The organism is Asaia sp. Ae19-3, assembly GCF_059801175.1.
Genome location: NZ_JBCHWF010000001.1, coordinates 1433282 through 1489861 on the forward strand (window position 1 = coordinate 1433282; position 56580 = coordinate 1489861).

General features: G+C 60.1%; 53 protein-coding genes and 3 tRNA genes (1 of these 56 running past the window's edge). 13 read left to right on the top strand and 43 right to left on the bottom strand.

Annotated features, from left to right (window positions below):
- The 12 genes from proS to AAID99_RS06140 form a co-directional block, all read right to left on the bottom strand.
- Positions 1-221, bottom strand: the 5' portion of a protein-coding gene (gene proS / locus AAID99_RS06085) for a proline--tRNA ligase (protein ID WP_188426913.1). It extends 1120 nt beyond the left edge of the window; only the first 221 of its 1341 coding nucleotides appear in the window; the start codon lies at positions 219-221; its stop codon lies off the left edge, out of view.
- Positions 222-289: 68 nt separating this feature from the next.
- Positions 290-1936: a ribonuclease J gene (locus AAID99_RS06090; RefSeq protein WP_188426915.1), complete on the bottom strand. Its 1647-nt coding sequence runs from the start codon at positions 1934-1936 to the stop codon at positions 290-292.
- A 36-nt stretch (positions 1937-1972) separates the two neighbouring features.
- On the bottom strand, positions 1973-2764 hold the full coding sequence (locus AAID99_RS06095) for a type III pantothenate kinase (protein WP_188426917.1): 792 nt from the start codon (positions 2762-2764) through the stop codon (positions 1973-1975).
- Between the two features lie 10 nt (positions 2765-2774).
- Complete coding sequence (locus AAID99_RS06100; protein WP_188426919.1) at positions 2775-3503, bottom strand: biotin--[acetyl-CoA-carboxylase] ligase; 729 nt, start codon at positions 3501-3503, stop codon at positions 2775-2777.
- Positions 3504-3525: 22 nt separating this feature from the next.
- Positions 3526-3600: transfer RNA gene (locus AAID99_RS06105), tRNA-Val, on the bottom strand.
- Positions 3601-3649: 49 nt separating this feature from the next.
- Positions 3650-3934 carry an HU family DNA-binding protein gene (locus tag AAID99_RS06110; RefSeq protein ID WP_023977491.1) on the bottom strand — a complete coding sequence of 95 codons (285 nt, stop codon included), beginning with the start codon at positions 3932-3934 and terminating at the stop codon, positions 3650-3652.
- A gap of 326 nt (positions 3935-4260) precedes the next feature.
- The gene (lon, locus tag AAID99_RS06115) at positions 4261-6720 is read right to left on the bottom strand and encodes an endopeptidase La (protein WP_188426921.1); all 2460 of its coding nucleotides are present in this window, start codon (positions 6718-6720) and stop codon (positions 4261-4263) included.
- A 152-nt stretch (positions 6721-6872) separates the two neighbouring features.
- Positions 6873-8141, bottom strand: a complete 1269-nt coding sequence (clpX, locus tag AAID99_RS06120) for an ATP-dependent Clp protease ATP-binding subunit ClpX (RefSeq protein WP_188426923.1) — start codon at positions 8139-8141, stop codon at positions 6873-6875.
- Positions 8142-8345: 204 nt separating this feature from the next.
- On the bottom strand, positions 8346-8984 hold the full coding sequence (locus AAID99_RS06125; RefSeq protein WP_188426925.1) for an ATP-dependent Clp protease proteolytic subunit: 639 nt from the start codon (positions 8982-8984) through the stop codon (positions 8346-8348).
- 142 nt (positions 8985-9126) lie between these two features.
- Positions 9127-10458 (bottom strand): trigger factor, encoded by a 1332-nt coding sequence (gene tig, locus AAID99_RS06130; protein WP_188426927.1) that lies wholly within the window; start codon positions 10456-10458, stop codon positions 9127-9129.
- Between the two features lie 103 nt (positions 10459-10561).
- Positions 10562-10646: transfer RNA gene (locus AAID99_RS06135), tRNA-Leu, on the bottom strand.
- A gap of 55 nt (positions 10647-10701) precedes the next feature.
- Positions 10702-12138, bottom strand: a complete 1437-nt coding sequence (locus AAID99_RS06140) for an NAD(P)H-hydrate dehydratase (protein WP_498493428.1) — start codon at positions 12136-12138, stop codon at positions 10702-10704.
- Between the two features lie 123 nt (positions 12139-12261).
- Here AAID99_RS06140 and AAID99_RS06145 point away from each other — a divergent pair, with 123 nt between their 5' ends.
- From AAID99_RS06145 to AAID99_RS06155, 3 genes are all read left to right on the top strand, one after another.
- A complete protein-coding gene (locus AAID99_RS06145) occupies positions 12262-12714 on the top strand; it encodes a hypothetical protein (protein WP_188426930.1) in 453 nt (150 codons plus the stop codon).
- A gap of 1027 nt (positions 12715-13741) precedes the next feature.
- Complete coding sequence (locus AAID99_RS06150; protein WP_498494270.1) at positions 13742-15283, top strand: DEAD/DEAH box helicase; 1542 nt, start codon at positions 13742-13744, stop codon at positions 15281-15283.
- Between the two features lie 6 nt (positions 15284-15289).
- Positions 15290-16576, top strand: coding sequence for a class I SAM-dependent RNA methyltransferase (locus AAID99_RS06155; protein ID WP_498493429.1), 1287 nt, complete (start codon positions 15290-15292; stop codon positions 16574-16576).
- Here the strand turns inward: AAID99_RS06155 and AAID99_RS06160 are convergent.
- The 8 genes from AAID99_RS06160 to AAID99_RS06195 all read right to left on the bottom strand — a co-directional run bounded on the left by AAID99_RS06160 (position 16567) and on the right by AAID99_RS06195 (position 24008).
- Positions 16567-16938 (bottom strand): HesB/IscA family protein, encoded by a 372-nt coding sequence (locus tag AAID99_RS06160; RefSeq protein ID WP_267310097.1) that lies wholly within the window; start codon positions 16936-16938, stop codon positions 16567-16569. The two genes, AAID99_RS06155 and AAID99_RS06160, sit on opposite strands and share 10 nt — an antisense overlap.
- A gap of 15 nt (positions 16939-16953) precedes the next feature.
- A complete protein-coding gene (locus tag AAID99_RS06165; RefSeq protein WP_498493430.1) occupies positions 16954-17337 on the bottom strand; it encodes an SUF system Fe-S cluster assembly protein in 384 nt (127 codons plus the stop codon).
- 17 nt (positions 17338-17354) lie between these two features.
- Positions 17355-18593: a cysteine desulfurase gene (locus AAID99_RS06170; RefSeq protein WP_498493432.1), complete on the bottom strand. Its 1239-nt coding sequence runs from the start codon at positions 18591-18593 to the stop codon at positions 17355-17357.
- Positions 18590-19807, bottom strand: a complete 1218-nt coding sequence (gene sufD, locus AAID99_RS06175; protein ID WP_498493434.1) for a Fe-S cluster assembly protein SufD — start codon at positions 19805-19807, stop codon at positions 18590-18592. Before sufD ends, AAID99_RS06170 begins: the two co-directional genes overlap by 4 nt.
- The gene (sufC, locus tag AAID99_RS06180) at positions 19804-20574 is read right to left on the bottom strand and encodes a Fe-S cluster assembly ATPase SufC (protein WP_188426942.1); all 771 of its coding nucleotides are present in this window, start codon (positions 20572-20574) and stop codon (positions 19804-19806) included. The genes sufD and sufC overlap by 4 nt, the downstream gene beginning before the upstream one ends.
- Before the next feature lie 11 nt (positions 20575-20585).
- The gene (sufB, locus tag AAID99_RS06185) at positions 20586-22076 is read right to left on the bottom strand and encodes a Fe-S cluster assembly protein SufB (RefSeq protein WP_188426944.1); all 1491 of its coding nucleotides are present in this window, start codon (positions 22074-22076) and stop codon (positions 20586-20588) included.
- 1 nt (position 22077) lies between these two features.
- A complete protein-coding gene (locus AAID99_RS06190) occupies positions 22078-22545 on the bottom strand; it encodes an SUF system Fe-S cluster assembly regulator (protein ID WP_188426946.1) in 468 nt (155 codons plus the stop codon).
- A gap of 131 nt (positions 22546-22676) precedes the next feature.
- Positions 22677-24008: a DUF445 domain-containing protein gene (locus AAID99_RS06195; protein ID WP_498493435.1), complete on the bottom strand. Its 1332-nt coding sequence runs from the start codon at positions 24006-24008 to the stop codon at positions 22677-22679.
- 239 nt (positions 24009-24247) lie between these two features.
- Here AAID99_RS06195 and AAID99_RS06200 point away from each other — a divergent pair, with 239 nt between their 5' ends.
- The 3 genes from AAID99_RS06200 (at position 24248) to AAID99_RS06210 (ending at position 28019) form a co-directional block, all read left to right on the top strand.
- Positions 24248-27001 carry a phosphoenolpyruvate carboxylase gene (locus AAID99_RS06200; protein WP_498494271.1) on the top strand — a complete coding sequence of 918 codons (2754 nt, stop codon included), beginning with the start codon at positions 24248-24250 and terminating at the stop codon, positions 26999-27001.
- A 19-nt stretch (positions 27002-27020) separates the two neighbouring features.
- A complete protein-coding gene (locus tag AAID99_RS06205) occupies positions 27021-27647 on the top strand; it encodes a hypothetical protein (protein ID WP_498493436.1) in 627 nt (208 codons plus the stop codon).
- Between the two features lie 111 nt (positions 27648-27758).
- Positions 27759-28019 (top strand): GlsB/YeaQ/YmgE family stress response membrane protein, encoded by a 261-nt coding sequence (locus AAID99_RS06210; protein WP_188426951.1) that lies wholly within the window; start codon positions 27759-27761, stop codon positions 28017-28019.
- A gap of 39 nt (positions 28020-28058) precedes the next feature.
- Here AAID99_RS06210 and AAID99_RS06215 read toward each other — a convergent pair whose 3' ends face one another.
- The 4 genes from AAID99_RS06215 to AAID99_RS06230 form a co-directional block, all read right to left on the bottom strand.
- Positions 28059-29000 (bottom strand): ABC transporter substrate-binding protein, encoded by a 942-nt coding sequence (locus AAID99_RS06215; protein WP_188426953.1) that lies wholly within the window; start codon positions 28998-29000, stop codon positions 28059-28061.
- A 60-nt stretch (positions 29001-29060) separates the two neighbouring features.
- Positions 29061-30080, bottom strand: a complete 1020-nt coding sequence (locus tag AAID99_RS06220; RefSeq protein WP_188426955.1) for an ABC transporter permease subunit — start codon at positions 30078-30080, stop codon at positions 29061-29063.
- Between the two features lie 11 nt (positions 30081-30091).
- The gene (locus AAID99_RS06225; RefSeq protein ID WP_498493437.1) at positions 30092-31651 is read right to left on the bottom strand and encodes a sugar ABC transporter ATP-binding protein; all 1560 of its coding nucleotides are present in this window, start codon (positions 31649-31651) and stop codon (positions 30092-30094) included.
- A gap of 188 nt (positions 31652-31839) precedes the next feature.
- Positions 31840-32472, bottom strand: coding sequence for a TetR/AcrR family transcriptional regulator (locus AAID99_RS06230; protein ID WP_498493438.1), 633 nt, complete (start codon positions 32470-32472; stop codon positions 31840-31842).
- Positions 32473-32566: 94 nt separating this feature from the next.
- Between AAID99_RS06230 and AAID99_RS06235 the strand changes: the two genes are divergently transcribed.
- Positions 32567-33175: a hypothetical protein gene (locus AAID99_RS06235; protein ID WP_498493439.1), complete on the top strand. Its 609-nt coding sequence runs from the start codon at positions 32567-32569 to the stop codon at positions 33173-33175.
- Between the two features lie 76 nt (positions 33176-33251).
- On the opposite strand, the gene fusA is transcribed toward AAID99_RS06235, so the two are convergent.
- The 4 genes from fusA to AAID99_RS06255 form a co-directional block, all read right to left on the bottom strand.
- A complete protein-coding gene (fusA, locus tag AAID99_RS06240; RefSeq protein WP_188426960.1) occupies positions 33252-35357 on the bottom strand; it encodes an elongation factor G in 2106 nt (701 codons plus the stop codon).
- A gap of 237 nt (positions 35358-35594) precedes the next feature.
- Positions 35595-35897 (bottom strand): 50S ribosomal protein L28, encoded by a 303-nt coding sequence (gene rpmB / locus AAID99_RS06245; RefSeq protein ID WP_188426962.1) that lies wholly within the window; start codon positions 35895-35897, stop codon positions 35595-35597.
- Positions 35898-36016: 119 nt separating this feature from the next.
- On the bottom strand, positions 36017-36361 hold the full coding sequence (locus tag AAID99_RS06250) for a hypothetical protein (RefSeq protein WP_229719847.1): 345 nt from the start codon (positions 36359-36361) through the stop codon (positions 36017-36019).
- Positions 36362-36387: 26 nt separating this feature from the next.
- A complete protein-coding gene (locus tag AAID99_RS06255; RefSeq protein ID WP_498493440.1) occupies positions 36388-38211 on the bottom strand; it encodes an ABCB family ABC transporter ATP-binding protein/permease in 1824 nt (607 codons plus the stop codon).
- Positions 38212-38300: 89 nt separating this feature from the next.
- Between AAID99_RS06255 and AAID99_RS06260 the strand changes: the two genes are divergently transcribed.
- From AAID99_RS06260 to AAID99_RS06270, 3 genes are all read left to right on the top strand, one after another.
- A complete protein-coding gene (locus tag AAID99_RS06260; RefSeq protein WP_188426966.1) occupies positions 38301-39125 on the top strand; it encodes an NUDIX hydrolase in 825 nt (274 codons plus the stop codon).
- Complete coding sequence (locus AAID99_RS06265; RefSeq protein WP_188426968.1) at positions 39122-39604, top strand: DUF3574 domain-containing protein; 483 nt, start codon at positions 39122-39124, stop codon at positions 39602-39604. Before AAID99_RS06260 ends, AAID99_RS06265 begins: the two co-directional genes overlap by 4 nt.
- 229 nt (positions 39605-39833) lie before the next feature.
- Entirely contained in the window at positions 39834-40934 is a 1101-nt protein-coding gene (locus AAID99_RS06270) for an AI-2E family transporter (protein WP_229719848.1), read from the top strand.
- Positions 40935-41148: 214 nt separating this feature from the next.
- Here the strand turns inward: AAID99_RS06270 and AAID99_RS06275 are convergent.
- The 7 genes from AAID99_RS06275 to AAID99_RS06305 all read right to left on the bottom strand — a co-directional run bounded on the left by AAID99_RS06275 (position 41149) and on the right by AAID99_RS06305 (position 45640).
- Positions 41149-41222, bottom strand: a tRNA-Pro gene (locus AAID99_RS06275).
- A gap of 78 nt (positions 41223-41300) precedes the next feature.
- Positions 41301-42116: a MerR family transcriptional regulator gene (locus AAID99_RS06280; protein WP_229719849.1), complete on the bottom strand. Its 816-nt coding sequence runs from the start codon at positions 42114-42116 to the stop codon at positions 41301-41303.
- Complete coding sequence (locus tag AAID99_RS06285; RefSeq protein ID WP_498493442.1) at positions 42113-42436, bottom strand: integration host factor subunit alpha; 324 nt, start codon at positions 42434-42436, stop codon at positions 42113-42115. Before AAID99_RS06285 ends, AAID99_RS06280 begins: the two co-directional genes overlap by 4 nt.
- Before the next feature lie 85 nt (positions 42437-42521).
- The gene (locus tag AAID99_RS06290; RefSeq protein WP_188426972.1) at positions 42522-43475 is read right to left on the bottom strand and encodes a beta-ketoacyl-ACP synthase III; all 954 of its coding nucleotides are present in this window, start codon (positions 43473-43475) and stop codon (positions 42522-42524) included.
- Between the two features lie 67 nt (positions 43476-43542).
- Positions 43543-44637: a phosphate acyltransferase PlsX gene (plsX, locus tag AAID99_RS06295; RefSeq protein ID WP_188426974.1), complete on the bottom strand. Its 1095-nt coding sequence runs from the start codon at positions 44635-44637 to the stop codon at positions 43543-43545.
- 65 nt (positions 44638-44702) lie between these two features.
- On the bottom strand, positions 44703-44906 hold the full coding sequence (gene rpmF, locus AAID99_RS06300) for a 50S ribosomal protein L32 (RefSeq protein WP_023977526.1): 204 nt from the start codon (positions 44904-44906) through the stop codon (positions 44703-44705).
- A gap of 137 nt (positions 44907-45043) precedes the next feature.
- Entirely contained in the window at positions 45044-45640 is a 597-nt protein-coding gene (locus AAID99_RS06305) for a DUF177 domain-containing protein (RefSeq protein ID WP_188426975.1), read from the bottom strand.
- Between the two features lie 186 nt (positions 45641-45826).
- Between AAID99_RS06305 and AAID99_RS06310 the strand changes: the two genes are divergently transcribed.
- Positions 45827-46399: an outer membrane protein assembly factor BamE gene (locus AAID99_RS06310; RefSeq protein WP_188426977.1), complete on the top strand. Its 573-nt coding sequence runs from the start codon at positions 45827-45829 to the stop codon at positions 46397-46399.
- Between the two features lie 112 nt (positions 46400-46511).
- Here AAID99_RS06310 and AAID99_RS06315 read toward each other — a convergent pair whose 3' ends face one another.
- Genes AAID99_RS06315 through def form a run of 4 tightly spaced genes read right to left on the bottom strand, consistent with a single transcriptional unit; the run spans position 46512 to position 49571 of the window.
- On the bottom strand, positions 46512-47858 hold the full coding sequence (locus AAID99_RS06315) for an ATP-binding protein (RefSeq protein ID WP_188426979.1): 1347 nt from the start codon (positions 47856-47858) through the stop codon (positions 46512-46514).
- Positions 47859-47868: 10 nt separating this feature from the next.
- Positions 47869-48558, bottom strand: coding sequence for a response regulator (locus AAID99_RS06320; RefSeq protein ID WP_188426981.1), 690 nt, complete (start codon positions 48556-48558; stop codon positions 47869-47871).
- Positions 48555-49037: a MarR family winged helix-turn-helix transcriptional regulator gene (locus tag AAID99_RS06325; protein ID WP_188426983.1), complete on the bottom strand. Its 483-nt coding sequence runs from the start codon at positions 49035-49037 to the stop codon at positions 48555-48557. Before AAID99_RS06325 ends, AAID99_RS06320 begins: the two co-directional genes overlap by 4 nt.
- A gap of 3 nt (positions 49038-49040) precedes the next feature.
- Positions 49041-49571, bottom strand: coding sequence for a peptide deformylase (gene def, locus AAID99_RS06330; protein WP_498493443.1), 531 nt, complete (start codon positions 49569-49571; stop codon positions 49041-49043).
- A 221-nt stretch (positions 49572-49792) separates the two neighbouring features.
- On the opposite strand from def, the gene rpsU reads away from it, so the two are divergent.
- Complete coding sequence (rpsU, locus tag AAID99_RS06335; RefSeq protein WP_007283570.1) at positions 49793-49996, top strand: 30S ribosomal protein S21; 204 nt, start codon at positions 49793-49795, stop codon at positions 49994-49996.
- A gap of 172 nt (positions 49997-50168) precedes the next feature.
- Here the strand turns inward: rpsU and AAID99_RS06340 are convergent, their stop codons facing one another.
- From AAID99_RS06340 to AAID99_RS06355, 4 genes are all read right to left on the bottom strand, one after another.
- Entirely contained in the window at positions 50169-52295 is a 2127-nt protein-coding gene (locus AAID99_RS06340) for a prolyl oligopeptidase family serine peptidase (RefSeq protein ID WP_498493444.1), read from the bottom strand.
- 85 nt (positions 52296-52380) lie between these two features.
- Positions 52381-53841, bottom strand: a complete 1461-nt coding sequence (locus AAID99_RS06345) for an ArnT family glycosyltransferase (RefSeq protein WP_498493445.1) — start codon at positions 53839-53841, stop codon at positions 52381-52383.
- Complete coding sequence (locus AAID99_RS06350; protein ID WP_188426989.1) at positions 53810-54901, bottom strand: glycosyltransferase family 2 protein; 1092 nt, start codon at positions 54899-54901, stop codon at positions 53810-53812. Before AAID99_RS06350 ends, AAID99_RS06345 begins: the two co-directional genes overlap by 32 nt.
- The gene (locus AAID99_RS06355) at positions 54898-55455 is read right to left on the bottom strand and encodes an Lrp/AsnC family transcriptional regulator (protein ID WP_498493446.1); all 558 of its coding nucleotides are present in this window, start codon (positions 55453-55455) and stop codon (positions 54898-54900) included. The genes AAID99_RS06350 and AAID99_RS06355 overlap by 4 nt, the downstream gene beginning before the upstream one ends.
- A 153-nt stretch (positions 55456-55608) precedes the next feature.
- On the opposite strand from AAID99_RS06355, the gene trxB reads away from it, so the two are divergent.
- Entirely contained in the window at positions 55609-56565 is a 957-nt protein-coding gene (gene trxB, locus AAID99_RS06360; protein WP_498493448.1) for a thioredoxin-disulfide reductase, read from the top strand.
- The last annotated feature ends 15 nt before the right edge of the window (positions 56566-56580 follow it).

Genomic DNA, 56580 nt, shown 5'->3' on the forward strand with positions numbered 1-56580 from the left:
ACGGTCGGCATCAGCAGTTCCTGCGCACCGATCGCGTTCTGCTCTTCGCGCACGATCTGCTCGATATTACGCAGAACCCGCAGCCCGGCTGGCAGCCAGGCATAGATGCCGGCCGATGTCTGGCGCACAAGGCCAGCGCGCAGCATCAGGCGATGCGAGGCAATCTGGGCCTCGGAAGGCACTTCTTTGAGGGTAGGCAGAAAACCGCTGGAGAGACGCATCAGGCTGGACCATTCCGGAGAAAAACCGCGCGCCTTTTACGGCGCGTTCAGGAGTATTGGCTGCGGGATCAGACCCGCAGCAGATGAACATCGACCAGCGGCCGCTTCTGCAGCTTGCGTCCGAGCGCACGACGCAACGCCGTCTTGGCGGCGTCGCGGAAAGCAGCATCGTCACGACGCAGATCATCGGGAATCTCGTCGATCGCATCTGCGAATTCTTCCGAGATGCGCGTGCTCTCGGGGTCTTCTGCCTCAAGCAGGCCCGGCGCGCTGATCTTGGGCATGCCGATTACATAGCCCTCATCGTCCACCGCGAAACTGGCCAGTACCATGCCGTTGAACAGCATCTTGCGACGCGCTGCTAGAACACCGCCCGTCATGGGCAGCAGACGCCCGCCATCAAGCGCGAGACGGCCTGTAGGAGCCGTATCGACCACTTCAGCGTGGTCGGGGCCGAGACGCAGCAGATCGCCGTCTTCGAGAAGGATCGCTTCCGCGCCTGTCTCGCGAGCCAGAGCAGCATGGGCCGTCAGATGACGCCATTCACCATGTGTCGGCACGCTCAGCTTCGGGCGGACAAGGCTGTAGAGATGACGCAGATCATCCGAGGTCGCATGACCCGACACATGCACCAGATGATCCTTGTCGGTCAGCACAGTGGCACCACGACGGGTCAGATTGTCCTGAACCGCCATGACAGCCTGTTCGTTACCCGGGATCATGCGCGACGAATAGATCACCGTATCGCCCTCACCGAGGGAGATATTGGGATGAACGTCGGAGGCAATGCGCGAGAGCGCCGAACGCGGCTCGCCCTGGCTGCCGGTGATGATCATCAGCAAGCGGTTATCAGGAACCGAATTGGCTTCGCGCTCGTCGAGGAACGGCGGGATATCCTGCAGATAGCCGCATTCACGCGCAGCCACTTCGAGGTTGCGCAATGAGCGCCCGACAACCATCACCTGACGGCCTGCCGCCTTGGCTGCACGGGCAATGCTTTCGACACGCGCAACGTTCGAGGCAAAGCAGGTGATCGCCACGCGACCATGAAGGGTCTTGATCAGACCCGCCATGGAATCGCGCACCTGGCCTTCCGTCCCCGAAATACCCTCGCGGAACACGTTGGTACTGTCGCACACCATGGCCAGAACGCCTTCGTCACCGACGGCCTTGAAGGCATCGAGATCGGTCAGCGGGCCGACAACAGGCTCACGATCGAGCTTGAGGTCCCCTGTATGCACGATTGTGCCGTAAGGCGTGCGCAGCACCAGAGACTGCGCCTCGGGCACGGAATGGGTCACGTTGATGAACTGCAGGTCGAACGGGCCGACCTCGAAGCGCGAGCCCATCGGTATGGTGTGGATGGTCACCTGCGGCAGAAGATGCGCCTCGCCCAGCTTGCGTCGCAACACGGCGGCGGCAAAAGGCGTCGCATAGATCGGGCAGCGCAGCTGGGGCCAGAGATGGGCAACAGCGCCCAGATGGTCTTCATGCGCATGGGTGATCACAAGGCCGCACAGGCTCTTGTGGCGCTCTGCGATGAAGAGCGGGTCGGGCATAAGGATTTCGGCTTCGGGGGTATCATTGCCCGAAAAACCAATACCGCAATCAATGGCCAGCCACTTGCCGTCAAGGCAGTAGAGATTGAAATTCATACCGATCTCGCCGGTCCCGCCCAATGGCAGGAATGCGAGACCCTTTTCAGTCACTGACATTCAAAATTCCTAGAAACAAATAGAAGAAACACACCTTCATCCTGGTGCCGGAATAAATTCACCCGTCGAATTGCGCGCAGCCAGAAGGCGCAATCCGTCGAGTGTGAGTGTTGGAGCAACATGCTGGAACAGGTTCGTTCCCTCAGAAAAAAGCGGGGCCAGACCGCCCGTGGCGATCACCTTGATCGGGGTGGCCATCTCAAGCGCGATGCGCGAGACGATCCCTTCGACCAGACCGACATAACCCCAGAAAAGTCCGGACCTCATGGCCACACTCGTGCTGCGACCGATGGCAGATGATGGCCGACCGACACTGATGCGAGGCAGACGTGCCGCAGCCTGGTGCAGCGCCTCGAGCGACAGGTTGACACCCGGCGCGATCGCCCCACCACAGAATGCCCCTTCCTCATCCACAACGTCGAATGTCGTGGCCGTGCCAAAATCGACGACGACCAGCGGGCCACCATAGAAATGCTGCGCTGCAAGCCCGTTGAGGCGACGATCAACCCCGACCTCCGAAGGTGTATCGACCTTCAGCGGATAGCCCCAGTCGAGGGCTGTATTGGCAATAAGGGGTTCGAGATCCAGCCATTCGCGACACAGGCGGCGCAGATGATAGAGCGCGGCTGGCACAACCGTGCCGATGATGGCCCGTGAGATAGCCTGGGGATTCAGGCCGGAACGTTCGATCAGACTCAGAAGCCAGACGGCATATTCATCAGAAGTGCGCTGGTCATTGGTTGAGATGCGCCAGGTGCCGCGCCATTCCCTGCCATCATGCACGGCAAAAACGATATTGGTATTACCGGCGTCGACAACGAGGAGCACAGACCGTCCTTCACCCAAGCAGTAGAATATCCCCCGCCGCGAACGTCTGAATCTCGCCCTGAACGGTTTGAAGTAGCAGTCGACCGCCCACGTCGAGACCTGCGAAGAAACCCTCTATATAATCAGCCCCCCTCTGAACCGCAAGCCGCGAGCCTGGCTCGTGTGCCCGATCGAGCCAGGCGATGCGGATCGGCTCGAAGCCCCCACGCTCCCAGCGGTCGAGCCAGAGACCGAACTGCTCGAGAATACGCCTTGCAAGATCCTCCACCCCAATCTGCGCGCCCAGCGCCGCAGCCGAGACGGTCTTTCGTCCCTCGATCAGGGGGGCGGTACGCAGGTTGACCCCTATACCGGTGACGATCCAGGGAGCGTGAGGCGTGCCGCCGCGCTCGATCAGTACGCCGCAGAGCTTGGCGCCCCCGCAAACAACGTCATTGGGCCATTTGAGCCGCAGCCCCGAATCAGGGAGCCAAAAGGAGAGCGCCTCATGCACCGCTACAGCCACAAGAAACGGCATGGCCAGAATCAGGGCCTCTACGCGCTCATGCCGTAGCAGGAAGGAGAAAGACAGATTGCCCTGGGGCGCTGTCCAGACACGACCACGCGTACCCCGCCCGGCTGTCTGGAGATGCGCGAGAACGGCCATACCGTTCGGGGCGCCTTGGTCGGCTTGCTGCTTACAGAAATCGGAGGTCGACCCGAGCGTTTCGTAACACGTCAGGGACCAGGGGAAGCTCATGACTCTTCCAGATGCTGAGGAATGGTGGGCGATGACGGGATTGAACCGCCGACCCTCTCGGTGTAAACGAGACGCTCTACCGCTGAGCTAATCGCCCTCAGGACAGGAAGCGTCGAATCGCTGCCTGTCGTGAAACTGGGGATACGTTAACTTACGGCATCCTTCAAGCCCTTGCCGGGACGGAAACGGACAGAAACCGATGCCGGTATGTCGATTTCCTCTCCCGTGCGCGGATTGCGCCCCTTGGCGGCCTTGCGCGTGGCGGTAGCGAAAGAGCCAAACCCGACCAGACGCACCTCCTGCTTGCGCGCCAGAGCTTCTTCGATACTGGCGAAAAGCGCCTCTACCACATCACCTGCCTTGGCTTTAGGCAGATCGGTCTTCTCGGCGACCGCTGCGATGAGCTCCTGTTTGTTCAGCGGCTTTTCCATCTCGTTCCCTTATAGAATTCCTGAAAATCCGACCCTTTATGGGTCGCTCGGCATGTCTTGCAGGGCACTATGAAGGCGTTTTCTGTTACGTCAACCGCGCAGAGCGCCACGGGACGACGCTGTTTAACGCTTTAGTCAAAGCTGCGTCTTTCCTGCCATGCAAAGCAAAATGGCCGCCCCTTTCGAGGCGACCATCATGCATTGCAGAAAACAGGTAGTCATATCCCTCAGCGAGCAAGGTCCACATTTGGACCCTGAAGGCAGAGGGTAACAGGCTTAACCCGCCTGATGCCCCTCGCCTCCCCGTGGACAGCACCCTGGCAGCGTCAGTGCGGCAACTGGCTCGACAGCACCTCGGCAGCGCGCCCTGCCGGTACGTCTTCTTCCTCGTCCCATTCAATCGCCTCGGGCGGACGCACAAGCGCTGCCTCAAGAACCTGATCGACATGGGAAACGGGAATGATCGTCAGCGCCTCTTTGACGTTGTTCGGAATCTCGGCGAGATCCTTCTCATTGTCTTTCGGGATGAAGACCGTTGCGATACCGGCACGGGTTGCCGCAAGCAGCTTCTCTTTAAGACCACCAATCTCGAGCACACGACCACGAAGCGTGATTTCACCGGTCATGGCCACATCGCGGCGAATGGGAATACCGGTCATCACGCTCACGATCGAGGTCGCCATGGCAACACCGGCAGACGGCCCGTCCTTTGGCGTTGCACCCTCGGGCACATGCACGTGGATGTCACGCTTTTCGAAAATCGAGGGCTTGATGCCGAAAGACTGCGCACGCGAGCGAACATAGGAAACCGCGGCAGAGACGCTTTCCTGCATCACCTCACCCAGCTTGCCGGTCGCCTTCACATGGCCCTTGCCTGGCAGCATCACGCTTTCGATGGTCAGAATCTCGCCACCGACTTCCGTCCATGCCAGACCGGAGACCATGCCAACGAGATCTTCGGTTTCCGTCTCGCCATGCTTGAAGCGACGCACACCGGAGAACTCATCGAGATTTTCCGGCGTGATGGCAATCGTCTCGACCGAAGAGGTCACGAGACGCTTGACGACACGACGGGCAATCTTGGCGATCTCACGCTCGAGGCTACGTACACCGGCTTCACGCGTGTAATGCTGGATCAGGCTGCGCAGGGCTGCATCGCTGATCGACCATTCATGCGGTTTGAGGTTATGTGCCTCGGCCTGCTTGCCCACCAGATGGCGACGGGCAATCTCGACCTTCTCATCCTCGGTGTAACCCGACAGACGGATGATCTCCATACGGTCCAGCAAAGGCTGGGGCATGTTCAGGCTGTTCGCCGTGGTCACGAACATCACGTCCGAAAGATCATAATCGACTTCGAGATAATGATCGTTGAACGTGCTGTTCTGCTCCGGATCCAGCACCTCAAGAAGCGCCGAAGACGGATCACCGCGCCAGTCAGAACCGAGCTTGTCGATCTCATCGAGCAGGAAGAGCGGGTTGGACGTCTTGGCCTTCTTCATGCCCTGAACGATCTTGCCCGGCATCGAGCCGATATAGGTGCGACGATGCCCGCGAATTTCGGACTCATCATGCACACCACCCAGCGACATGCGCACGTACTGGCGCCCTGTCGCCTTGGCGATCGAACGCGCCAGTGAGGTCTTGCCGACACCCGGCGGGCCAACGAGGCACAGGATCGGCCCCTTCAGCTTCTGGGAACGCGTCTGCACGGCCAGATATTCAAGGATGCGTTCCTTGACCTTCTCAAGACCGTAATGCTCGGATTCAAGCACTTCTTCCGCTGCCGTGAAATCACGCGACACTTTCGAGCGCTTCTTCCAGGGAATGCTCAGGATCCAGTCGAGATAATTCCGTACAACGGTAGATTCAGCCGACATCGGGCTCATGCCGCGCAGCTTGCGCAGCTCGCCCATGGCCTTCTCGCGCGCTTCCTTGCTCAGCTTGGTCTTGACGATCCGCTCTTCGATTTCAGCTGTCTCGTCACGGCCGTCCTCACCTTCACCGAGCTCCTTCTGGATCGCCTTGAGCTGCTCGTTAAGGTAATATTCGCGCTGGGTCTTTTCCATCTGCCGCTTGACGCGGTTACGGATCTTCTTCTCGACCTGAAGAACGCCGATCTCCTGCTCCATATGGGCAAAGACCTGCTCCAGACGATGGCTGACAGAACCGCCTTCAAGGATATCCTGCTTTTCAGCGATCTTGAGGTTCAGATGGCTCGCAATGGTGTCTGCCAGTTTCGAGAGATCCTCGATCTGGTTGAGAGACACCATGACTTCAGGCGCAATCTTCTTGTTGAGCTTGATATACTGCTCGAACTGAGAAATCGCCGTGCGGCCGAGGGCCTCGACCTCGCTCCCGGTTTCCGGTGCGTCAGCCACTTCCTCGATCTCGGCCTCGAAATGGCCGTCGATATCGTGGAATTCCTTGATGCGCGCGCGACGAATGCCCTCGACCAGCACCTTGACGGTGCCGTCAGGCAGCTTGAGCAGCTGCAGGATCGTGGAGATCGTGCCGAAACGGTAGATATCCTCTGCCGGCGGATCATCCTGCGAAGCGTTCTTCTGGGCAACAAGCAGGATCTGCTTGTTGTCACGCGTGACAGCTTCCAAGGCACGAACGGATTTTTCGCGACCGACAAAGAGCGGCACGATCATATGCGGGAAGACGACGATATCGCGCAGCGGCAGGACAGCAATTGTCTCGACCGGCTTTGCCTTGGCTGCTTCTGCCTTGGCTGCGGTGTTGAGCTTGCTCGCCGCAGTCTTCCTCTTTTTTTCACTCATGAAACTCTGATCTCCTTGAGGACGATCTCGGCAATGTCACCCGAAATTTGGCGTGAACGACGCCGCGTCTTGACTGCCGAAAAGGCAAGTTCTTTTCATATGATAACGAAGGACCGGGGCAGCAAGCCGGTCCTCCGAATTTAGGGTGTCCCTCAGGCAGATTGCTCGGCGGGTTCTTCGGCCTTGCCTTTGCCGTAGACATAGACAGGCGCCGCGCGGTTCTCGGCGACATCCTTGTTGATCACGACCTCTTCGACCCCGTCGAGACCGGGCAGATCGAACATCGTGCCAAGCAGAATGGCCTCCATGATCGAGCGCAGACCACGAGCGCCTGTCTTGCGGGCGATGGCACGCTGGGCGATCTGGGTGAGCGCGTCATCGGTAAACGTCAGTGCAACGCCTTCCATCTGGAACAGACGCTGATACTGCTTCACGAGGGCGTTCTTGGGCTTGGAGAGAATGGCGACCAGCGTCTCCTCATCCAGATCCTCAAGCGTGGCAACGACCGGCAGACGACCGATGAACTCGGGGATGAGCCCGAATTTCAGCAGATCTTCCGGCTCGACATCGTGCAGGACGGCGCCGAGACGACGGTCATCAGGGTTCTGCACATCGGCGCCAAAGCCAATGCCCGAGCCCTTGCCGCGTGCCGAGATGATCTTGTCGAGACCGGCAAAGGCGCCACCGCAAATGAACAGCATGTTCGTCGTGTCGACCTGCAGGAACTCCTGCTGCGGATGTTTGCGCCCGCCCTGGGGCGGAACAGATGCAACCGTGCCTTCCATCAGCTTCAGCAATGCCTGCTGTACGCCCTCACCGCTGACATCGCGCGTGATCGACGGATTGTCGGATTTGCGCGAAATCTTGTCGATCTCATCGATATAGACAATGCCGCGCTGGGCGCGCTCGACATTGTAATCAGCAGCCTGAAGCAGCTTGAGAATGATGTTCTCGACGTCTTCACCCACATAACCGGCTTCGGTCAGGGTTGTGGCATCGGCCATCGTGAAGGGCACATCGAGGATACGCGCCAGCGTCTGGGCAAGCAGCGTCTTACCTGTGCCCGTCGGCCCGATGAGCATGATATTGGACTTTGCAATCTCGATATCGTTGCTCTTCTGGGAATGTGCCAGACGCTTGTAGTGGTTGTGCACGGCCACCGAGAGGGCGCGCTTGGCGATGAACTGGCCAATCACGTAATCATCGAGAACCTTGCAGATTTCCTTGGGAGTCGGCACCCCGTCACGCGACTTCACAAGATGCGTCTTGTGCTCTTCGCGGATGATATCCATGCACAGCTCGACGCATTCATCGCAGATGAAGACGGTTGGACCGGCAATGAGCTTGCGCACCTCGTGCTGCGATTTGCCGCAGAACGAGCAATACAGGGTGTTTTTCGAATCGCCGGTCTTATTATTCATCGCTGCTCCTCCTCCCCGATCGGCCCGGCCATGAGACTGGAACGCGACAGGGGGAACTCCAAACTTAGGCCAGGCGATGAGAGCCCGGCAAGCCCCTCCGGTCTGAGGCTGTAACGGGGCGACCAAGCCCCGGGCACGAGGCCGCCTGTCGCAGCCCCGCTGAAGGTCCGGCGAGAGGGCCGGACCTCACAACCGGGAGCAGGCTCAGCCCTGCTCGGAAATGCTCTTGGGACGTGCCTGGACGACTTCGTCGATCAGGCCGAACTCCTTGGCTTCGTCAGCCGAGAGATAGCTGTCGCGCTCGAGCTTCTGCTCGATTTCCTCAAGCGTACGCCCCGTGTGATTGCGGTAGATCTCGTTCAGGCGCTTGCGGATTTCGAGAATCTCGCGTGCCTGGATTTCGATATCCGAAGCCTGCCCCTGAGCGCCGCCCGAAGGCTGATGCACCATCACGCGTGCATTCGGCAGACAGAAGCGACGCCCCTTTTCGCCAGCAGCGAGAAGCAGCGACCCCATGGAGGCTGCCTGACCGATGCAGACGGTGCTGACCGGGCAGCGGATATACTGCATGGTATCGTACATCGCGAGACCAGCCGAAACGACGCCGCCGGGGCTATTGATGTAGAAAGAGATTTCCTTGCTCGGGTTGACGCTCTCCAGATAGAGAAGCTGCGCCGAGATGACCGCGGCCACCTGGTCATAGACCGGGCCTGTCAGGAAAATGATCCGCTCCTGAAGGAGACGGGAATAGATATCGAAAGCGCGTTCACCGCGTGACGTCTGCTCGACGACCATCGGTACGAGCGCGTTGTTGAAGATCTCGACAGGATCGCGATCCCTCATGGCCATTTCCGTTCCTAACTGCCACCGGCCCTCAACGGGCCGGTGTGTGACTTCTTCCATCTTGGTATGGCCACCATGAACGCCTAGAGCCCGTCCGTCAAAAAACGAACGGACTCCATGAGTCGCGGTGCGAATCAGACGATCAGAGGTCGGCCGGCGGGATCTCTGCGAGCTCTTCCGGCGTCACTTCCTTGTCGGTGACCTTGGCCAGCTCGATCAGATAATCGACGACCTTGTTCTCCAGAATCGGGCCACGAAGACCATCGGCTGCCTGCGGGTTCTTGCTGAAGAACTCGAACACGGCCTGTTCCTGACCCGGATAGCGCATGGCTTCCTGACGGACGGCCTGCATCAGCTCCTCACGGGAAACCGTAATTTCCTTCGTACGGCCGATTTCGGCCAGCAGAAGGCCAAGCTTCACGCGACGTTCGGCGATCTTGCGATAATCGGCGCGCAGGGTGTCTTCGTCCTTGCCCGCGTCTTCCTCGTCCATCTCACCCGAAGCGCGGTCCTGTTCGACGCGCTGCCAGATCTGGCCGAATTCGCTCTCGACCATGCTCTCGGGAGCTTCGAAATCCGTCTTGTCAGACAGGGCGTCGAGCAGCTCGCGCTTGATGCGCAGGCGCGACAGCTGGCTGTATTCGCCTTCTGCCTGCTTGACGATGATGTCACGAACCTGAGCGATGTTCTCGAAGCCGATCTTCTTGGCCAGCTCATCGTCAAGCGTCGGGTCGACCGGGGTCTTGAGCGCATTCGCCTTGATGTCGAACGTCGCTTCCTTGCCGGCCAGTTCCTTGGCCTGATACTCGGCGGGGAACGTGACGGTAATCACCTTCTCTTCGCCAGCCTTCATGCCTTCGAGCTGCTCTGCGAAACCGGGGATGAAACCGTCGCCACCGATCTCGACATTGACGTCCTGCGCCGTGCCACCATCGAAAGGCGTGCCATCGAGCTTGCCGACGAAATCGCAGTTGACGACGTCACCCGAACGGGCAGCGCGGTCTTCTTCGATCGTCTCGAAGCTGCGCTGGCGCTTGGCCAGCTCGGCCAGAGCCTTGTCGATGGTCTCATCGGCGGGCTTTGCCGTCAGACGGGTCAGCTCAAGACCGGAAAGGTCAGGAACAGCGATCTCGGGAAGAACTTCGAGTTCGATCTTGAACTCGAGATCGCCTTCACCTTCACCGCCGGAAACCAGCTCGACCTTCGGCTGAACGGCCGGGCGCAGCTTGTTGTCTTCCAGCACCTTGGTGGTGGTCTCGTTGACGACCTGCTCGAGGATCTCGCCATTCAGGGCGGCGCCATAGCGCTGCTTGACGAGCGATGCGGGCACCTTGCCGGGACGGAAGCCAGGCAGATTGATCGTGCGGCCGAGCTCGGCGAGACGAGCGGCGCGTCGCGCCTCCAGATCGCCAGCCGGCACAGTGACGGTAAAGCCGCGCTTCAGACCTTCGGATTGCGTTTGGGTAACCTGCATCTGTCAGGCGATCCTCTATTGACCGGGTTGCCATCGGGGCCCTGCACCCGGCTTCATCGCAGCACAGGCAAGGCAGGAAGCCCCGACTAAGGAGAAAATATTTTGGTACGGGCGGAGGGACTTGAACCCCCACGACTTGCGCCACCAGAACCTAAATCTGGCGTGTCTACCAATTCCACCACGCCCGCACACGCAGCCCAGCCGAAGACCGGGCCGTCAAGCGCGCCGCTTTACAGCACAATTTCAGATTTCACAAGCCAGTGCGATCGCCTTGGCGCGCGCATCGCCCAGATGGGCATCAAGTGCCTCGACAATCGGCCAGTTTCCAGCGCGCATCCCAGCCTCACCATGCAGCCACACACCGGCGCAGGCGGCTTCCCAAGGGATCATACCGGCAGCAAGCATCGTCGAAATCACGCCCGCCAGCGTATCGCCCGAACCGGCTGTTGCCAGAGCCGGGCTCGCATGGTCATTGAGGGCAACCCGCCCGTCGGGTGATGCAATCACGCTGACGGCACCCTTGAGCACGACTACCGCCCCGATACGCCGCGCCGCCTTTTGCGCCGCACCAACGAGATCGTCCCCCGGCGCACCAAAAAGTCTGGTAAATTCTCCGATATGGGGCGTAATGACAGAAACGCCATGGAGCTTTTCCGGCTCACTTCCCGCCCAGCCCAGAGCGCCAGCATCGGCCAGAACAATGCGTTCCGATGCAAGAAGAAGCGGCAGACTCGCAGCGACTTCTGGCTCGGTCAGGCCTGGCCCGCAGAGCCAGACCCTGCGACGCTCGTCTTCAAGCAGTGTTTTCAGCGGCCCGTCATCAATTACCAGACCGGGCGCACCAAGCCGGTAGGCCGCTGCGCCCTCTCCGGCACTGATACGCACCAATCCGGCTCCGCTTGCCCGCGCACCGGCCGCGGCCAGCCTGGTTGCCCCCGGCATGAACTGGCCTGCGTAGATACTGACGACACCCCGACGGTATTTGTGGTCTTCCAGGCTCATCGCCGGCACGTGCCAGAGCCCCGGTTCATTGAGCCAGATCGTGGGACCCGCAGCCTCAAGGCAGATTTCAGGCATACCGATATTCGCGCAGACGAGCTCGCCACAGATTTCGCGCCCCGGGTACAGTATGTGCCCGGGCTTGGGACGGACGAATGTAACGCTCATGCGATAATCCGGCCCCTCAACCAAAGAGGCACCGGTCGTGCCATTGACCGTGCTGGGCAGATCGATCGCCACAAGCATCCTGGCTGCAGAAAGCACCGCCACCACCTCAGGCGCCGGGGGGCGGTCGAGGCCCGCACCGAAAACAGCATCGATCACCAGATCGGCGCGGCGGGCATTCTCTGGTGTGAAATCCGCTATTCGCCCGCGATACTGCGCCGCAGCCCTAGAGGCCGCACTTCCCTCACGGGGCGGTGTCAGAGGGGCGACCTGAACCGGCCAACCCGCACGCTCGAGATAGCGGGCAGCGACATAACCATCGCCACCATTATTGCCCGGCCCGCACAGCACCAGCACACGGCAAGGCGCAAAACGCGCCCTGATTGCCTGAGCCACAGACCAGCCAGCCCGATCCATCAGCGCGCTGATCCCGATCGTTTCGCTCGCCTTTCGATCCATCTCGCCACATTGCGCCGGCGTGGGCAGGGAAAAACGCAGGTCAGACTTCATGGGCATGTCACTCCGCAGTTGATGATTTCGCGCATACTGCTAGGGAACGTCGCATAACCTTCCGGTATTCCTGATCCCGCGCTTTTGAGGGCGCGAAGTGTCCCGGACCTGATTTCTGGTGGAGAAGACATGTCGAACCCGTTTCTCTGGAGCGTCATCCTCGCGCTTCACCTGCTCTGCATGGCTTACTGGATTGGCGGCGGTCTCTATGCCGCCATTGTCAGCCGCAGCACTGTGGCCCTGCTTGAGCCAGCCCAGCGCCAGAATGTGCAGATCCAGCTGATCGCACGCTATTTCCGCGCCCTCCTGCATATCGTGCCGACCGCTCTGGTAACGGGCTGGCTTCTCGTTCTGCATATGGGCGGATTCGGCGCGATGAGCCTGCCGATCAATATCATGCAGGGCCTTGCGCTGATCATGGCGCTGATTTTCCTGAGCGCCTATTTCGGCCCTTTCCAGAGCCTGCGCCGCGCCATCCGCCCCCAGCCCGCCCTTTTCGCCAAGGTGCGCCTGCGCGTCATTCTGATGGTCGCTGTGGGCGTGCTCACCGTTTTCTGCGCTGCCATGGGCGGCGATTTCTGATCTTTCACACTCCGATACTGGCTTGAGGTGCGAAAAACGCGTCATTCATTGCGCTTTCGTGCCCAAGCAACGGAAAATCTTGCCTTTTGCAGGATTTCAAGATAACGCACGGGCGATTGGCTCAGGCTCTGCGCTTGCCCGGCTTCAGCGTGGCATTGCCCGAGCGCCAGATTATTTTTCTAGACCTCCATAGTTATCAGAGAGCAGTTTGACCGCAAAATCGACCGCAGGTTCGGCAAAAACCTCCCCCGCACGCAAGAAACGTTCCTCTTCCAAGACGGAAAATGGTGTGGTGGAATCCGTGGCAGAAGCCCTGCCACGCGACATTCCGTCCGAAGCCCCGGCGGCTGAACCCCCGGTCAAGGCGAAGCGCGGGCGCAAGCCTCAGGCACCTGAAGCTGTCGAGACACCTGTCGCTGCTGCAAAGCCTGCGCGCAAGAAGACGGTCAAGGCCGCACCCGTCGAAAAGACAATGCAGGCTCCCGAGACTGTTGCGGCCATAGAATCAGCCGAGCCGGTCAAGCGCGGTCGCGGTCGCCCCCGCAAGACCCCTGTCGCAGCCTCTGTGAGCGAACCCGCTGCTGTTGCAGCCCCAGTTGAAGAGCCGAAGCCCAAACGCGGTAGAAAGCCCGCTGCCGCCAAGGAAGCGGTTTCTGCCAAATCGGCAGCGCCCAAGCCACGCGCCAAGGCAGCGAAGACTGCTCCTGTCGTAGCTGAGGCAGAGGCACCTTCTATCGAAGTCGCCACAGAGAAGGCGCCCGCCGCCCGCAAGCGCACACCACGCAGCACGACCAAGGCTGAAACCCGCAAGGCCGCTGTGAAGGACGCCGCAGAGAAAGTCGCCGCACAGGATAATGCTCCTGCGATCGACGCCTCTGCGGCCGAATTGGTTGAAGTGACGCCAGAAGCGGTCAGCGAGTCCTCTGCCAAGCGTGGCCGTCGCAGACGCGGCGCATCCGCGAAGGCAATTGCCGTCGTTCCTGCACCTGAAGCAGCGCCTGCAGCGACGCCGGAACTTGACCCGGCCCTGAAGGCGATCGTCGAGGCTCCCAAGCCGCTGTTTTCAGAGCTTGGCCTGTCCGCCCCGATCATGCGCGCCATTGAAGAGATGGGCTACGAGCATCCTACCCCGATCCAGGCGCGAGCCATCCCGGTGGTCCTCAGTGGTCAGGACGTGCTCGGCGTTGCCCAGACAGGTACGGGCAAGACGGCCTCGTTTACTCTGCCGATGCTTGAGCGTCTGGCCGGATCGCGTGCTCGCGCCCGCATGCCGCGCTCGCTGATTCTGGAACCCACACGCGAATTGGCGTTGCAGGTTGCTGAAAACCTGACCCTCTACGGCAAGCATCTTCGCCTCAACCATGCCCTGCTCATCGGTGGCGAGAGCATGGCCGATCAGCGCGCCGTGCTGAATCAGGGTGTCGATATCCTGATCGCAACGCCCGGCCGTCTGATGGATCTCTTTGATCGCGGCGGGCTGCTTCTGACCCAGACTGGCATCCTCGTGATCGATGAAGCCGACCGTATGCTGGATATGGGCTTCATTCCCGATATCACCCGTATCGTGTCGATGCTCCCCGCTCATCGCCAGACCCTGCTCTTTTCGGCAACAATGGCGCCGGAAATTCGCACGCTTGCCGACCAGTTCCTGCACCTGCCGGAAGAAATCACAGTATCGCGCCCCTCATCTGTGGCAACGACCATCGAAGAGGCCCTTCTGGTTGTTGACGAGCATGAAAAGCGCCGGGTCCTGCGCAAGCTGCTGAAGCGTGAAAACGTCCAGAACGCCATTGTGTTCTGCAACCGCAAGCGCGATGTCGATGTGCTCTACAAATCCCTGCACAAGCACGGATTCTCCGTCGGCCATCTGCATGGCGATCTGGCGCAGTCGCTGCGTTTCAAGACGCTCGAACGCTTCAAGAGCGGTGAGCTGCAGATTCTCGTCTGCTCTGACGTCGCTGCGCGTGGCATCGATATCGGCGGGCTCTCGCACGTCTTCAATTTCGATCTGCCGTTCAACGCGGAAGACTATATCCACCGCATCGGTCGCACGGGCCGTGCAGGCAAGACAGGTCATGCGTTCAGCCTGGCATCACCACGCCAGAAGCTGCTGGCCGAGGCAATTGAAAAGCTGAAACACGCACCGATTCCGCTGATCGAAATCGAGGGTGTGGAAAGCCTGCCCTGGGCCGACCCGGAGCAGGACGGCGCACAGCCTGAGCGTCGCGAACGCTCTGGCAAGGAACGTGGTGGACGTCATAACCGTCGCGGTGAGAACCGTGACCGTGGTGACCGTGGTGACCGTGGTAACCGTGGTGACCGTGGTGACCGTGGTGACCGTGGTGACCGTGGTGACCGCCCTGTGGCGAACGAGGCCGCGCGTCAACAGCCGCGTGACAGGGCTGAGTCAGCCAATGGTTCCGTTGCGCCGACCACCCCCTTCGATCACGATGCCCCACGCACGGGGTTCGGTCATGACACACCCGCCTTCATGCTGCTCCCCCGCCGCAATCGGAAAGCAGAAAGTGACGACCAGATCGGGCCGATCCAGCATCGCGGCACTGTCTGAGTTCTGATGGCTTCCCTTATCGAAACGAAGGTTCTTTCTTTCGGCGCAAATGGTGACGGGCTTGTTCTCATTGAAGACAAGCCCGCCTACGTGCCGGAAACGGTGCCGGGTGATACGCTCAAGCTGCGTTATGACGGGTCACGTCATGTCGAGGTGATCGACCTGCTGTCTCCATCGCCCGACAGGGTCGCGCCTGTCTGCTCCCTGTTCGGAAGCTGCGGGGGCTGTGCCATGCAGACGACGGCTCGACCGGCACTGCTGGACTGGAAGATCGGGCTTGTCCGTCATGCCCTGAATCGTGCGGGGTTCGAGACCCTCCCCCGATTCGAGTCGATGCAGGTCCCCGCAGAGAGCCGCCGTCGAATCGATCTCGCTTTCCAGCGCCAACCGGGAAAAATCATACTGGGGCTACACCGCCGCCACGGCGATGTGGTCGATATGACAGAATGCCATGTCATCGATCCGACCCTCCTGGCCCTGCTGGACCCGCTACGCGAGGTTCTGGGCGGGTTAGGTGCGGTGACCGGTGGCGGCGATCTCCAGATCAATCTCTACAGTTCGGGGCCCGATCTGCTGATCGCAACCGATTCCGCGCTTGCACCGACCGATCGGGTCAAGCTCGCCGCCTTCGGTCGCGAGCACAAAATTCCCCGTATCTCGTGGCGGTCCAGACGTCGCCCCAATGAGGGTTATGAAATTGTGGCCCAGCAGGGCCCGGTCTTTCATGCCTTTGGTGCGGTCAAGCTCACTCCGCCGCCCGGTGGCTTCCTGCAGGCGACCAACCAGAGCGAAACAGCCATTGCCGATGCTGTTCTTGCCGCCCTGCCTGCACTCAATCGACGCGATCCGATTGTCGAACTGTTTGCCGGTTTTGGCACACTGACCGTCCCGCTGGCACAAAAGGGCCGCGTTCTGGCTTATGAAGGCCATTTCGAGGCTATCGCAGCCCTGAAATCCGGTGCGATCGGTCAGCGTATCGAAACCACGCATCGCGATCTGACACGTCAGCCGCTCATCGCGAAGGAATTCGCCAAGGCACGCGTGATCGTTCTCGACCCGCCCCATGCCGGGGCCCTGTCGCAGATGGACCATATCGCGCGTTCGGGTGTGGAAGACATCATCTATGTCAGCTGCAACCCGCAGGCTCTGCAGAAAGACGCAACTCTGCTGGCCAAGGCTGGCTATGGGGTCCTGTCGGTGTCGGTTATCGACCAGTTTCTCTGGTCTACCGAAGTCGAAGCCGTCATCAGCTTCACAAAGAGCAAGAAGAGACTTTCACGTCGTCAGACGTGAAAGCTTTCTCCGCAGCCGCAACGGCCTTTTTCATTGGGATTGGTGAAGGTGAATCCTGATTCGAGGTCCTTGACCTCGTAATCCATCACCGTGCCAATCAGAAACAATGTAGCCTTGCGGTCGACGAGCAGCTTCAGCCCGTGATCGGTCACGGATTCATCGCCCGGTGAAGCGCTTTCCACAAAGCTCATGTCATAGGACATGCCCGAGCAGCCACGCGTATTAACGCCAATACGCAGGATCTGCCCCTTATTGGCCCCTTCATAGAGCTGTTTCAGGCGCTTTGCCGCACGCTCGGTCATCTGCATCAGAGGGGGCAGTTCCCGCTTGACGGGTGAAGGCACTGTCTGTGTGTCGCTCATGGCTTTTCTCCCCGTTCAGAACATGTTTAGCGCAAGACGCGCATCGTCGCTCATGCGGCTCATATCCCATGGTGGATCCCAGACGATCACCACACTCGCCTTGCTGACACCGGGCAGTGCAGCCACGGCCTCACGCACCTGCTCAGGCAATTCCTGCGCGCTTGGGCAATTGGGGGCGGTGAGCGTCATCTCGATATCCACTCGACCGTCATCATGCAGATCGATCGCGTAGATCAGACCGAGCTCGTAGATATTGACCGGAATTTCGGGGTCATAAACGGTCGCAATGGCCGAAATGACACTGTCCTCGTCCGGCACACCTATGGCCGCGCCCTCGGAAACTGCTTCTTCTGCCGGGGCACCGAGCGGTCTGGTCAGGATATGGTTTTCATCAGTCATGAGAGATCCTTCCTGTGTCAGACCAGCATCTGCCGGGCACGGGCTACGCCCTTGACCAGGGCATCGATGTCGTCGCGTGTCGTATAGACGCCAAAACTTGCCCGGGCTGTCGCGGTAAGGCCAAGACGGCGGATCAGTGGCTCGGCACAATGCTGACCTGCGCGGATGGCGATACCCAGCCTGTCCAGCAGCACAGCCAGATCATGCGGGTGCGCCCCTTCAACGACGAAGGAAACCACACCACCCTGCTCCTTCGGGGCCCCCACGAGACGCACCCCCTCACAAGCACCGAGTGTCTCGCGTGTATAGGCGACAAGCGCCTCTTCATGCGCGGTAATCGCCTCGGCGCCCAGCTCTTCCATGAAGGAGAGCGCGGCTCCCAGACCGATCACCTCAATGATCGGCGGTGTGCCCGCCTCAAATTTATGCGGTATTCTGGCCCAGGTGGATTTCTCGAAGCTGACGCTCTCGATCATCTCTCCACCACCCAGAAAAGGCGGCATCGCTTCGAGCAGTTCCGTCTTGCCCCAGAGCAGACCGATCCCTGTCGGACCGTAAAGCTTGTGCCCGGTGCAGACGAAGAAATCCGCATCGAGATCCTGCACATCAATCGCGCGATGAACGGCCGATTGAGACCCGTCGAAAAGAATGCGGGCGCCATACCGATGGGCAAGACGCGCCAGTTCCTTCGCCGGGGTCAGCGTGCCGAGCACGTTAGACATATGCGTAATGGCAACCAAACCGACACGACCATCCTCGAGCAGGGCCTCATAGGCTGCCAGATCGAGATCGCCCTGTTCGGTAATGGGCGCGACGCGCAATTCGATACCTTGCCGGTCACGCAGCATCTGCCACGGGACAAGGTTGGAGTGATGCTCCAGCTCGGAAATCAGGACAGCCTGACCCGGCTTGAGCAAGGCTCCGTAGGAATGCGCGACGAGATTGATCGCCTCGGTGCTGTTTCGTGTGAAAATGATCTCGTGGCGGTCAGGCGCTTTCAGAAAGCGCGCCGCCTGTTTACGCACCGATTCATACGCTTCCGTCGTGCGCTCGCTCATCCAGTGCAGCCCGCGATGGATATTTGCATACTGGTGCTGCATGGCCTGCGCCATCGCATCAATCACGCAATCCGGTTTCTGCGCCGAAGCGGCGCTGTCCAGAAAAACGAGCGGGCGCCCATGGACGGTTTCCGACAGGATCGGAAACCGGCTGCGCAGGGTCGCGAAACGATCGAGAACGTCATTCGAGGTCATCATGCCTCTCTTTTCTGCCACCAGGCATCGACACGCCGGTCGAGCAACGCGTAGGCGGCCTCATCCGTCACCAGCGCCAGAGCGTCGAGTAGGAAGGCGCGCACCAGAATGGCGCGGGCTTCAGCGTGCGGAATGCCACGGGCACGAAGATAGAAAAGCTGCTCGTCATCAAGCGCGCCGACAGTGGCACCATGGCTGCATTTGACGTCGTCAGCGTAGATTTCAAGCTCTGGCTTGCTGTCGATCTGAGCTTTCTCCGAAAGGAGAAGCGCCTGATTCATCTGATAGCCATCGGTCTTTTGGGCAATGCGATCGACATAGATCTTGCCCTGGAATACGCCATGACCCGCATCCATCAGCACATTCTTCACCGTCTGGCGGGAATTGCAGTCAGGGGCGGCGTGCGTAATCACCGAGGTCAGATCAGCATGCTGCGAACCAGCCAGAAGCTGGGCTGCGTTGACATGCACGATGGCATGCTTGCCACCCAGATGAGCCAGAACCTCGTGACGCGAGAGCTTTGCCCCCAGCGTGAGGGTGAAGCTGTCATAGGTGCCATGCTCGGCAATCCGGGCATTAACCAGAGCAAGATTGGTTGCTTCTAGACTGTCCTGCTGCACGCGCAGATGGGTCAGATGGGCTTTTTCCGCCACCGAAACCGTCAGGCTCGGATTGGCGAGATACGCCCCCTCACCCGACTGGATATCGAGCAGTGTCAGTTTTGCGCCGGCATCCAGCGTGATCTGATGTGCAAGATGCGTGGAAACCTGATCACCATTGGTGACAAGGGATACGAGCGCGATCTGGCCAGCATCGACATCGGCAGCCACACGCAGGGCAATGCCCGGCTGCTGCATGGCATTATTGAGCACGCTGAGCGGACGATCAGCCAGAAGCGGAACGGACAGATCCGTAACTTCGACCGTATCCGGCAGACTGGTCAGGGCAGCGATCGCAACACCGTTGACGAAAACAATGCGATGCCCCTCGAGCGCTTCGGGCGCGAGACGGGCAAGAAGCGCCCTGGCTACATCGACCGACACGGCATCCGGTGCGGCAAACCCGGTCTTGTCCAGATCGCGCAGCGGCGTGTAGCGCCAGGCTTCAAGGCGACGCTGCGGCAGCCCCTGACGCTCCAGGAGGCTGCGCGCTTCGCCCTGATGTGCCCGCGAAAGGAAGGACTCGATCGCGGGAGAAATGGCGGTTGCGCCGCTCATGCCACCGCCTCGAGATATTGCTGATAGCCCTGCGCCTCAAGCGCCAGCGCCACTTCGCCACCACCGCTATGGATGATCTTGCCCTTGGCCATGACATGCACGCGGTCAGGCTTGATGTAGTCAAGCAGGCGCTGGTGATGGGTGATGATCAGCGCAGAGAAGTCGGGACCGCGCAGGCTGTTCACGCCTTCTGCGACGATACGCAGGGCATCGATATCGAGACCGCTATCCGTCTCGTCGAGAATGGCGAATTTCGGACGCAGCATGCGCATCTGCAGCACTTCATTACGCTTCTTCTCACCGCCCGAGAAGCCGACATTGACGTTACGCTTGAGCATCTCGTCAGACATGTGCAGGTGCTTCGTCTCGGCACGAACGGCCTTGAGGAAGCCCACCGCATCAAGCTCGTCTTCCTTGCGGGCGCGACGCACCGCATTGACGGCTGTGCGCAGGAAGTTGGCGTTATTCACCCCCGGCAGCTCGATCGGCGCCTGGAAGGCGAGAAACACGCCAAGAGCCGCACGTTCTTCCGGCTCGAGCGCCAGCAGATCTTCGCCAAGAAACTCGGCGCTGCCGCCGGTCACTTCATAGTCTTCACGACCGGCCAGCACATAGGAGAGCGTCGACTTGCCCGAACCGTTCGGACCCATGATGGCATGGATCTGGCCCTTGGGCACTTCGAGGTCGAGACCGCGCAGAATCTCCTTCGGGGTTCCGTTATCGTCAATCTGCGCACAGAGACCGGAAATTTTCAGAAAATCATTCATGATGCGGCGCTTTACCCGACGCTACCTTCAAGACTGAGTTGCAGGAGCTTCTGAGCTTCCACTGCAAACTCCATGGGGAGTTCCTTCAGGACATCCTTGCAGAACCCGTTGACGATGAGACCCACGGCATCTTCTTCCGACAGGCCACGTGACCGGCAGTAGAAAAGCTGGTCTTCAGAAATCTTCGAGGTGGTCGCTTCATGCTCGACGCGCGCGGTCATGTTGCGGTTCTCGATATAGGGCACGGTATGCGCACCGCACTGATCGCCGATCAGCAGGCTGTCGCACTGCGTGAAGTTACGCGCGCCACGAGCCTTGGGCATCATGCGCACCAGACCGCGATACGTGCTGTCTGAATGACCCGCAGAAATGGTCTTGGCGATGATGGTCGAGCGCGTGTTGGGCGCCAGATGGATCATCTTCGTACCCGTATCGGCCTGCTGACGGTTATTGGTCACGGCGACAGAATAGAATTCACCAACCGACCCTTCTCCTGCCAGAATGCAGGATGGATATTTCCATGTAATGGCAGACCCGGTCTCGACCTGGGTCCAGGAGATCTTGGCATTGCGACCACGGCAGGCGCCGCGCTTGGTCACGAAATTATAGATGCCGCCTTTGCCATTCTCGTCACCCGGATACCAGTTCTGGACCGTGGAATACTTGATCTTGGCGTCGTTCATGGCCACCAGCTCGACGACCGCAGCATGAAGCTGGTTCTCGTCGCGCATCGGCGCAGTACAGCCTTCGAGATAGGATACCGTCGCGCGATCTTCGCAGATGATCAGCGTGCGCTCGAACTGCCCGGTATTACGCGCATTGATGCGGAAATAGGTCGACAGCTCCATCGGGCATTTCACACCTTCTGGCACATAGACGAACGAGCCATCGGTAAAGACTGCCGAATTGAGCGCTGCAAAGAAATTATCGCTTACCGGCACCACGGAGCCGAGATAGCGCTTCACCAGCTCGGGATGCTCGCGAATGGCATCGGAGATCGGGCAGAAGATAACGCCTGCTTCTTCCAGCGTCTTGCGGAAGGTGGTCACAACCGACACGGAGTCAAACACGGCATCAACGGCTACCGGCAGACGCGCTTCCTGCTCGCCTGCACCTTCGACACCGGCCAGAATGGCCTGTTCATGCAACGGAATACCGAGCTTTTCGTAGGTGCGCAGCAGCTCCGGATCGACTTCTTCAAGCGATTTCGGGCCGGGCTTGCTTTTCGGCTCGGCGAAATAGAAGGCGTCCTGATAGTCGATGGCCGGATATTCGGGCTTCTGCCAGCTCGGCTCTTCCATCGACTGCCAGGCACGGAAAGCCTGCAGACGCCAGTCGAGCATCCACTCGGGCTCCTGCTTGCGCGCGGAGATGAACCGGATGGTCTCTTCGCTCAACCCTTTCGGCGCGAACTCCATCTCGATATCGGTCTCGAAACCCCATTTATAGGTCGATTGACCGAGCGTTTCGACGGCTTCACGGGTTTCCGTTACGGCTGGCATCTCATCCCTCCCTGGCAGGATGGTGATCATGAGCGACGCAGCGCGATGCAGGCGCGAAACCGCCTGTCAGATGCGCACGGCTCATATCGTCAAGATTGATGGATTCGAGTGTCGAGCGAATGGCCTTGTTCACCATATCCCACTGACCCGATGACAGGGCGCAGAGCGATTTCGCCTCACATACACGCCCCTCGACACAGGCAGTCAGCGCAATCGGCCCGTCGACCGAGGTAATGACAGCAGCAATCGAAATCTCGGAAAGGGCACGAGCGAGACGATAGCCGCCCCTCGCGCCACGATGCGAGGCCACGAGGCCATCGGCAGCCAGACCCTTGAGCAGCTTCGCAACGGTCGGCTCCGGCACGCCAGTCGCCCCCGCAAGCGCGGTGGCTGTCATGAGCGTGTCCTGTTGGCCAAGCTGCACGAGCAGAACCGTTGCGTAATCAGCGAGTTTCGATAACCTGAGCATTGTGCTCCCTCGATCAGTCCCGCATGGACAGAAATTAAAGACCTAAATGGTGCTATTTTTAGTAGCAGATGCGCGCTGAGGGTCTCTGCGTCAACCCTTTTCGGCCCTTGTTACAAAGAGAAAAACTTTGCCTAGCCGAGATGGCCGAAGCAGAGCCGCATCAGCATGTCGAGAACCGCCCCCACCACAAAACCGACCAGCGTGCCGTTGATGCGAATGTATTGCAGATCGCGCCCGACGCGCTGCTCCAGCCTTGCCGAGAGCTCTGACGGGTCCCACCGCTCCATCACCGAGGCGATATAACTGGCAAGCTTGTCACGCAGAGAAGGCAGGATGCGCAAAAGTGTCGTCTTGAGCGTATGCTCCAGACGGGCGCGCATGGCGGGATCGTGGTCGAGCTGATCGGCCAGGCTGAGCAGGGCCGCCTCGATCACGCTGCGGCTCCAGCCGTCATCACTGGCCAGATCGGCCTCTGCGATCCCTCTGAAACGCTGCCAGATTTCCGACCACCAGAGCTTGAGGCTGTCATGCCCGAGATAGCCTGACATCGCATCGCCAAAGCGTGCGCGGCGCTCGGGGTCCTGCTCGAGCCGGTCGATCTCCTGCCGGATCCAGCCGGTAAAGCCCTCACGCAGCTCCGAATCCTGCGGGTCGACGCGGTCCAGTTCGAGATAGAGCGCTGTGATCACGCGATTGGCTACTGACGGCCCTATGGCCCAGCCGATCATGCGCCCGCCCTGCTCGCGCACACGTTCTTCAATGAAGCTGCGCAAGGTCGCTTCGCGCTTCTGCACGCCACCCTTGAAGCGTTCGAGCAGGGCCGAGAGCACTTCCTGATGCAGCTCGTTGTCAACCAATGCCCTGAGGGCTCGTGTCACGACCTTGATGGAGGCTTCACCACGAGCCAGCACCGGCAGGGCCTTGCCTATGGCGGCCGAGGCGCGCCCGTCTTCAAGCCTGTCGAGCATGTCCGGCACACTGCGCCGAAGGGCTGACGCCGTTGCATTGGCTGTGCGCGGCTGGCGCAGAAGATTGGCGAGAATGCGCGCCACATCCGCCGAAGCGAGGGCGCGGCTGGCGTCTTCCTCTGTAAAGAACTGGGTCGAAACGAAACGTCCGAGGGCCCGCGCCAGACGCGGCTGCTGACGGGGCAGAACGGCCGTGTGCGGAATCGGCAGACCGAGCGGATGCCGGAACAAAGCTGTCACGGCAAACCAGTCCGCAATGCCGCCAACAACCCCTGCCCGCGCGCCCGAGCGCAGCACTTCAAGCAGGAAATGATCCTTCACCAGCCCCATTGCAGGCAGGCCGGCAGAAAGCACCATGACGCCGCCCATCGAGACGAGCAGCCCACCAGCAAGACGACGTGAGGCTTTCAGCCCGGCAAGCGCTTCCGCCTCCGTGGTGCCGCTCTCTGCCTGACGCTCAGTGCCGGGGGAATTATCGGAATTCGGATGCTGCATTTTCAACCGATTATCATCACTCGGATAAAAAGTCCTGCACCTCCCGCGATCCTCCATTGCCATCATGTCTTTGGCATGGAAAACCAAACGCAGTCCGTGACCTGAATTCAAGCGAGAGTGCCTTGTCCAATACCGCGCCGCATCACGCCCCTGACGGAACGCCCGCCCAGAAGGCGGACCAGAAACCTGCCGCCATCGCCAGTGAGGGCGCCGTTTTTGCCGAACGTCTGACAGGCGAGATGCAGGCGCTTCAGGATCGCGCCGCGCATGAGCGCCACGCACCGGACCCGATCGAAACATTATCGAGCCAGATCGGTGACGAACTGATCGACGGCAATCTCTCGGTTGCGACCCTTGAGAACACGGTGCGCGTGCTGCGCGACGGCAATCTCAAGCAACGCGCTGCGCGGCTGCGCAGCTATGTCGGCCTCAAAGGTGAGGCACCACCCGAGGAGCGCCTCGACGAGGCCGCACGCAAGACGGTCGAAAGCTGCGACACGGTTGAAGGGCTGATTGCCAAGCTTTCCCGCCCCGGCTTTGCGGCCGTCTTTACGGCGCACCCGACCTTCGCTCTGGCCGATAATGTCTATCGCCACATTGTCGAGATGGCGACCGACCCAAGCCACAAACTGCCCGAGCTGAAGTCGCATCGTCGCGAGGGCGCCCCTACCCTCGCCCATGAGCAGAATCTGGCGCTCACCGCCATTCTGCGCGGGCGCGATGCGCTCGATATTTTCAATGCGTCCATCCTGAAACACGCTGCCGCGCGCTGGCCCGAGCAGGAAGCCGCGCTCGCCTCATTCGATATCAGAACGCTCATTCTGGCGACCTGGGTCGGGTTCGACACAGATGGCCGCAGCGACATCCACTGGTGGGACACGCTGCGCATTCGCCTTGCGCTCAAGCGCACACAGCTCGAACGCGTGCGCACGCAGCTCGAATCCCTGCTGCCGCAATGCTCGCAGCTCGTCGCCCGTATCGATGTCGCGCTGGGTGCGGTGAAGGAGCAGGAAGCCGCCTGCCCCGACCAGCAGCATCATGACGCCGTCGCTATCGCCGATTTTGCCCGCACGCTGGTCAGCCGACGCGAAGCCGCGCTCAGTTCAGCCGAGATACTGGCACCGCTTTTCGACGAGGCGCTCGCGCTGGTCGAAGGCCCGAAGCGCGCAGCCCTGCTGACAGCCCGCTCGGGCTTCATGGCACACGGCCTGGGTGCAGCCCATATCCATACCCGCCTGAACGCGACCCAGATTTACAACGTGGTGCGTCATCGTCTCGGCATTGAAGACGATCCCACCATTCCGTCGCGCCGCCGCCTCGTTCTGTCGCAGATCAACGAGGCCCTAGAATCGCTCAAGGCGCCCATTCCCGTCGATTTCGGCGCACTGATGATTGAGCAGTCTTCGGCTGGTCGTCTGATGATGACCATGGCGCAGATCCTCAAGCATATCGATTGTGGCACACCGATCCGCTTCCTGATTGCCGAGACCGAGAGTGGCTATACGCTGCTCGCGACACTCTGGCTGGCGCGTCTGCTGGGTATTCGTGACGACCAGATCCAGATCTCGCCGCTTTTCGAAACGCAGAGCGCTCTCGAACACGGCGAGATCATTCTCGAGGAAGCGTTCCGCTCGCCGCACTGGCGCGACTACATCCGCAATAATGGCCGTCTCTGCCTGCAATTCGGCTATTCGGATTCGGGACGCTATATCGGCCAGCTTGCCGCAACCAATCTGGTAGAGCGCCTGCGCCTGCGTACGCTGTCGCTCATGCAGAAACACGGCATGAAGGATATCGAACTCGTTCTGTTCGACACCCACGGCGAGAGCATCGGCCGCGGCGCCCATCCCTTCAGGCTGTCGGACCGTCTCAGCTATTTCTCGCCGGACCATACCCGCGGTCTTTTCGCCAAGGCTGGTATCAGCCTGCGTGAGGAAGCGGCGTTTCAGGGTGGCGATGGCTACACGCTGTTCGGCACCGCCCCGCTGGCCGCCTCGACCATTGCGACCCTCGCAGAGCATCTGACCCGCCCGCTTTCGACCGCACGCGACCCAATCTATGACGAGCCGGATTTTTCATCCGACTTCTTCTCGACAATCGCACTCGACATGAGCAGCCTGGTTGAAGATCCCGGCTATGCAGGGCTGCTCGGGGCGTTCGGTCCGGCACTCATCGATAAATCAGGCTCGCGTCCCTCTGCCCGTCAGGGCGATGGCATCAGCGTAACGCGGATCACCCATCCGAGCCAGCTGCGTGCCATCCCGAACAATGCCATTCTCGAGCAGCTCGGCTGGTGGACGAATGTGCTTCAGGGCTTCGGCACGGCAGCCTCGCGCCACCCCGAAACCTTCGAGAAACTGGCCCGCAGCAGCCGACGCTTCGGCCTTGCACTGGATTTCGCCCGACAGGCAGCCGCGCATTCCGATATCGGTGCCCTGCGCGGTATCGTGCGTCTTCTCGACCCCGGCACCTGGCTCGACCGTGCGGCTTCTGCCCGCAACGAAGAGCAACGCAGCCAGCATCTCGTTCTGGCGAGCGGACTGGAAGAGCTGGAATTCTGGCGCAGCCTGCCTGCGATGTTCCGACGCATTCAGGCCGATCACATCGCGCTTGAATCAGTCTGGAGCCACACCCTCAAGATGAGTGCGCAGGAGCGTACGCTTCACGCGATCCGTCATGCCGTCATCGGCCAGATCTGGATTCTGGCCACGCGTATTCCCTATTTCAGCCCGCGCAATGACATCAACCGCGAGACGCTGCTCAAGCTCGTGCTGCAACTCGAGATTCCGGCCGTGCTCAAGCGTCTGTCGGAAATCTTCCCGCAATCGGCCGGGATGGTTACCGATCTCGACTTCCATGAGCCCAGCGGGCCGCGTGACGATCATGGCTTCACGCGCGAGCACGAAGAAATCTTCGCACCGATGGCGCGTCTTTTCGCCGTTCTGCGTGAAATCAGCGTAGCGGTCATGCATGCCAATGGCTCGTTCGGCTGAAACAGGGAGCACGGGACAGATGAAAATAGTCAGAACGGCCTCTTCCCTGTTCCTGTGCGGTCTCCTTGCCATGATGGTGCAGCCCGCCCCTGCGCGGGCTGCACCAGTGCCTTCGCTACAGCCCTTTTCTCTAGTTGATGGTGAGACACGGCTTGCGCTCAGCGGTGCGTTTGACCCGCAACGTTTATGGGCGGTGGCACCAGGCACGTCGTTTTCGGTAATCAAGACATGGCGCGAGAACAACAATGCCTGGAGTTATCACTTCGCCATCGTGCTCCTGCAAGCTCCGGACGGCAAAACGAGACTGATCGGTTTCGATCCGCTCCCCGTAGGCAAGGACAAGGCGCTGCGCGATCATCTCGTCGATACGCCTCACACCGGCGAGGATGCGTTGCTCTCCTTTGCTTTCGCCCAGTCGACTGATCCTCATGATCCGGGGCTGTTTCTGGTCGAGGCTCTGAGACACCAGGACGGCCCTGTGCCCGACCCTGCCCCGGCAAGTCTCTATTATTTCCGGCTCGTGGCTTCTGATGGCGACCCTGGCTGGACACCGCTCTATTTTCGCTATGAAAAGACGGTCGATCTCCCCGGACAGTTTCTCTCTTCGGATGACGCGCTCGAAAAAGCGTTCTCCCACAAGCCGTAAGAGGCCCTCAAGAGGCGATTCTCGCGGGAACTCTCGCAGACGTGGACCGGTCTTCCCCCTCATGCTAGTCACAGGAATGTGACTACCTGCCTTCAGGCATGAGGAGATGACATGCATCTGATCTGGACATTGATCGTCGGTTTTTTCGTTGGGTTGATCGCCAAGTTTCTGATGCCCGGACGCGATCCGGGTGGCTTCATCATCACGATCTTTCTGGGCATTGCGGGCGCCCTGCTCGCGGGCTGGATCGGGCAGAAGCTTCATTTCTATCATGAAGGTCAGCCTGCCGGCTTCGTCGCCTCGGTTTTTGGCGCCATGATCCTGCTTCTGGTCTATCGGCTTTTCGCCAGCAACAATAACAGCCAGAACTGAAAAAACTCCCCGGCCTTTGGGCCGGGGAGAAAGCGGGTCTTATTCGCCAGTCCAGCCCTTGTAGCTGCCGACATTGTCACGCGTGATGAGGGTCGGCGCCATCAGACGTACCGTGCCCTTTGCCACTTTGCCGTCCTTGATAGCCTGCCCCATTGCAATGCCATCCTTCCCCATCTGGTAAGGGTCCTGACTGGCAGAGGCGACGATTGACGATTTCGGGTCCTTGAGAGACGAAACGATATCGGGGGCACCGTCGACAGAAGTAACCGTAATGCCCTGCCGACGGGCCTGACGGATGGCCAGGTCGCCACCGATCGCCTCGGGGTCGTTGATCGCGAACACGCCTTTCAAATTCGGAAAGCGCACAAGAAAGCCCTGCATGACCTTGAAGCCAAGGTCACGCTCTGCGCCCCCGTTCTGATCGTCGCTGACGATTTTGATGCCGGGATAGCCCGACAGAACCTCCTTGCACCCCTTCACGCGGTCGATGATCGACGACACCTGCGGGCCGTTTTCGATAGCCACCTCACCCTTGCCGTCCAGCTTTTTGGCCAGATACTCGCAGGAGATGCGTCCTGCCGCCACGTTGTCGGTCTGGACGGTTCCGTCCACTCCGGCTGACCCCACGTCAACGGCGATCACGGTCGCTCCCGATTTCTGCACACGCTTGATGGCCGGCATGACGGCCTGCGGATCCACGCCGTTGAGCAAAATCAGATTGACGCCTGACGCGACAAAACTGTCCATCTGGGAGAATTGCTTGTTGAGGTCATAATCGGCCGACAGGGCATTGATGCTTGCACTGGGCGCCGTCGTCTTGAGCTGCGTCGTCGCTCCTTTGACGAGGGCCACAAAATACGGGTTACCGAGCGAGCCGACCGATACACCGACTGCACTGATCCCTTCGGCGCGCGCAGCAGGCGCAGCCAGAGTGGTCGAGAGAGCGAGCATACCGAGGAGGATTTTGGAACGAGTGATCATCTTGAAACATCCGGAACGGAAGAAAAACAAACTCGAAGGATAAAGGGCTGCAACGCGAAATCAGGTGCGCGCCGCAGGAGCGCGGAACCGGTCGAGAGCGACCGCCACGATGATGACGAGTCCCTTGACGATGAACTGCCAGATATCGGACACACCAATCAGGATGAGGCCATTCGTGAGAACAGCGATCAGAAGGGCACCGACCAGCGTCCCCCAGATCGTACCGACACCACCGACAAAGGACGTTCCGCCGAGAATGACGGCGGCGATGGCATCCAACTCGTATGACTGGCCAAGCTGCAGCCCGTTCGCTGCATAGAGCCGTGCCGATGACATGACGGCACCAAGACCCGCCAGCAGACCCGCTGCGGCGTAAACGAACATCAGCACAAGACCGACGCGGATACCGGCCAGACGGGCAGCAGAGGGATTGCCGCCGATGGCGTAGATGTGCACGCCCAGAACGGTGCGACGCAGAATGAACCAGCTCACCACCACGACAGCGAGGGCGATGACTGCCAGCCAAGGAATGGTGAAGCTCGACGTCACCGCAATGCCGTCATTGCCGATCCAGGCAAAGGACAGGTCAGGATTGAAGATGGTCCGGTCATTACCCATCAGACGGGCCAGACCGCGCACAGCGGTGAGCGTTCCAAGCGTCACGATGAAGGGCGGAATTTTCACTCCGGCAATCAGGGCGCCGTTGAATGCGCCGATCAGCAATCCTGCGCCGAGGCAGGCCGGCACGGCGAGCCACGCCAGATGAGGAGAGAGCGAGGTAATCAGCCCGCACATGGCAGCGAAAGCCAGGGTTGAGCCTACCGACAGATCGATACCGCCAGTGAGAATCACAAAGGTCATGCCGGAAGCAAGGACCGTATTGATCGATGCCTGCTGGGCGATGATCGAAAGATTTTGCCCCGAGAGAAAACGATGCCCGCCCAGAAAATGAAAGCCAAGGGCGAGCAGAATCAGAACAGGCAACATGCCAGCTGTCTGAAGAATGCTGCGGGTTGTTGCGCGCGCGTTGAGCTGGGCGGCGGGAGTAGCCGCAACCGCCGGGTTGAGAGTGGTGCTCATTGAGAGATTTCCTAGGCGGCGAGTGAGGAAACGGGGGCAAGACCAACAGCAAGAGACATGATGGCCTCCTGTGTGATGGCGTCGCCCGTGAGTTCACCTGTGAGATGACCTTCGCGCATGACCAGCACGCGATCGCTCACGCCGATGATCTCGGCCATTTCGCTCGATATGACGATGATCCCCAGCCCCTGAGCTGCCAGATCGTTGATAATACGATAGATTTCTGTCTTCGCGCCGATATCGACACCGCGCGTCGGCTCATCAAGGATCAGCACCCTCGGCCCGGTTTCGAGCAGGCGCCCGAGAAGGACCTTCTGCTGATTGCCACCAGAGAGGCCGCCGACATTGGTCAGCATGTTCTGCGCCTTGATGCGCAATGCGGCGAAGGACCCGGTCGCACGCGTCCGGCCCTTGCCCTGGTCGAGCACGCCAAGCCGCGAATCACGCTCCACAACACCGAGATTGATATTGCCGCTGCAGGACATGTCTAGGAACAGCCCGAGCGATTTGCGATCTTCGGTCAGATAGGCAATGCCCGCAGCCAGCGCATCACGCGGCGAGCGGATGTCGACCTTGCGTGAGTCGAGCGTGATTGTTCCTGCAACCTTGGGATCGGCACCGAAGATCAACCGCGCCAGTTCAGTGCGGCCTGCGCCCACCAGTCCGGCTATACCCAGCACTTCGCCAGGGCGCAGGTCGAAGCTGATGGGTTGCACGCGCCGGCCGTCGCTCAGCCCTTCGACCTGCAGGATCGGCGCAGCGTCGTGACGAACGTGATTGCCATCCTTTTCGTAAAAGCTCGACAGGTCGCGACCGACCATCAGGCTGACGATCCGGCCGGAAGAAAGCTCATGCTTTTCCAGCGTGCCGACATGGGCTCCGTCGCGCAGGACGGAGACACGATCGGCGAGTTCGTCGATCTCGTCCATGCGGTGGCTGATATAGATCAGAGCGAGCCCTTTGGCGCGTAACTGCCTGATGAGCGCAAACAGACGGTCCGTTTCGCGCGCAGACAGCGCGGTCGTCGGTTCGTCGAGCACCAGAATGCGCGCATCGCGATGCAGTGCACGGGCGATCTCGACCAGCTGCTGCTCGGCGACCGACATGGAAGAGAGCCTGTCTTCCGGGCCGAAAGGAGCCCCGAGCTCCTTGAGCAGCCCGCGACACGCCTCATTCATGGCGGCGCGATCGATCATGCCACCCTTGCGAAGCTCCGAACCCAGATGAATATTCTCGGCGACGGTAAGATTGGGGGCGAGCGCCAGTTCCTGATAGATGATCCCAATGCCCAGAGCGCGCGCTGAGGCCGGGTTGGTGATCTTGGCGACCTCACCGGCAATACGGATCTCGCCGCCCGGATCGGCGCTGTAGGCACCTGACAGAATTTTCATGAGGGTGGACTTACCAGCACCGTTCTCTCCCATCAGGGCCAGAATCTCACCGCCATAGGCGTTGAGCGAGACATCCTTGAGAACCTTGATCCCGGAAAATGTCTTAGAAATACCCACCACATGCAGGAGCGGAGCCCCGCTCTCCTGCGTTTCCAATGTGGTCTGTTGGGCGAATGCCATGGGACCAGCCTCCCGATTTGAGCCTGAAGCAGCGGGGGTTTTACCCAGTGGGGTCCCTCTGCCGAAAAAGAGAGAAGCAGAGTTCTGATTAATTTTATATAATGTTTTTGCAATATTTTGGTTAGTAACTGGAATGTGAACGTTAAAGGTCGTTCATGTTCCTCTCGAAAACGTCACCCTGCCCTCAGTCACCCGGCTGCCTCGAGCGCGGCCTGCAGGAACCCCGTCAGGGACGCAGATTCCGCGCCCTTCAGAAGCGGTCCAAGCATGCCATCAATCGCAAGAACGGCGAGACCATGGACACGTCCCCAAAGCCCCGCCATGCGCGCTGCCTGAGCGCCTCCCGGCACTTCATGGCCAGACAGGAGTCGCAAAGCCTCAAAAGCTCGTCCGGCAGCTGCCGCAAGGTCTGCCCGGTCATGATCGAGCAAGGCGTTGCGAAACATGAGTCGGAAAAGGTCAGGGTTCGCAAGCGCAAAGGCGATATAGGCACTTCCTACCGCGTGAGCCGCAGTAGGGTACTGCCTCCCCCCTGAGAACCCTCTTTGAGCGCTAAGCTCGGCTGGGGGAAAATTTTCCCATGCACGGGTCAGGGCATCGGCAAGTTCGTCATATCCCCGCGCCGCCAGAGCCGATCTCAGGCCCGACAGCGTACCAAAATGGGGCACAGCCGCCGTCGCCGAGACACCCGCCCGTCGCGTCACGCCGCGCAGGGAGAGCGCCTCCAATCCCCCCTCCTCAAGCAGGTCACGCGCCGCCTGCAAGAGCGCATTGGCCAGGTCGCCGTGATGATAAGGCGTCGCATCAGTTCTCACATCCATCTCCCCTCTCATCAAACTTTACAATGAAAAGTTTTCCTTGACGAGGCGGGAATGAGCGTTCTTTACATTGTAAAGACTCATGAGGATCCCCGGTATGTGCGCTACCCGCCCCCTGTTCGACAGACTGCAAAGCCTGCGCGTTCTCGCCGGAGAGCTGGGAGGGCTGATCCTTGTCTGGCTGGGCGAGGCCACCGGGCTGCAAAGCTACGCCCTCCCTGCGACACTTGCCCTGATCAGCTTCGATGCCCTCAGACGATGGCGAATGCATGTCGGATTTCCGACGATCTGGTTCGTCCTCAATGCCATGGCGCTCGGCTTCGGCGCCCTGAGCCTCATTGTCACGGGACGGCTTCCGCCTGAAGAATTCGGCGCTCTGTGCGCTTTGCTTCTTGCGCTTGTTTTCCTGATCGGCAGTCTGACCCGTGTGTCGCTCATTCAGGCGCTTGCCGAGCAGAGAGAGGGCTCAGGCTTCGGAAGCGAAACACCTTTTCTGGATCATTTCTTCCGCCTCTATACGCGCATATGGGCGGGGTTCTTCCTCATCAGGGGGATTTATCTGCTCTATCTGGACACGCATCCGCATGACGTCCTCACGGCCGGGATCGTGCTTAAAACGAGCCTGATCGGGATGATCCTGCTCAGCTTCAGGGGCAAAACGCTTTACCGTCGCTACGCTGCCTTTCGGAGAGCGCGCACCGTTTGAATATGACGCCCACTGAAACGAAAAAAGCCGCCCCGAAGGGCGGCTTTCTCGTAACCAGAGACTGAAATCCGAAGGATCAGGCGCTCTTTGCCATGATCTCGTCAGCCACGTTGCGCGGCACGGGATCATAGTGATGGAACTGCATCGTGAACGACGCGCGGCCCTTGGTGGCCGAACGCAGATGCGAGATGTAGCCGAACATTTCCTTCAGCGGCACCTGAGCGCGGATCATGACGGTCGAACCGGCCGTCTCCTGGCTCTGGATGATGCCACGACGACGGTTAAGGTCGCCCACCACGTCGCCGACGTGATCGTTCGGGGTCGTGATTTCCACATCCATGATCGGCTCAAGGATCACGGGGCCGGCATTCTTCATGCCTTCACGGAAGCAGGCCTTGGCGGCGATTTCGAAGGCGAGAGCCGACGAGTCAACGTCATGGTACTTGCCGTCGAGCAGCGTGAACTTGAAGTCCACCGTCGGGAAGCCAGCCAGCACGCCCGTCGAGGACTGCATGCGGATGCCCTTTTCGACAGCCGGGATGTATTCCTTCGGAACCGTACCGCCAACGACCTTGTTCTCGAAGCTGATGCCTTCGTTACGCTCGACCGGGGTGAACTCGATCTTGACTTCAGCGTACTGACCCGAACCACCAGACTGCTTCTTGTGGGTGTAGGTCTCGATATGCGGACGCGAGATCGTCTCACGATAAGCAACCTGAGGCGCACCGACATTGGCTTCCACGCCGTATTCACGACGCAGACGGTCCACGATGATGTCCAGATGGAGCTCGCCCATGCCGGACAGGATGGTCTGACCCGTTTCCTGGTCGGTCTTGAGCTGCAGCGAGGGATCTTCAGCGGCAAGCTTCTGCAGGGCCAGCGTCATCTTCTCGACGGCATCCTTGGTCTTCGGCTCGACCGAGATGTCAATCACCGGAACCGGGAACTGCATGCGCTCCAGAACCACCGGATCAGCAGCGTCGGCCAAGGTGTCACCCGTCTGGGTGTCCTTCAGACCCACGAATGCGGCGATATCGCCAGCGCCGACCTGCTTGACTTCCTCACGCTTATCAGCGTGCATCTGGAACATGCGGCCAACGCGTTCCTTGTGGCCCTTGGTCGTGTTCAGCACGGTGTCGCCCGACTTCAGAACACCACGATAGACGCGCACGAAGGTCAGGGTGCCGTACTTGTCGGAGATGATCTTGAACGCGAGACCGGCGAACTTGCCATCGGGATCGACCGGCACGATCGGCAGGAAGTTCTCGTCAACCTCTTCGCCTTCCGGCGGCGCGATACGGATGCCTTCGACTTCGTCAGGAGCCGGCAGGTAATCGATAACGGCATCGAGGAGCGGCTGAACGCCCTTGTTCTTGAAGGCCGTACCGCACAGGACGGGGCGGAACACGCCGGAGATGGCGCCCTTCTTGATGCATTTCTTGAGCGTTGCGACATCGACATCGCCCTTTTCGAAGTATTCTTCGATAGCGGCTTCATCGACGCTCAGCGCGGTGTCCAGGAGGTTCTGGCGCGCCTCAGCTGCCTTTTCCTTCAGGTCATCGGGGATCTCGGCGTAGTGGAACTTCGCGCCCAGCTCGCCGCCTTCCCAGATGATGGCGCGCATTTCGACCAGGTCGACCACGCCAACGAAGTTTTCTTCAATGCCGATCGGCAGCTGAAGCGGAATAGCGACGATGTCGAGCTTTTCCTTCAGCGTGTCGAACGCGCGATAGAAATCGGCGCCGGTACGATCGAGCTTGTTGATGAAGATGACGCGCGGCACGTTATAGCGGTCAGCAAGACGCCAGTTGGTTTCTGACTGCGGCTGAACACCGGCAACGCCTTCGATGATGAAGATGGCGCCGTCGAGCACGCGCAGCGAGCGGTTCACTTCAATGTTGAAGTCGATATGGCCCGGGGTATCGATGATGTTGATGCGGTGGTTTTCCCACTCGCAGGTCACGGCTGCCGAGGTAATCGTGATGCCACGCTCACGTTCCTGCGCCATGTAGTCGGTGGTCGTATTGCCATCATGCACTTCGCCGATGCGATGCGACACGCCGGTGTAGTACAGAATACGCTCGGTCGTGGTGGTCTTGCCGGCATCGATATGCGCGGTAATACCGATATTGCGGATCTTCGAGAGAGCCGATTTGGCTTCTGCGACGCTGCTTTCGGACACGGGATACCTCCAGAATGCGATTAAAGGTGCTTCAGGCCGCCCCGAAACACCTTTTGCCGTGGCCGTCACAGATCGACGTAATTTTCGGAATAGTCCGGTAAAGACGTCGAAGCCGGATCGACCAAGTCGGGCCTAGTGATCGAGTGGCTGAATGAAACAACCCGATCACGTTTTCAAGGCCAATTTTGTTGTTGCCTGCCTTTTAGGGCCATAAGCCGGAGGCAGGCGCCATCAGACTCAGGCGGTCTGAACGGCCTTGCTTTCCTGAGCGCGCAGGATGCGGCGCTTGATGACCTGAGCTTCGACCGGGAGCTTACGGTTCGGCGTGCTGATCAGGAACGAGTCCAGACCACCGTTGTGCTCAACCGTGCGGATGCCTTGGGTGGACAGACGCAGACGAACGCCCGTGCCGAGAATGTCGGAGAGCAGGGTGATTTCCTGCAGGTTCGGCAGGAAGCGACGACGGGTCTTGTTGTTGGCGTGGCTGACGTTGTTGCCCGTCAGCACACCCTTGCCCGTGATTTGGCAGCGGCGTGACATGGACTTGATCCTCGGTAGTAATATGTTCGCCGAGACCAGTCCCGGCATACGACGATGCGTTAAGGCGCGGCTTATGACGGAGCCCCCCGCTCCCGTCAAGCCGAAAGCGTCGCAAACTGTCATTCGCCGTCGGAAAACGCATCCGCGCAGATCAGTTCACCCGATCTCACGCTGTCTATGGCCGTCTGGAGCATGCGCACCATGGTCTCGGCATCGGTTGTCCGTGCCAGCACACCCAGCGAGCCACCCAGCAGTGCAGAGGCGATGAGTTCAGAAGGCAGATTCTGTTCGACCAGATAGCTGATTGCCTTGTCGATCACCACGCCGCATTTGAGCAGCTCTTCCGGGATTTCGACGGCATCGGGTTCGTTCGAGAGCTCATGCGCGGCCTGTTCACGAATTTCCGCTTCGACGGCCTGGTCGGGATGAAAATCGCGAGCGATTTCTTCAGCCTGTTTCGTCATGGTCTCTCTCCTGTCGTGACGGAATGTCATGGCCCAACACGTAGGACGCCCTCATCAGGAAAACCAGATACCGGGTCGGATTGATTGGTCACCATTGCGAAATACATGCCCCTCGCGGCCATGAGGGTCTCATGTTTTCCCTGCTCGACGATACGCCCTGCCTCAATCACCAGAATCAGATCGGCATGACGGATGGTAGACAGACGATGCGCTATGGCTATCGTGGTCTGGCGGGCGGTGACCTGGCGCAAGGCCTCCATCAGACGTTGCTCCGTCCCGGTATCAAGCGCACTCGTCGCTTCATCGAGCAGCAGGAGGTGAGGCTTACGCAGGATGATGCGCGCCAGGGCGATACGCTGGCGCTCCCCCCCGGACAGCTTCAACCCGCGTTCTCCCACCAGCGTGTCGTAGCCCTTCTCCAGCCCCTCAATGAAACCGTCGATCTGGGCGAGACGCGCTGCCTCTTCGATCTCGTCCTGCGTCGCGTCGAGACGACCGTAAGCGATGTTATAGCCAATCGTGTCGTTGAAGAGCTGCGTATCCTGCGGCACAACACCGATCAGCCTGTGCAGCTCTGCAGGTGAAATGGTGGAAAGGTCTCTTCCATCCAGCAGAATACGCCCCAAGGCCGGCGCATAGGCGCCAAGAATCAGTCTCGCGATGGTCGATTTACCCGCCCCGGTTGGACCGACAAGCGCGATCGTCTCACCGGGAGCCGCTCTGAAAGAGAGATCATGAAGGATCTCACGCCCGTCATAGTCGAAGCTCACCCCGTCGAAATCGAGCGCGGCTGGCGTTGAGATCTCCGGCACCCCGGTTGGCTCCTGCGGCTCGAGATGACCCGCGCGCGGTGGCTCATCCATCAGTTCGGTCAGATTTTCCAGATCGACACAAGCGTTGCGCCAGCCAGCATAGACAATATTGAGCGAAATGATCGCCTGATAGAGCGTGCGCAGATAGGTGCCGATCATGACGAATGCGGCGACGTCAAGCTTTCCGGCCGCCAGATCGTGCGCAGCCATAAAGAAGATGATGAGCGTTGCCACAGCGATCATGGCATTCTGACTGACGGAAGACAGTCCCGCCACGAATGTCATGCGCAGACTGGCCTTCTCCTGCGCGACACGAGCCGTTTCGTAACGCGAGAATTCATGCTGTTCGTTGGCGAAATGTCGAACCGCCTCAAAATTCAGCAGGGAATCGAGCAGGAAATGCTGGGCCTTGCCATTGGCGTCATTGCGTTGTCGGCGTGCCCGGACCCGCTGGCGGACGAACCATTGCGCCAGAGCGATATAAGAAAGCAGCGCAATCACAATGACGCAGGCATAGCGCCCACCGAGAAAGGAGAAGACGACCGCAATTGTCAGCCCCGTATCGAGAATCGCTGGCAGGATATTAAAAAGAGCAAGACGCAGCAGCGTATCGGCCGCCTCTGATCCGCGCTCAATGGCACGGGTCAGTGATCCTGTCTGACGGTCGCGATGAAAACGGTAGGGCAGATCAAGCAGGTGACGAAAAGCCTCCTGCGCCGTCAGCGCCTGGAGCCTCTGGCCTACGGGCTGATAAACCAGCTCCTGCAAGGCGGAGAATGCGCTGCGAAAGAAGATCAGCCCCGCATAGGAGAGAATGAGCGCAACCGGCACGACAATTCTGAGGTCGGGCGATGAGAAATGCGCGACAAGCCGACTGAAAAGATAGGGTGTCCCAAGAAGACAAAGACGCTCTGCAAGAAGGAGCACGAGCGTTGCTCCGATGCCGAGCCGGAAATAGCGGATGTCATGAGACAGAACCAGTCGCCAGGCACGCGCAAGGCTGGTTACGGCAAAAGGCAGAGTGCGGGGGAAGATCATGACCTCAACCTGAGGCGGCAGAGGGCGTTTTGCAATCGCGACGCGATGCGCGATATCGTCGTGTCCCTGACAGGAGAGTAACGCTTTTCATGCATGACGACAGCCTCGCCCCGTTTCTCGCCCATATACGGAACTGCAAGACCGCCATCCTGCCCGGCCCTCGCCGTGAAGTTCTGGCTGGCGATGACTCTTTCGGTCTCGCTGACCCACGTCTTTTCGAGGCACTGACGGCGCTCGGCTATGCTGATGGCCCCGTGTTCCGCCTGCCGGACGGAGCCGCTCTGCAACCGCTTGGTGAGGCTCTGGCTGCACAGAGGCTCTATCGCCCCCATAACGAATTATTCGATGTTTTCGACAAGAGCGGCATCGTCATAGGCCAGATCGATCGCGGCGCCCTGCCACTCCTGGGCTGCACTGCGGCAGGTGTGCATCTCAACGGGCTGGTCGAGAGGCCTGAAGGGGTCTTCCTGTGGATGGGTCACCGGGCGAACAACAAGAGACTCGACCCTGGCAAGCTCGACCATCTGGCTGCCGGGGGTATCTGCACCGGGCTTTCACCGCTGCAGGCCCTCATCAAGGAAGCCGGCGAGGAAGCCGCCATTCCTCCTGACCTCGCGGCACAGGCCCAGCCGGTCGCCACACTGCGCTATGCCATGACACGGCCGGAGGGCCTGCGTCAGGACACGTTGTTCTGCTACGATCTGACCCTCCCTCCGGATTTCGAGCCTCAGCCTGTCGATGGCGAGGTCGCTTTTTTCGAGCTCATGCCGATCGAAAAAGTATTGGAAATTGTGCGCGACACGAACGACGTCAAATTCAACGTAAATCTGGTGTTGATCGATCTGTTCCTGCGTCGTGGCCTTTTTTCGGCTGCAGACAGCGCGCGCCTGCGTCAGGCGCTCGACGGGGCATGAGATCATCCAGAACTGCGGGCGCCCCCGCATTACGCTCTCTAGCCTTGCTCGCGCTTGGCGGTACGTTGCTTGCCGGAATGTCAGGCTGTGCCGAGGTTCCGCATCCCCCGGGGGTAATGATGACGGCGTCAGATTTCTGCACCGGCACTCGCGGGCATCCAGCCACGTTCATCACGCTTGCCTTCGGCCTCTCTATACCGGGTGGAGGAGCTGTCTCTGCAGAGCAGTGGGCCGATTTCCTTGCTCGTGTCGTCACCCCGCGTTTTCCCGCCGGTTTCTCGGTTATCGAGGCGCAGGGCCAATGGCAGAACGGCACGGCTGCGCCTGTCATTCGGGAGAAGTCACGACTGGTCTGGATCGCTGCACCAGAATCGCGCGAGCCTGACTCAAAACTCGATGCTATTCGCGACGCCTACAAGAAACAGTTCAACCAAGTTTCGGTCGCCGCGTTCACGCAGCAGGGCTGCGCCTCTTTCTGATCTATGGACTTTGCAGCCCGGACGTTGCGATAGTGTCGCATCGCCGTAACGTGTAAGAAATGAGTCAAACCGCCCTGAGAAGATCGGGGTTCACCAGCAATAGCGGCCATGTCGACGCCCCACGAGCTTCTGGCGCGTGACACAGTGCCCGAGGAACATGATGACGGACCAGACCCCCACCCCTCCCAAGGGCCTAGGCAAGATTTCCGGAAAGGGCCAGGAACGGGACGTGGAAGACGAATTCCCGGATGAAAGTACGCTACCCGGTTCTCCGGTCGGGCGTGCCCAGCGGCGATCGCGGGGGTTGCTTGGCTTTTTCTTCATCGCGCTCGCCCTCTTTACGCTCAAGAATTTCCTGCCCGCTCTGCTCTGGGGCTGCGTTTTCGCCATTGCATCCTGGCCGCTTTACCAGCGCACCGAAAAGAAATTCGGTCGTACAGAGTGGCTGCCCATGCTTTTCACGGCCGGTATCGCCCTCATCTTTCTCATTCCGCTCAGCCTTGTGGGCTTCAAGGCAGCAGAGGAAGCCCAGAGTGCGCTGCACTGGATTGACGAGGTGCGCCACACCGGCATCCCCATGCCCGACTGGCTGAACGACCTTCCTTTCGAACGCGCCCAGGTGGCCCGCTGGTGGCAGAATAATCTGGTCAACCCGGAACATCTCAACCGGCTGTTTCACTCCTTCGATGCAGGCCATGGCATGGCTGTGACGCGTCAGGTCACGACCCAGGTTGCCAAGCGCGCCACGCTGTTTCTTTTCTCCATCCTCACCCTCTTTTTCCTGCTGCGCGACGGTGCTGACATCATCCATCGGGTGCTGGTCGTCTCCAACCGTACCTTCGGCAAGCGTGGCGAGAAGCTGGCCCGCCAGATGATTTCCTCGGTTCACGGCACAGTGGCAGGGCTTGTTCTGGTCGGTCTCGGCGAGGGTCTCGTCATGGGCGTGGCCTATGTGCTGACCGACACCCCCCAGCCGCTGCTCTTTGCCATGCTGACCGGCGTTGCGGCCATGATCCCTTTTCTGGGACTTCCTACGGTCGTTCTTGCGGCTCTGCTAATCCTGATCCAGGGCAAGATGATCTCAGCCATTGTCGTCGTCGTTCTGGGCGCGATTGTCATTTTCGTCGCCGATCACTTCATCCGCCCTGCCCTCATCGGCGGCAGTACGCAAATGCCCTTCCTCTGGGTGCTTCTGGGCATTCTGGCGGGCGTCGAGACATGGGGGCTTCTTGGCCTGTTCCTCGGCCCGGCAATCATGGCGGCAGTGCATCTGCTCTGGCGCATCTGGAGCGCTGACTCAGAGCAGGAACTGCTTGAAGAAGGCGGCTGAAAAGACGCTGGCACCAGATATCGTGCCCCTTTAGCGGGACCAGGCTTATCCAGCCCCCTTCCCGGGGGCTTTTTCATATCTGCCGGGATATCTGAATAAGGCCAGGCGGCTCTTGAGACAGAAAAACCACACAAAAAACCCGCCACGGCTGGATGCCGAGGCGGGATCATTGCTTCTCGATCTCGAAAGAGAAAATTACCGCAGGACGAAGATATCGGGCAGGCGGGATTCGAACCCACGACCCCCAGTCCCCCAGACTGATGCGCTACCAGGCTGCGCTACTGCCCGTCAGTCCTGCGGTAGAGGCCATTTAGCAGTGGAAAGCAGATCCCGCAAGCGCCTCCGCGAAGGTTTTTTCAATCGCTCTCAATTCTGCTCCGGCACCAGCTGTCGCAGATTATCGAGCTCGCCAAGCACATCTTCCAGCGCCAGACGGAGTGCCCTCTTCTCCTGCTTCCACCGGTCCTGCCGGATGCGCAGATCGAGCAGCTCATCATACAGCACGGCCGCGATGACCGACTCGCTGCTTGCCATCGGGGCTTCCTCACCGGATACCCCGTCGTACGGTTCGGCAGGCGTTTCGTCTGACGGCTCGGTAACCGCTGGCGCGACCGTCTCTTCACCCGGATCGATCACAGGCTCGATATCACCGCCACCGGAAGACAGGACGACCTCGTCCTGCTCGGCCGAGGCGTTAAATTCGGGGATCTCGAAAGAAGAGCGGGTATCGGCAGCTGACGACTCATCGTTCTGACCCGCCGGGAGTGCCTCCACCACCGGCTCAGTCTCGTGGATCTCGGCACCATTCCCGGCCAGGACCGGATGAATGCTCTCGCGCTCGGGTGAGGCCGGGGGCGCCGTGACGCCGCTACCGGGCAGCGCCTCTTTCAGGACGCGCTGCACGCCCTTGATTGTGTAGCCCTGCACATAGAGCAGATCGGTGATGTGACGCAGCAGGTCGACATCTTCCGGGCTGTAATAACGGCGCCCGCCCCCGCGCTTAAGAGGCTTTACCTCAGGGAAACGGGTCTCCCAGAAGCGAAGCACATGCTGAGGCACATGCAATTCGTCGGCGACTTCACTGATGGTACGATAGGCATTGGGGCCTTTGACCAGACGCTCCAGATCCGCCCGTTCCTCCGTCACTCTGGAGAGTTCAGGAGAGGCGTGGGTCGTGGTCATGAATCATCGCTTTCGCTGGCGAGGCCTTCGGTCGATTCGCCGTTTACTTCAGCTCTGAGAATTTGGCTCGGTCGGAAGACCAGCACAGAACGCGGCAAAATCGGCACTTCAATGCCGGTTTTAGGGTTGCGGCCCACCCTGCGGCCCTTCTGGCGAACGGAGAACGTGCCGAAGCCACTCAGCTTGACTGTCTCTCCCTTTTCGAGCCGCGCAGCAATCAGCTCGAGAACCGTCTCGAGCAGATCGGCGGATTCGTGCCGGGACAGTCCAACCTGGCTGTAAATATGCTCTGAAATTTGCGCGCGGGTCACGGTGGTCATGAAGCCACCGTATCATGACAGTAATGAAGGTCAATCAAATCAATGAAGCGGGGCGCTTCTGCAGAGGTTTTCCCTCTGAGCGCGCCTACAGACGAACGAGAGCCGAGCCCCAGGTCAGGCCACCACCCAGCGCCTCGAGCAGCACCAGATCACCCTTCTTGATACGACCATCACGCACGGCTTCATCAAGCGCCAGCGGAATGGACGCCGCCGAGGTATTGGCATGACGATCAACTGTCACCACAACGCGGTCCAGCGGCAAATCGAGCTTTTTCGCCATGCCTTCGATGATGCGAAGGTTGGCCTGATGCGGCACCAGCCAGGCAATATCTTCAGCCGCCAGTCCATTTGCCGTAAGGGCCTCATCCACGACTGCAGAAAGCTTGGCCACTGCATGACGGAACACATCCCGCCCCTGCATGTGCAGAACGGGCTTCTCGGTGGTCGGGCCATCGACATAAAGAAGGTCGCCATGAGCGCCGTCACTATGCAAGTGGGTCGAGAGAATACCCGCGTCCGTATCGTCACTGGCCTCGACAAGCACCGCACCGGCGCCATCACCGAACAGCACACAGGTCGTACGGTCTTCCCAGTTCACGATGCGTGAATAGATCTCGGTGCCGATCACCAGAACTTTTTTTGCCTGGTTGCTGCGAATGAAGGCTTCAGCCGTCGACAGCGCAAAAACGAAACCCGAACAGGCCGCAGTCATATCGAAAGCAAAGCCCCGGTTCATGCCGAGAGCGGCCTGAACGCGCACAGCCGTGGCCGGAAAGCCCTGGTCGGGCGTCGCGGTTGCGACAATCACCGCATCGACCGATTCGGCTGACACACCGGCATAGGCCAGAGCGGCCTGTGCGGCGGCACTTGCCATGCTGACCGCCGTCTCGCCCTCACCTGCAATATGCCGTTGCGCAATGCCAGTGCGGGTTCTGATCCACTCATCGGAGGTGTCGATGCGCTCGGCGAGCTCGGCATTCGTGACGACACGCTTCGGCAGATAGCTGCCAAATCCGGTCAGACGCGCGCGCAGGGACATATCTCTTCCTCTTGAACTGGTGCCAGCAGGGCCGAGGCCACAGCCAGCCACTCCCTCACCACGCCTGTCAGGCTGCCGTGACGGACGAAGCTAGCTCGCCTTCAGAATCGGAAGAAGCCATCAGAGCCTCAACCTGGCGAAGACGCTCGCGAATTTTCTCGTTGATCGAATGGGTCACCGCATCCATTGCGACATCAATCGCCGCGGCAAAGCCTTCGGCATCGGCGCCACCATGCGACTTGACCACGATACCGTTCAACCCGACGAAAACAGCGCCATTATAGCGGCGCGGGTCGATCCATTCCTTCATGCGTTCCAGTCCGGGGCGCACGAGAAGATAGCCGATACGGGTCAGAAGATTGGTCTTGAACACGCGCTGAAGCAGCATCGAAACGAGCTTGAGCGCGCCTTCACCGGTCTTGAGGGCGATATTGCCCGAAAAACCGTCAGTCACCACAACGTCGGTTGTGCCCGCCGTAATGTCGTGACCCTCAACAAAACCATGGAACTGGGACGAGAGAGGCGATTCGCGCAGGATCTCTGCTGCGGCGCGCAGACGCTCATCGCCCTTGAGTTCTTCGGCACCGACATTCAGAAGGCCGATGCTCGGAGCAGGAAGCCCCAGAACCGCCTTGGCAAAGGCCTCACCCATGACGGCAAACTCGACGAGATTGCGGGTGTCACAGGCGATATTCGCCCCGAGATCGAGCATGACCACATCGCCACGAGCCGACGGATTGACCGCAGCCATGGCCGGGCGCGTGATGCCGGGCAGGGTTTTGAGAACGATCTTGGCCAGGGCGAGCATGGCGCCGCTATTACCGGCAGACACCACGCCGCCAGCCTCACCTGACGCAACGGCGTCGATGGCCATACGCAGCGACGAGTCACGCAGACGCAGCGCCGCAGTCGGCTTCATTTCCATAGAGATGGATGATGGAGCGTGGCGGATCTCGCAGATGCGCTGCGCCTTGGGGAAGCGCGCAAGCTGCGGACGCAGAACGGCCTCGTCACCAACCAGCAGAATTTTTGCCGAGGGATGTCGATCGGCTGCGCGATCCAAACCGGCCAGAACGATTTCCGGGGCATGATCCCCGCCCATCGCATCGATAGCCAAACAATAAGGCGCAGCCTGGCTGGCCGTCGCATTCAGGTCAGTCATGCTCCGCCCCGCGTCTCATTTCAAACAAGAGGAGCCAGCCTGAAAGAGACCGGCTCCATCGAGCCTCAAACGCGAACGGTCGTCTTGAGCGTCTTGCCGGAAGCAACGACTTCACGACCGTCGTAATGACCGCAATGCGCGCAGACGTGGTGCGGACGCTTCAGCTCTCCGCAGTTGCTGCATTCAGCATGAGCCTGAACGGTCAGGGCGTGGTGGCTGCGACGCATGCCCATGCGGGACGGCGTGGTCTTTCTTTTGGGGACGGCCATGGCAGGAGCCTCTTTCTTCTTAGATCGCTCCCGCTTTTGGTCGCCATTCGACCGCAGCAGGAAACGATGCTGTTCACTATGATCAGGCGGGCGGCTCTAGCAGACCCGCAGCCGGGTCGCAAGCATCCTGTGCATTTCTAGCTCAGATCCGTCTTTTTTTTGGGGAGAGACAGACCGGCCAGGGCACCGAACGGGTTTGGTCGGCCACCTGCTTCATCTTCGGCTTCCTCTGCCGTCTCACGGGGGGCTTCGTCAACCGCATTTTCAAGGGCAGCGCCCGGCTTGCGTGGATAGGCAGGCAGCATCAGGGCCAGTTGCTCTGCAGCAATCTCACCCAGATCGAGCGCATTCCCCTCATAGGGAATCTCGTCAATCGCCTCGAGATCGGACGCCGTCTCTTCGGAAAAACGTCGGCTCGGCACGAGGCGCACGGCAAAGGATTCGTTCAGCGCGTCTTCGAAAACCTCGCCTGTGATGACACATTCGAGGGCCACATGCGCTGTCAGTACGCCTTCGAGCACAAAATGATCGGAAGGCTCGGAAATGACATTGAAGCGGCAAGTGAGCGCGTGCACGGTCGGGATTTCCAGACGCTTTGCCAGAGCCCGGCACTCGGCGTCGCTGGCCTTGATCGTCTCTGTCAGCCCGTCGTGACCGATACGGTTGAGCAGCAGACGGCGTGAGAATTCCGGCTGGGGGGAGTGGGAATGGGAGGTCCCCTGACTGTCGCTCATGACTGAATTCCTGATACTGACGATGAAAAACCCGCAGACGGGCTTTCTTTTCCGAATTGCCTTACCGTCGCTCTCCGCAATATAGAAGAGTTCGATCATCTTGCCATGGCGTCGAAACGCTGTTTCGGTCGTGGTGAAACGATCTCTCGACTTTTTCTCGATCAGTGCAGGACATCATAACCCGCCATGAAGAGCGCCTCCCAGAAGACCTCCCCGCGGCAGAAATCGCATGCGGGTTTTGCGCGCGCCCTGCTCTGCATCGCTCCCCTTGCGCTGGCGGGTTGTTCCGTTTTCAGTCCGATTCCGCAAAATCGCGGATCGCTGATTGAAAAGGACGACTATGCCCAGCTCGTTCCCGGCACCAGCACACGCAACGACGTGACCGATATTCTCGGCTCACCGACGGCACATGCGACTTTCGACGACAACACCTGGATCTATGTCTCCATGGTGACGGTACCGCAGCCTCTCGGCTTTCCGCGTGTGACCAAACAGAATGTTCTTGTGCTGGCATTCGATAATGGTGGCGTTTTGCGCCGCATGGATACGCTGCATCGCAAGAACGGCTACGATGTGGGCATGGTCGGTGAAACCACTCCCACGCCAGGCACCAAGGTCAATGTGCTCCAGCAGCTGCTGGGCAATGTCGGACGCTATAACCCCATGAGCAACATGGGCAGCACCTTCGGCGGCACGCAGGGCCCGCTGGGCGCAGGCGTCGGCACAGGCCATGGCGGCACTGGCAACTCGATCCCCTGATTTTCTGGCGGAGGGATATCCCCCCTCTCCTGTCGACCCGGCTGGGAGCCTCTCCCCGCCGGGTCTTTTTTTGCCGGCTCTGATGACATCAGCCCGAGCCTGATGCCTGTTATCAGCGAGGCAGCTTGAGCACCACGCGCAGGCCGCCCAGCGGGCTGTTACGCAGCACCACGCTGCCGCCATGCGCCGCCATGATGTCACGGGCTATTGTCAGCCCTAGCCCGCTCCCCCCTTCCGGGCCGGACGTGCTGTTGAACGCTCTGAAAACGTCCTTGCGCCGCGACTGGGCAATTCCTGGCCCGTCATCATCAAGGGTGATCTCGATCATCCTGCCCGCCTGACGCAGCGAAAAGCTCATGCGCCCACCATGACGACGCGCATTTTCAGCGAGATTGATCAGCACACGACGTATAGCGTCAGGCCTCACCGGCACGACCAAATTCTGCTCGGCATGAATAGCCAGCACCTCGCCACCTGCCCTCACGGTATCGGCGGCCACGTCGCGTATCAGGGTCGCCAGATCGGTGGGCACAGGCTCTTCCTCCCCCTCTCCGCGCGCGAAGGAGAGATAGCTGCCGATCAACCGCTCCATCTCGGCAATATCAGCCACCATGTCGTCAATATCAGGACGCAGTTCCTGAGCCTCGACACTGCCCTCGACCGGCATCATGGCCAGCGTCAGGCGCAGCCTTGTCAGGGGTGTGCGCAGATCATGCGACACACCGGCCAGCACCGCCGTACGTTGGGCGACAAAGCGATTAACCCGCGCCTGCATGCGATTGAAAGCCAGGGCGGCCTTACGCACCTCCAGCGCGCCCTGAGGGCGGATCGGGCCGTCATCGCGCCCAAGGCCGAAATTTTCGGCTGCCTTGGCCAGACGACGGACGGCACGCACCTGCTTTCCAACGAAAAGACCAGCGACGATGAAAAGCAGGATGGCACTCCCGACCTCCCACGCAACGAAAAGCCAGATCGGCCCAACATCAAGGCGCTTGCGCGGCACAATCACATCGAGCACGCCATCACGCAGTGGGATTTCGAGCCTGACGCCCTGTTTCGTCGCTTTCCAGTCGATATAGCAGGGCGCGTCAAAGACCCGCCTGACGGCGTTGGTCAGATCCTCATCCATTGGCCCAAGCACGAAAGGCGCATTTTTGGTCGTGAGCGTCTCGCCGGGATGGAAATCGATTTCGAGCTGGGTACGCCAGCGTGCCTGCGTGACCAGCCAGTCGCGCTGGGCAGGCATGTGTTCGACCGAATCCACGATGAAGGAGAGATCCGACACCACGCCATCGGCCAGCCGACGCGACACGACATTCAGATAATTGCCGTAAAAGAGCTGCAGGGCCACAATCTGCGTGATCAGGAGCGGCATCAGCACGATCAGCAGCGAGCGCCCCTGAAAGGAACGCGGCAGCAGCCGTCTGATCACACGCTCCGTTAGACGGGCGACCCGCATGATGTCCCTCTCAGCTACCGGGCTTCAGCACGTAGCCTTTGCCCCTGACAGTCTGGAGAAAGCGAGGCTCTTTCTGATCGGGCTCGATGCGTCGACGTAGACGCGTCACCTGCACATCGACCGCACGCTCGCCGATCTCGTCCATGCCCAGCGCCTCGGCAATGACCTCTCGCGACATGATTTCACCGGGTGTACGTGTCAGAACCCCCAGAAGGGCGGCTTCACCGCTGGTGAGATGCACGATACCCTCCGGCCCACTCAAAAGATTGCGCCCCGTATCGAATTCAAGCTTGCCCAGACGCAGCAGACGCGGCGCGCTGCTGGGCCGTGGCACATGGCGGCGCAGATGGGCCTGCAGACGCAGCAGAAGCTCTCTGGGTTCGAAGGGCTTGCCCAGATAATCATCGGCACCCGATTCCAGCCCGATGATCCGGTCTGCGGGTTCGCCCCGGGCTGTCAGGAGAATGATCGGAAACACCTGCCCCTTCTCTCGCAGCGACCGTGTCAGGCTGAGCCCGTCTTCGCCGGGCATCGTGATATCCGCCACCATCGCATCTGGCTGGGTGACAGCCAGTATCTTGCGCGCCGCCTCGGCATCCATCGCCGTGGTGATGCGAAAACCGTTTTCAGACAGAAACCGCTGCAACAGCCGCAGCAGGCGTGCGTCGTCATCGACGACGAGAACATGCGATTCGTTCATGTCATGCCTCCCTCACCCTGCAGGGTCGCGAGCACACGGCGGAAACCTTCCACCGCCTGTCCCCCCGACGCCCTGTAGGCAAGTGTCATACGATCACGCAGGGCCGCAAAGATTTCCTCTTCGATCGCGCTGCCCTGTGCGGTGAGATGCAGGCGCTTCACGCGCTTGTCGCGCTCATCCGGTCGCTGCTCCAGCAGCCCGCGCGCCACAAGGTCCTGAAGCACGCGGTTCAGGCTCTGCTTGGTAATGTTCAGACGCCGCAGCAGGGCGCTCATGGTCAGTCCCTGATGGGTAGAGACCAGGAACATTACCCTGTGATGTGCCGAACCAAGCTGGTGATCGCGCTGGAAAGGGTCGCATGTCGCACTCAGTTCGCGCCAGGCCAGCAGCATCGCCTCATAAGTCAGGCGTATCTGCTCTTCACGCAGATAGAGATGCGCCTGCCCCGGCGCATCACGTGTGCCTCGCAAGCCGGACATGACTCAATCCTCGCTGTCGCGTGGGGCTGTCAGCTCATCGGCATAGCCGAAACTGCCGAAATCCCTGATGCGCATGGTGTAGAGAACACCATTGAGATGATCGAATTCATGCTGCAGCACATTGGCGTGAAAGCCGCGCGCCTCGCCGCTGATCAACGAGCCGTCGAGATCGAGCCCCTTATAAGCGACGACGGCATGGCGCGGCACCACCCCTCGCAGCAGCGGCAGTGAGAGGCACCCCTCGGTGCACTGCATGATGGCATCGCCGACCGGCGTGATTTCGGGGTTGATGAGCACGCGAGGCGGAATCGGCATCTCACCCTCGGCACAGCGCTGCTCGGGAACATGATAAACAAAAAGACGCAAGGATTTGTGAACCTGCGGCGCGGCGAGCCCGGCCCCACGGGAATCAAGCATCGTTTCGATCATGTCGGAAACAAGTTGCCTTACGGATAAAGAATGAACATCTTCAACCGGTTGCGCTGTCTGGAGCAATACCGGGTGCCCCATTCGCGCGATTTTCAGCAACGCCATTTAATCACCTTGTCCTTCACCGACTGAAAAAGTTTCGGTCCAGAACTGCATCGTGACATGAATAATTTTCGGACGATACTGCTCAAACCGTTTGTGTCCTCTTCAAAACCTGTGCTAAGGCGGCGGCCTCTTTGGAACGCACTGCCATCGGTATCGCGTTCCTGGCATCGCATTTACAAACAAGACCATGATCCCATGGTCGGACAGGAGATGGCAGACCCGTGCAGGTTCTGGTTCGTGACAACAATGTTGATCAGGCGCTCAAGGCGCTAAAGAAGAAGATGCAGCGCGAAGGCGTTTTCCGCGAGATGAAGCTGCGTCGCCACTTCGAGAAGCCCTCCGAGCGTCGCGCTCGTGAAGCGGCAGAAGCGGTTCGCCGCGCCCGCAAGATGGAGCGCAAGCGCCTGGAGCGTGAAGGCTTCTAATCAGCCTGCCTCCACGGCAAACAGATCAACCGCCGTTTTCACGGCGGTTTTTTTGTGCCCGGATGATTCCCTTCATCTCTCGGTCATAAACGTCTGCAAGATCCATAGACCGAACGGGGCAGTGAGCCTGCAGCTCCCTGCCCCGTTTCCTGTTATCAGGCCAATCCCTGCTTCAGTGTTTGGATGCGGCATCCTGATCGATCAGGCTCCGGAAGAGATAGACCGCCTCAAGAGCGCGCTCATGGGCAATCTCCCGTGCATTGACCGTCCCGGCATGGCCGCCCTCGGTATCCTCATAATAGAAGAAGGGCTTGCCCAGCTCGGCGAGACGCGCGGCAAAGAGCCGCGCATGAACCGGTCCGACGCGATCATCCTTGGTCGAGGTAAAGATGAAGGGCACCGGATAGGCGACGTCCTTCTTCAGCTGTTGCAGGGGCGAGATACGCTTCAGGAAGGGGCTTTCAGCCGGATCGGCCATATGCCCGTATTCCGCCGCCCAGGAGGCCCCTGCGGCCATGGTCTCGAAATTCTCCATGTCGAGCAGCGGAACACCGATAATCACGGCTTTCCACAGTTCAGGATGCTGGGTGAATTCCACCCCCATCAGCAGACCGCCATTGGAGCGGCCGCGAATGCCCAGATGGTCTTTGTCTGCGATATGACGGGTGGCGAGATCGCGCCCGATTGCAGCAAAATCATCATAGGCGTGCTGACGCCCTGACTTCATGGCCGCCTCGTGCCAGGCAGGGCCAAACTCCCCACCGCCACGGATATTGCCGACAACGTAAACGCCACCATGCTCAAGCCAGGTCTTGCCGATATCGGCGTAATAGGTTGGCAGGTAAGAGAGATCGAACCCGCCATAGGCTGTGAACAGCACCGGGTTGTGGTCATCCATCTTCCAGTCGCGACGATGGGTTACGAAATACGGGATCTCGACCCCATCGCTCGATTTCACCCAGAACTGCTCGGTTTTCAGCCCCTTGGCGTCGAACAGGGCGGGAGTCGTCTTGATCTTTCTGGACGAGCCATCGGCAGAGTCGAAGCTCCAGAGCTCTGGCGGAATGATATAGCCTTCGACGCGCAGATAGGCGTGGCTGACCGAGGGCGACGAGGATTGCAGCGTCGCCGAACTCATGCGCGGGAGGATGAAATATTTCTCCTGCCAGCTGCCGTTTTTTCCCGTCGGGCTGTAGAGCCTAACCGAAGGTTGCACATCCCTGTAAACGACAGCGATCACCCCCTTTGACGTAACGCCGATATCGGCTGTCGTCTCGCTTTTGTCAGGGGCGAAGACAAGGACAGGCGCCTTGCCGGGCGCAGCTGGATCGACTGCCACGATGCTGCCCCGCGCGAAATGCGCGCCCGAGACCCAGTCCTGATCGAGACGCAGGATCAGCTTGCCATCGTAAAAGCCGAGATAGCCGATTTTCTGCGGCAGGGCGATCTGGGTCAGGCTGCCCGTCGCAGGATCATAGACACGGTATTCGCTTCTGAAGAAATCGAGGTTGCGCTGGATGATGGCGATCTGACGACCGGTCTGGTCATGCATCACCTGAGGTTCGACAATCATGTCACCCTCATCACCACGATAGATTTCCTTCGCGGCTTCCAGGGGCTGGCCTCGCTTCACAAGGCGCACGCTGAAGGGGTAACCCGAGCGCGTCATGCTTCCTGCGCCCCAGTCACGCGATACAAGAAGCGTATCGCGATCAAGCCAGGTCACACGCTGCTTCGAGCGAGGCAGATCAAACCCGTCTGCAACAAAGCTGTTGGTCGTCGTGTCGAATTCTCGATAGACCGCCGCGTCTTCGCCCGAGAGGGACAAGGCTATCAGGCAACGCCTGGCCTCAGGCTCGAGGCAATCGGCACCCTGGAAAACCCAGTCCTTTTTCTCCTGCCTCGAGAGGGCATCGAGATCGATTGCCGTTTTCCAGACAGGTGAAGGCTGCGCGTAGGAGGCCTCGCTGGCAACACGCCACACTCCCTTGGGATGGGCGGCGTCCTGCCAGAAATTCCAGATCTGCCCGCCCTGCAGATCAGGCAGAGGCAGACGCCCCGGCGCCTGCTCGACCTTGAGCACCGCATCGTAAAAACGTTGATAACGCGGATCAGACTGCAGAACGGAAGCGCTGCGGCTGTTCTGGGCGCGCACCCAGTCCAGAGCCTCTTTTCCCTCGACCTGTTCCAGCACGGTGCGCGATGGCACTGCAGCAGGGTCGGCCTTGGCCTGAAGCGGCACCAATCCGATCAGGGATGTGCAGACAAGCGATGTCATCGCCAACAGAATGCGCCTCATGACTCTCTCCTCGTGGAAATCCCGAAGAGCCTAGAGCAGCCATTCGATGAGGGAAACAGGCGTTCTGCACCTGTTTCCGATCACGTCAGGGCAGTCTGTACATCTGCATATCGGCAGGAAGTGTCAGCGGAATCAGCTTGTAGCAGACCATGGGCGCATTACGCAGCATGCGGCAGAAGCGACGCTGGTCCTGTGCCCCCAGCCAGGACGCCGGGAGGTCGGGCTGCTCGGTATCGCGCAGAACGAGCATGGCGCGCTCAGGATGCTGAAGCGCGCGACCAAGATACGCCCAGCGCTTGTCATAGCTGAACAGGGCATGAGCCGGATCATGATAGGCGATGATGGTCGCCAATGCGTAGTCGCCGGCCACAAGCGATACGTCGTCAGGAAGTGCTTCGCGCAGACGATGCGTCAGACCGGACCAGTCCGCCGTCTGGCGCGCAATGACATCATGATGCGCAGAGAGCCTGAGCGGAGAAAAGATGCCCTGTATCGTGACAAGCCCGGTCAGGATCAGCCCCAAAGCGCAAGCCAGACCAATGCGTCGCCCCGTTGCAGCAGCAGCAAGAGAGGCTGCGGGATAGAGCACGACCGGCCAGTTGGCCTGCACGCGTCCGCCAAAGGCATGCTGCACGAACACAGCGACCGGCACCACGCAAAGGCAGGCCAGCAGACGTGCGACACTATCATCGCCCGCGCGCCTCAGACACCAGACCAGCCCGAGGCAGAACAGGATGAAGATGATCGGCGTGGCAAGACCGATCTGCCCTCCGGCCAGCTCAGCCAGAAAATTCAGGGCGCGCAAGGGATGCCAGTCCCCTGCCCGGCCGCCCTGCTTGGCGAAACTCGCCCAGTGATGCGCCGCATTCCAGAGCAGAACCGGAGCAATCGTCAACAATCCGGACAGGATCCCACCCAGAATCCAGCCCCAGTGGCGACGTATGGAAGGCGTTGCCAATGCCCAGAGACCGCACCCCAGACCGGGAAGCACGGCTGTGTATTTACTGTCGAAGGCGAGACCCAGAAACACGCCAATGGCAAGCCACCAGATGGGCTGACCGGTCCTGATCAGGCGCCCGAGCGACCAGAGCACAAGGGCAAGAAAAAACACGAGAGGCGTGTCAGGCGTGGCTGTGGCTGCCCCCAGGCCGAGCATGAGCGTCGCATTGAGCAGCAATGCGGCGCGATATCCAGCGGCTGGAGAGCCAAGAAGGTCGCGACCGGCCCGGTAGAGTGCCAGTGACCCGAGCAGAGCCGAGACCGGCCCCAGGAACCGGATGCCAAGCGGCCCATTGCCGAAAAGCATCGTGCCCAGCCTGATCCAGAGCGCCACCATAGGTGGATGATCGAGATAGCCGGATTGCAAATGCTGTGACCAAAGCCAGTAATAGGCTTCGTCGGGCGTGACGCCCAACCGGGCTGCCAGAGCAAGACGCAGTAATGTCAGACCAACCAGCAGAACCCAGAAGAACGTGACGGCGCGCTTGTTATCGAGACCGAAAACGCTGAACCCGTCAGCGCCAGACGAGGGTTGAGGCAATCGCATAATTCCAGACCACGCCGATTACGGCACCGGCCGCGCTCGCGCCGCTCCAGTGCCAGTGTGTATCATAAAGAAGCTGCGCCACGCCGATATTGCCGACAGCACCGATCGTGGCGCCGATGACAAAAATGCACAGACCGGGCAGCCAGCGTTTCCCCCTCAGCGGGCGATCGAGATAGGTGATCCGGTTATTGAGCTGAAAATTGACCAGTATGGCGCAAGCCGTGCCGATCACCTGGCTGAGCTGAAAATCGGCACCGCCAAAACGCGACAGCTCAGAAACCACGAGATTGACCGCAATCCCGATCAACCCAACCGTTGCAAAAATGATGAACCGTGTGGGCAGCCAGCCGCCAAAAGCACGCTCGATCAGCATGCCCAGAAACTGCACCATGACCAGAGGGCTGAGCTTGCTCTCACCGGCGACGCGCGGACGAAAAACGAACGGCACCTCGATCAGCCGCGCTGTATCGGGCACGGAAAGCACGATTTCCAGCAGGATCTTGAACCCGGTCCCTGTGAGCTTCGGCACAGCCCGCTCGAAGAGCGGCCGCCTCATCGCAAAAAAACCGCTCATCGGGTCGGTCAGCGTCATCGGCAAGATGCTTTGCGCCAGCCTGATGCCCGCCTGCGACAGCATATGCCGCCAGCGATTGGCCAGACCGCTGCTATCGCCCCCTTCTGCATGGCGGCTCGCAACCGCGATATCAGCGCGGTTTTCGAGCAGCGGCGTCACGAGGTCACGCAAGATGCCCTCATCATGCTGGAGATCGCCATCCATGACGGCAATGACCGGCGCGGTGGACGACAACGCCCCCTCGATCACGGCAGAAGAGAGACCACGACGCCCGACCCGGCGGATGAGCCGTACGCGCGGATCCGTCTGCGCGGCCTGCTCCACCGCGCGTGCCGTGCCGTCGGGAGAATTATCGTCAACGAAAACGATTTCCCATTTCATGCCTTCAAGAGCGCGTTTCACGCCCTCGATAAGCGGCACAACATTGGGGGCCTCATTATAACAGGGAATGACGAGTGTCAGATCCGCAGGAAGCGGCTCGATCATACCGGCACACCGGCTCTGCTGAGGCTGGTGCGGATTGTCTGCAGGGTCTGCACACGCACCACATGATCGAGATCTGTCAGTCTCTTGGTCAGATAGTTCTGATGGGCCGCATCACGGGCCACGAGCCTCACGAGAAAATCGCCACCGCCACGGATCATGTGGCACTCCCGCACCTCAGCCCAGCCGGCAATCTCGGCCTCGAAAGCCTCAAGTACGCTACCTTTCTGGCTCGCGAGCCCGATCAGCGCAAAAAAGGTGAGAGACCAGCCGAGCTTCGACGCATCCACATCGGCATGATAGCCCTCGATGACGCCCACCTCTTCCAGCCGTCTTACGCGTCGCAGGCAAGGTGGGGCCGAGATGCCGGTACGACGCGCCAGTTCCACATTGGTCATGCGACCATCACGTTGGAGCTCCGCCACGATCTGACGATCGATCGGGTCGAGATCGACAATCCCGGAGGCGGAAGGCCCCGGAGCGATTCCCCCCGCAGGCGTATCACCCCGCGACGAACCGGGATGGAAATGGGGGTCTTCTGAGTCGTTGTCAGTCATCGTCACCGTGAGGGTCGGTCAAAACTAGTCGGTTGGCAGGCGCGCCGCATCACCTATATCTGCATCATGACCCAAGAGCCATGTCTCTTGATACATGTCTCTTCACATTGGCTCGGCGCAGCGTTCGCCGGCCCCAGACCGAGGACCCCATCTGTGAGCCAGAGCTTCAAGACCGACCTGCTCGTTATCGGCGCCGGGCCGGCGGGCTATACCGCAGCCATCTATGCCGCCCGCGCCAATCTCAAGCCGATTCTCGTGGCAGGGCTTCAGCCCGGTGGTCAGTTGACCATCACCACCGAAGTCGAAAATTACCCCGGCTTTGCCGAGCCGGTTCAGGGGCCGTGGCTGGTCGAGCAGATGCGTCTGCAGGCCGAGCATGTAGGCACGCAGATCCATTATGACCTGATCACAGAGGCGCATTTCGACCAGAAGACCGAAGACGGTTATTTCACGCTCATCGCCGATTCAGGCGCTATCTATCTGGCCCGCACTGTCGTGATTGCAACCGGCGCCCAGGCCAAATGGCTCGGCCTTCCCTCTGAGGCACGCCTGCAAAGCGGCGGCGTTTCGGCCTGCGCCACCTGTGACGGCTTCTTCTATCGCGGCAAGAAGGTGGCCGTGGTCGGGGGCGGCAACACGGCAGTCGAGGAAGCGCTGTATCTTACTCACCACGCCGATCATGTGACGCTGATCCATCGCCGCGACACGCTGCGCGCCGAGCGCATTCTGCAGGACCGTCTTTTTGCCCATCCCAAGATCACGGTGCTCTGGAACCATGAAGTCGAGGAAATTCTGGGCGAAGGCAAGCCGGAAGTCGTTAGCGGCGTCAGGCTGCGCAATACGCAGGACAGCAGCGAACAAAGTCTTGCCGTAGACGGGGTTTTCGTTGCCATCGGACATAGCCCCAATACCGGGCCGTTCCGCGAGACCCTCGACTGCGACTCCGAAGGCTATATCGTGACCACACCAGGCAGCACCAGGACCTCAGTTCCCGGCGTATTCGCGGCAGGTGACGTGCAGGACAAGAAATTCCGCCAGGCCATTACTGCGGCCGGTACCGGGTGCATGGCCGCACTTGAAGCCGAGCATCTTCTTGCTGGATTGTCGTAAGAGCCAGATCGTTAT

Excerpts from the sequence above, each read along its gene's own strand:
- lon (WP_188426921.1), bottom strand. The coding sequence starts at position 6,720 with ATGAGTGAAAAAAAGAGGAAGACTGCGGCGAGCAAGCTCAACACCGCA.
- AAID99_RS06155 (WP_498493429.1), top strand. The coding sequence starts at position 15,290 with ATGGCTTCCCTTATCGAAACGAAGGTTCTTTCTTTCGGCGCAAATGGT.
- AAID99_RS06190 (WP_188426946.1), bottom strand. The coding sequence starts at position 22,545 with ATGCTCAGGTTATCGAAACTCGCTGATTACGCAACGGTTCTGCTCGTG.
- AAID99_RS06355 (WP_498493446.1), bottom strand. The coding sequence starts at position 55,455 with ATGACTGACAACGACTCAGAAGACCCCCATTTCCATCCCGGTTCGTCG.
- AAID99_RS06160 (WP_267310097.1), bottom strand. The coding sequence starts at position 16,938 with ATGAGCGACACACAGACAGTGCCTTCACCCGTCAAGCGGGAACTGCCC.
- AAID99_RS06285 (WP_498493442.1), bottom strand. The coding sequence starts at position 42,436 with ATGACCACCGTGACCCGCGCGCAAATTTCAGAGCATATTTACAGCCAG.
- clpX (WP_188426923.1), bottom strand. The coding sequence starts at position 8,141 with ATGAATAATAAGACCGGCGATTCGAAAAACACCCTGTATTGCTCGTTC.
- AAID99_RS06250 (WP_229719847.1), bottom strand. The coding sequence starts at position 36,361 with ATGACGAAACAGGCTGAAGAAATCGCTCGCGATTTTCATCCCGACCAG.
- AAID99_RS06220 (WP_188426955.1), bottom strand. The coding sequence starts at position 30,080 with ATGAGCACCACTCTCAACCCGGCGGTTGCGGCTACTCCCGCCGCCCAG.
- plsX (WP_188426974.1), bottom strand. The coding sequence starts at position 44,637 with ATGACTGACCTGAATGCGACGGCCAGCCAGGCTGCGCCTTATTGTTTG.
- AAID99_RS06140 (WP_498493428.1), bottom strand. The coding sequence starts at position 12,138 with ATGCCCATGAAGTCTGACCTGCGTTTTTCCCTGCCCACGCCGGCGCAA.
- AAID99_RS06325 (WP_188426983.1), bottom strand. The coding sequence starts at position 49,037 with ATGTCCGGCTTGCGAGGCACACGTGATGCGCCGGGGCAGGCGCATCTC.
- AAID99_RS06205 (WP_498493436.1), top strand. The coding sequence starts at position 27,021 with ATGAAAATAGTCAGAACGGCCTCTTCCCTGTTCCTGTGCGGTCTCCTT.
- rpmB (WP_188426962.1), bottom strand. The coding sequence starts at position 35,897 with ATGTCACGCCGCTGCCAAATCACGGGCAAGGGTGTGCTGACGGGCAAC.
- AAID99_RS06110 (WP_023977491.1), bottom strand. The coding sequence starts at position 3,934 with ATGGAAAAGCCGCTGAACAAACAGGAGCTCATCGCAGCGGTCGCCGAG.
- rpmF (WP_023977526.1), bottom strand. The coding sequence starts at position 44,906 with ATGGCCGTCCCCAAAAGAAAGACCACGCCGTCCCGCATGGGCATGCGT.
- AAID99_RS06215 (WP_188426953.1), bottom strand. The coding sequence starts at position 29,000 with ATGATCACTCGTTCCAAAATCCTCCTCGGTATGCTCGCTCTCTCGACC.
- AAID99_RS06305 (WP_188426975.1), bottom strand. The coding sequence starts at position 45,640 with ATGAGCGACAGTCAGGGGACCTCCCATTCCCACTCCCCCCAGCCGGAA.
- AAID99_RS06145 (WP_188426930.1), top strand. The coding sequence starts at position 12,262 with ATGTCGAACCCGTTTCTCTGGAGCGTCATCCTCGCGCTTCACCTGCTC.
- sufC (WP_188426942.1), bottom strand. The coding sequence starts at position 20,574 with ATGAATGATTTTCTGAAAATTTCCGGTCTCTGTGCGCAGATTGACGAT.
- sufB (WP_188426944.1), bottom strand. The coding sequence starts at position 22,076 with ATGCCAGCCGTAACGGAAACCCGTGAAGCCGTCGAAACGCTCGGTCAA.
- AAID99_RS06315 (WP_188426979.1), bottom strand. The coding sequence starts at position 47,858 with ATGCGGGTCGCCCGTCTAACGGAGCGTGTGATCAGACGGCTGCTGCCG.
- AAID99_RS06310 (WP_188426977.1), top strand. The coding sequence starts at position 45,827 with ATGAAGAGCGCCTCCCAGAAGACCTCCCCGCGGCAGAAATCGCATGCG.
- AAID99_RS06260 (WP_188426966.1), top strand. The coding sequence starts at position 38,301 with ATGCATGACGACAGCCTCGCCCCGTTTCTCGCCCATATACGGAACTGC.
- AAID99_RS06280 (WP_229719849.1), bottom strand. The coding sequence starts at position 42,116 with ATGACCACGACCCACGCCTCTCCTGAACTCTCCAGAGTGACGGAGGAA.
- AAID99_RS06255 (WP_498493440.1), bottom strand. The coding sequence starts at position 38,211 with ATGATCTTCCCCCGCACTCTGCCTTTTGCCGTAACCAGCCTTGCGCGT.
- AAID99_RS06290 (WP_188426972.1), bottom strand. The coding sequence starts at position 43,475 with ATGTCCCTGCGCGCGCGTCTGACCGGATTTGGCAGCTATCTGCCGAAG.
- AAID99_RS06165 (WP_498493430.1), bottom strand. The coding sequence starts at position 17,337 with ATGACTGATGAAAACCATATCCTGACCAGACCGCTCGGTGCCCCGGCA.
- AAID99_RS06340 (WP_498493444.1), bottom strand. The coding sequence starts at position 52,295 with ATGAGGCGCATTCTGTTGGCGATGACATCGCTTGTCTGCACATCCCTG.
- tig (WP_188426927.1), bottom strand. The coding sequence starts at position 10,458 with ATGCAGGTTACCCAAACGCAATCCGAAGGTCTGAAGCGCGGCTTTACC.
- def (WP_498493443.1), bottom strand. The coding sequence starts at position 49,571 with ATGGCGTTGCTGAAAATCGCGCGAATGGGGCACCCGGTATTGCTCCAG.
- AAID99_RS06195 (WP_498493435.1), bottom strand. The coding sequence starts at position 24,008 with ATGCAGCATCCGAATTCCGATAATTCCCCCGGCACTGAGCGTCAGGCA.
- AAID99_RS06225 (WP_498493437.1), bottom strand. The coding sequence starts at position 31,651 with ATGGCATTCGCCCAACAGACCACATTGGAAACGCAGGAGAGCGGGGCT.
- AAID99_RS06345 (WP_498493445.1), bottom strand. The coding sequence starts at position 53,841 with ATGCGATTGCCTCAACCCTCGTCTGGCGCTGACGGGTTCAGCGTTTTC.
- AAID99_RS06200 (WP_498494271.1), top strand. The coding sequence starts at position 24,248 with ATGCAGGCGCTTCAGGATCGCGCCGCGCATGAGCGCCACGCACCGGAC.
- AAID99_RS06235 (WP_498493439.1), top strand. The coding sequence starts at position 32,567 with ATGTGCGCTACCCGCCCCCTGTTCGACAGACTGCAAAGCCTGCGCGTT.
- sufD (WP_498493434.1), bottom strand. The coding sequence starts at position 19,807 with ATGAGCGGCGCAACCGCCATTTCTCCCGCGATCGAGTCCTTCCTTTCG.
- AAID99_RS06090 (WP_188426915.1), bottom strand. The coding sequence starts at position 1,936 with ATGTCAGTGACTGAAAAGGGTCTCGCATTCCTGCCATTGGGCGGGACC.
- AAID99_RS06320 (WP_188426981.1), bottom strand. The coding sequence starts at position 48,558 with ATGAACGAATCGCATGTTCTCGTCGTCGATGACGACGCACGCCTGCTG.
- AAID99_RS06170 (WP_498493432.1), bottom strand. The coding sequence starts at position 18,593 with ATGATGACCTCGAATGACGTTCTCGATCGTTTCGCGACCCTGCGCAGC.
- AAID99_RS06265 (WP_188426968.1), top strand. The coding sequence starts at position 39,122 with ATGAGATCATCCAGAACTGCGGGCGCCCCCGCATTACGCTCTCTAGCC.
- AAID99_RS06210 (WP_188426951.1), top strand. The coding sequence starts at position 27,759 with ATGCATCTGATCTGGACATTGATCGTCGGTTTTTTCGTTGGGTTGATC.
- AAID99_RS06125 (WP_188426925.1), bottom strand. The coding sequence starts at position 8,984 with ATGAGGGATCGCGATCCTGTCGAGATCTTCAACAACGCGCTCGTACCG.
- AAID99_RS06230 (WP_498493438.1), bottom strand. The coding sequence starts at position 32,472 with ATGGATGTGAGAACTGATGCGACGCCTTATCATCACGGCGACCTGGCC.
- AAID99_RS06350 (WP_188426989.1), bottom strand. The coding sequence starts at position 54,901 with ATGATCGAGCCGCTTCCTGCGGATCTGACACTCGTCATTCCCTGTTAT.
- AAID99_RS06100 (WP_188426919.1), bottom strand. The coding sequence starts at position 3,503 with ATGAGCTTCCCCTGGTCCCTGACGTGTTACGAAACGCTCGGGTCGACC.